The sequence below is a fragment of the Shewanella aegiceratis genome, from assembly GCF_019457495.1.
GTDB classification, from domain to species: Bacteria; Pseudomonadota; Gammaproteobacteria; order Enterobacterales; family Shewanellaceae; genus Shewanella; species Shewanella loihica.
Genome location: NZ_CP080416.1, coordinates 4,436,618 through 4,494,288, shown reverse-complemented (window position 1 = coordinate 4,494,288; position 57,671 = coordinate 4,436,618). Strand labels below are relative to the sequence as shown.

Sequence of the window (57,671 nt, the reverse complement as noted above, 5' to 3'; positions counted from 1 at the left end):
ACAAGTTTTAGAGGATTAATCATGAGCACAGGTACTGTTGTCCAAGTAATTGGCGCGGTTGTGGACGTTGAGTTTCCACATGATGCCGTACCTCAGGTCTATGACGCTCTAGAGATCAAAAGTGAAGGCTTGGTGCTGGAAGTTCAGCAGCAGCTTGGTGGTGGTGTAGTTCGTACCATCGCTATGGGTTCTTCAGATGGTCTGCGTCGTGGTATCGAGGTAGTAAACACAGGTTCACCTATTACTGTTCCGGTTGGGAGTGCAACTCTTGGCCGTATCATGAACGTACTAGGTCAGCCAGTTGATGAAGCGGGTCCTATCGGTGAAGATGAGCGTTATGTGATTCACCGTGAAGCTCCTTCATATGAAGATCAATCAAACACTACTGAGCTTTTAGAAACTGGTATCAAGGTAATCGACCTTGTATGTCCGTTTGCTAAGGGTGGTAAAGTAGGTCTGTTTGGTGGTGCGGGTGTTGGTAAGACAGTTAACATGATGGAACTGATCAACAACATCGCTAAAGCACACTCTGGTTTGTCAGTATTCGCCGGTGTAGGTGAGCGTACTCGTGAGGGTAACGACTTCTACTACGAGATGGAAGAATCTGGCGTACTCGACAAAGTGGCCATGGTTTATGGTCAGATGAACGAGCCTCCAGGAAACCGTCTACGTGTGGCACTGACCGGTCTGACTATGGCTGAGAAGTTCCGTGACGAAGGTAAAGACGTACTATTGTTCGTCGATAACATTTATCGTTACACCCTAGCGGGTACCGAAGTATCTGCACTGCTAGGCCGTATGCCTTCAGCGGTAGGTTACCAGCCAACACTGGCTGAAGAGATGGGTGTTCTTCAGGAGCGTATTACCTCTACTAAGACAGGGTCTATTACCTCTGTTCAAGCGGTATACGTACCTGCGGATGACTTGACGGATCCGTCACCAGCAACAACCTTCGCTCACTTGGATGCGACCGTTGTATTGTCACGTAACATTGCTTCTCTGGGTATCTACCCAGCGGTTGACCCACTGGATTCGACTTCACGTCAGCTAGATCCACAGGTTGTTGGCCAAGAGCACTATGACGTAGCAAGTGGTGTACAGAACGTACTACAGCGCTATAAAGAGCTGAAAGACATCATCGCGATTCTGGGTATGGACGAACTATCTGATGAAGATAAGACTACCGTTGCCCGTGCGCGTAAGATTGAAAAATATCTGTCTCAGCCATTCTTCGTAGCAGAAGTATTCACCGGTTCTCCAGGTAAGTACGTTGCCCTTAAAGACACTATCCGTGGCTTTAAAGGCCTATTGGAAGGTGAGTTCGACCACATTCCAGAGCAAGCGTTCTACATGGCAGGTTCAATCGACGAAGTTATCGAGCGAGCTAACAAAAAATAATCAGGCGTTAGCTTGATATTTTAAGGAGAACGGATGGCAGCCATGACAGTACAACTTGATATTGTAAGCGCAGAAAGCAGCATCTTTTCGGGTCTGGTAGCACACCTACAAGTCTCAGGTGCTGAGGGTGATTTAGGCGTTATGCCTGGTCACGCCCCTCTGCTTACGCATATCAAACCTGGCATGGCGCGCATCGTCAAACAAGATGGTAAAGAGGAAGTCTTTTATCTTTCGGGTGGTATCCTGGAAGTACAACCTTTCTCAGTATCAGTATTGGCTGACGTAGTATTGCGTGCCGAAGAGATTGATGAGCAGGCAGCCGTAGAAGCCAAGCGTCGTGCAGAAGCCCATATGGCTAACGCTGGCGCAGACTTTAACTATGCCGCTGCAGCGATTGAATTAGCTCAGGCTATCGCTCAATTGCGCGTTGTAGAGACCATCAAGAAGAACATTGCCAGATAAGGTTATTGTTTGATGATAAAAGGCGGTGCCCTTGGGTGACCGCCTTTTTTGTATCTGTTTCCCATCCCCGATTATCTTTCTACTCCCTTTACGTGATCGAGCCTGGCGTTTAGATCTCAGGGCAATGATAGGCTGATGCCCTTGTTTTCAATGAGGGATATTCCATGCAACAAGTCTTAATCGTCGTCAACGATGCGCCTTACGGGTCTGAGAAACTCTTTAACGCCCTGCGTCTGGCGATACAGCTCAACGAACAGACTTCTACACCTAAGGTTAAGCTGTTTCTCTTGTCCGACGCCGTGACGGGCGTGTTACCCAGGCAGCAACCGGGTGAGGGCTATAACCTACAGCAGATGCTGGAGATTATCTTGGCCCAGGGCGCCGAGGTGAAGTATTGCACCTCCTGCGTGCAGGCTCGCGGGCTTAATGAGCTGAGTGCTATCGAGGGATGTGTGAAGGCCACCATGGATGATCTCGCCCTCTGGTTGCTGCAGTCGGACAAGGTGATCAATTTCTAACGGCTTTAAAGGTGCACCGCGTGTCGCTTTTGCTGGCGCAATCTATTAAAATCGGCCCACTTAATTTGCATTTTTTTCTGTATCAGCAGTAATCATTCAAGGATATCTTCATGGCACTGAACGTCGTTATTTTGGCCGCAGGCAAAGGGACTCGCATGCGCTCAGACCTTCCCAAGGTTCTCCATCCCATCGCCCATAAGAGCATGGTGCAGCATGTGATAGATACCGCACATCAACTGGGGAGTGAGGCTATTCAGCTGGTCTATGGTTATGGCGCCGATAAACTTAAGGCCAGGTTGGGTGAGCAGACGCTGAACTGGGTATTGCAAGCCGAGCAGTTGGGTACCGGTCATGCCGTGGCTCAAGCCAACGACAATATTGGCGACGATGATACTGTTCTGATCCTCTACGGCGATGTGCCTCTGATCCAGGCCTCGACACTGGAAGCCCTGTTGGCGGTACGTGATGCTAATGGCCTAGCCATTCTTACCGTGAACCTGCCTGATCCAACCGGTTATGGTCGCATCGTACGTGAGGCCGGTAAGGTGGTGGGAATCATCGAGCAGAAGGATGCCAACGAGGAACAACTTAAGATCAATGAGATCAACACAGGCATCATGGCCGCGCCAGGCAAGCAGCTTAAGGCCTGGTTGGGTCAGCTGTCGTCGGACAATGCCCAAGGCGAATATTATCTTACCGATATCGTCGCTATGGCCCATCGTGACGGCGTGAGCATCACCACGGCGCAGCCAGCATCTGCCATTGAGGTGGAAGGCGCGAACAATCGTGTGCAGCTAGCTCAGTTGGAGCGCGCCTATCAGGCACGTGCCGCCGAGAAGTTGATGCTAGAAGGCGCAAACCTACGTGACCCTGCCCGCATCGATGTGCGCGGCGATGTTACCGTTGGTATGGATGTGATGATCGATGTGAATGTGGTCTTCCAGGGTAAGGTTACCATAGGTAATAATGTGACTATCGGCGCCGGCGCCATCCTCATCGACTGTGAGATTGGCGATAACGCCGAGATTAAACCTTATTCTATTATCGAAAATGCGATTGTGGGTGAAGCCGCCAGTGCCGGTCCCTTTGCCCGTCTGCGCCCAGGTGCCGAGCTCAAGCGCGACGCCCATATTGGCAACTTCGTCGAGATGAAGAAGGCGGTACTGGGTGAAGGCTCTAAGGCGGGTCACCTAGCCTATATTGGCGATGCTCAGGTGGGCGCTGGGGTGAATATCGGTGCCGGTACCATTACCTGTAACTATGACGGTGCCAACAAGCACCTGACGGTGATCGAAGACGACGTGTTTGTGGGCAGCGATACTCAGCTGGTGGCGCCTGTGACCATAGGTAAGGGGGCCACATTAGGTGCGGGCTCAACCATTACCCGTGATGTGGCGGCCGATGAGCTGGTGATCACTCGAGTGAAACAGCGTCATCTGACTGGCTGGACACGTCCTGTGAAGCAAAAGAAATAAGCTCACAAAAGTAAGAAGAAGCGACCTCTATGGTCGCTTTTTTTATGCCTATTTTCATTGAAGAACTGCCAATTCTCTGGCTGATAAGGCTAATTTAGTGAACTGGATCGGCCTACAGTGTAAAGGGATGTAAATAAGCTTAAATAAAAACAATTCTCATTTATATTTGTCGCAACTTTCGTTTACTTGTTGTTTAGTGGTGAGGTTTGCATGTCATTTAAGCTAGGTTCGTTTAACTATTCTCCTGTCGGTTTCGCCGTGTTGGCCGCCCTGGCGGCGACGCCTGCAGTGGCCGATGATGCCGAAAGCAGCCTGGTTGAGGCAAATATCGAACGTATTACCGTGACGGGGCGAACCTTTAACGACTATAAGGTGGGCGTTGCCTCCGGCGCCATGCGCGGCGATATTGATCTTATGGATACGCCGCAATCTGTGGCGGTGATCCCCGACTTTGTGACCGACGAGCAGTTGGCGACCAACCTGTCAGAGGTACTGGTGAACGACTCGAGTGTCACCAGCGGCAGCGAGAAGTGGAATCGGCAGGTATTTAACATCCGCGGTTTCGAGCTGTCATCGGGCTCGGGTTATCTGATCAATGGTCAGCAGCAGTGGTCTCACTATGTGCAGCCTATCGAGACCCTGCAACAGGTCGAGGTGTTAAAAGGCCCCTCTAGCATGCTCTATGGCCAGTCTGGCCCAGGCGGCCTGATCAACATGGTCACCAAGAAGCCTAGCTATGACACCCTGTTTGAGCTGGGCTTCGACACCGACGAGCATGGCTCGACCCGTTTTCAGCTGGATGCCGGTGGCAGCCTGAATGAGGCCCAGACTATACGCTACCGCACTGTGCTGGTTAAGCAAGACACTCAATATTGGCGTGAATATCAGGACGGCAGCAATCAGGAGCGGGATCGCTGGTTGGGCTATCTGAACCTTGAGTTCGATATCACCGACGATCTCATGCTGTCGCTTAAGTATGACCATACTCAGGATAAGACGGGCATAGACCGTGGTGGCTGGCTCAACAGTCGAGGTGAGCTGATCGGTGGCCGTGACATCATCTGGGATCAGCCCTGGGCCTTTACCGACAACACCATCTCAAACCTGGGTGCCGAGCTAACCTATCATCTCAGCGACGATTGGCAGGTCAAGGCGGGTTATAACGATCAGCAGTTTAATCGTCAGCGTTTAGATTCCTCACCTAGCCTGGTAAAGGGCTCGGAAGATCCCTTCGCGGATGGCTACACCATTAGCCCGTTCGATCGTTATGATGATTGGCAACACAAGACGGGCTTCATCGACTTTACCGGCGACTTTAGCACCGGTGACTTCGAGCACAAGCTGTTGATCGGCGCCAATATGCTGGACTACTACTATGGCCAGCTAAAGGAGGCGGGAGATAAGAACCAGCTGGTGATGCCGGGGCAGCCTGTGCCTCGTCCGGACTTGGATTATCATCGCGACACCACCAAGTCTGAGTCCGACTATAAACATTATGGCTTCTATATTCAGGATCTGATGACCATCAACCAGCAATGGCAGCTATTGGCTGGCGTGCGCTACGATGAGCAGAAGAAGGACGGTAAGGGCAACAACAGCTATGCGGTATCGCCTAAGTTTGGGGTGATCTACTCGCCGGCGGAGAATGGCAGCATTTACTTCAATTACTCTAAGAGCTTCACGCCACAGGGGATGGTGAATGATCCGGATGATGTGAACGATCAGATGAATCTGGACCCAGAGTATGGCGAGCAGTATGAGGTCGGCACTAAGTGGGAGCTGTTCGATGGCAGTCTGCTGCTAACCGGCGCTGTCTTCGATATTACGGTATCCAATGTTACCGTGACCCAAGATCTTGAGGTGATCCCGACCAGTGGCGATAAGACGATCACCACTCAATCCGGTGAGCAGCGTCATAAAGGCTTCGAGATGGGGGCTCAGGGACAGCTGAGCGACAAGTGGTTTATGACAGGATCTATGATGTATCTCGATGCCGAGTATCAGCGGCCGGAAGAAGACAGACTCAACGGCAAGACGCCTGTGGACGCGCCCGAGTGGTCGGCCAACATCTGGACCCGCTACGAGATGACAGAGGCCTTAGCGCTTAACTTTGGTGCCATCTATGTGGGCGAGCGTTTTGCCAATACGGATAACACCATCACCAAGGATGCCTATGTGCGCTTCGATATCGGCGCCGCCTATACCATGGATGTGATGGGGAGCGATGTCAGCGTACGCCTCAATGTGAAGAACCTGTTCGATACCTATTATCTGGCCGGTGGTACCAATACGGATGTTACCGTGGGTGAGGGACGTCACTTTGGCTTAGCGCTGCAAGCCAAGTTCTAAACTCAATTTCATTTCACTCATTAAGCCGCTATCTGTGATAGCGGCTTTTTGCGTTTTTAGCTCGGTTTTCAATCTTTACTACTGGTAAAAAAGTTTCGAATCACTATAATTCATCTTTCGAAACGAAACTTAAGTGAAACTCTTTGTGAATAAACGAAACACTCAGCAGCGCCGCCATAGCATTATTGCCGTCTTGAATGAGACTGGCGAGGTGAGCGTCGACGAGCTGGCTAATCGTTTCGAGACCTCCGAAGTCACAATACGTAAAGACTTGGCAGTGCTGGAAAAAACCGGTCTGCTGCTGCGTCGTTACGGTGGCGCCGTGGCGATCCCAGATGAGGTGACTCAGCAGTTCAGCGCCAAGATAGCCCCCAATAAGCTATCTATCGCCGAGGCTGCCGCCAGGCTGATTAAAGATCATAACCGCATCATCATAGATAGCGGCAGCACCACCTCGGGCCTGGTACAGCAACTCAATACCAAGCGCGGCCTGGTGGTGATGACCAACTCGTTGCAGCTGGCCAACGCCATACACGAGCTGGAAAATGAGCCGACGCTACTGATGACGGGCGGCACCTGGGATCCCCATTCAGAATCTTTCCAGGGACAGGTGGCCGAACAGGTGCTGCGCTCCTATAACTTCGATCAGCTGTTTATCGGCGCCGATGGGATAGATCTCGCCAGAGGCACCACCACCTTCAACGAGTTGACCGGCCTGAGCAAGGTGATGGCCGAGGTCTCCCGCGAGGTGATCGTCATGGTGGACTCAGACAAGATAGGCAGGCGCATACCTAACCTGGAGCTGCCATGGCAGCAGATAAGCGTGCTGGTGACCGACGACAGAGTCGATGAACGGACGGTAGAACAGATTATCGAGCAGGGTGTAGAGGTGATTCTCGCGCCCTACTCAAAGTAAATTTTTAAATTAGTAAGAGTAAGTAGGAAAAAACTATGTGCGGAATCGTTGGCGCAGTGGCGCAAAGGGATGTTGCGGAAATTCTAGTCGAGGGGCTACGCCGCCTCGAATATCGTGGTTATGACTCTGCCGGTGTGGCGGTGATTCATAACAATGAACTGGCAAGCACTCGCCGTGTAGGCAAGGTGCAAGAGCTGTCTAGTGCCTTAGAGCAGGCACCGCTCGTCGGTGGCACGGGTATCGCACACACGCGCTGGGCGACCCATGGCGAGCCGAGTGAGCGTAATGCCCACCCTCACCAGTCCAGCGGTGACATTGCCGTGGTGCACAACGGCATCATCGAAAACCATAACAAGCTACGCGACATGCTGAAGGGCCTGGGTTACACCTTTAACTCAGACACAGATACCGAAGTGATCTGCCACCTGGTACACCATGAGCTTAAGTCTCATGACACTCTGCTTGGCGCTGTGCAGGCCACGGTCAAACAACTCGAAGGCGCCTACGGCACTGTGGTGATCGACCGCCGTGACAGCGAGCGCATGATAGTCGCCCGCTCAGGCAGCCCACTGGTGATAGGTTTTGGCCTGGGCGAAAACTTCGTCGCCTCGGATCAGCTGGCGCTGCTGCCCGTGACCCGCTCGTTCGCCTTCCTCGAAGAGGGTGATGTGGCCGAGGTAACCCGTCGCACCGTGAGTATCTTCGATGTCGATGGCAACGCGGTTGAGCGTGAAGTGAAAGAGTCTGAAGTGACCCATGATGCGGGCGACAAGGGCGAGTACCGTCACTACATGCTCAAGGAGATCTATGAGCAGCCTCGCGCAATCGCTCATACCCTGGAGGGACGCATCGCTGGTGGCCATGTGCTGGATTCTGCCTTCGGTGAAAACGCGGCTGAGTTCCTAAAAGATATCAAACACGTGCAGATCATCGCCTGTGGTACCAGCTATCACGCGGGTATGGCGGCACGTTACTGGCTTGAGGATTGGGCCGGCGTTTCCTGTAACGTCGAGATCGCCTCCGAATTCCGTTACCGTAAATCGCACCTGTTCCCCAATAGCCTGTTGGTGACCATCTCTCAGTCGGGCGAAACCGCCGATACCCTGGCCGCGCTGCGTCTGGCCAAAGAGATGGGCTACAAGGCAACCCTGACTATCTGTAACGCGCCAGGTTCTTCTCTGGTGCGCGAGTCGGACATGGCGTACATGATGAAGGCGGGCGCCGAGATCGGCGTGGCCTCAACCAAGGCCTTTACCGTTCAGCTAGCAGGTCTCCTAATGCTGACCGCCGCTGTCGGTCGTCACAACGGCATGTCTCCCGAGATGCTGGCCGAGATCACCCAGAGTCTGCAGTCTATGCCGGCTAAGGTGGAGCAGGCGCTGGGCTTGGATGATGCCATCGCCGAGTTGGCCGAAGACTTTGCCGATAAGCATCATGCCTTGTTCCTGGGCCGCGGCGATCAATATCCTATCGCGATGGAAGGTGCGCTCAAGCTTAAGGAGATCTCTTACATCCACGCCGAAGCTTATGCATCTGGTGAGCTTAAGCACGGTCCGCTGGCACTTATCGATGCCGATATGCCTGTGATCGTCGTGGCGCCAAACAACGAACTGCTTGAGAAGCTCAAGTCGAATGTCGAAGAGGTGCGTGCCCGTGGTGGCCTCATGTATGTGTTTGCCGACAAGGACGCCGAGTTCGAGTCAGACGACACCATGAAGGTGATCCCAGTGCCACATTGTGATGACTACATGGCGCCGCTCATCTACACCATCCCGCTACAGCTGCTCTCTTATCATGTCGCCCTGATCAAGGGGACCGACGTGGATCAGCCGCGTAACCTGGCAAAATCGGTGACGGTAGAGTAATTTGCGCTCTTAAACTAAGCCCCATATCAGAAAAAGCAGCCTCTCTAACGGCTGCTTTTTTTATGCCTGCCGCTTTTTCACCACGCTTTCGATTTTTTCTTCCTGAGTTCCTTGACCTGTGTCTAACACACAGGTTTATAGTCAAGGCATGAGCTTAAAAAATGTCTTGTTGGAGTGGATATGCGCGTCAATCAACTAGCAAAGAATCTCAATATCACGGGTGATACCGTGCGCTTTTATACCCGCATCGGCCTGCTGAGCCCGGCTAAGTCTTCGGTCAACGGCTACAAGGACTACAGCGACAAGGATCAGTCGCGTATGCAGTTTATCTTAAGTGCCAGAAACCTGGGGTTTAGCGTCGATGAGATCAAGGTGATCTTCTCGCGCACGGATCAGGGCGAGAGCGCCTGTGGCCTGGTGCGGCAGATGATCCAGCAGAAGCTAGAGGAGACTGAGAAGCAGTTTGAAGAGATGGTGAAGCTGAGACGTAAGCTGTCGAATGCTGTGGAAGATTGGTCCCACAAGCCGGACAAGGCGCCGACCGGCAATATGATCTGCCACCTAATCGAAGGCACTTATGCAGAAAGCAGTCAGTTAGAAGCCAATCGTGACTCAAGCATGATGCCTAGCCTGGAGGATTGAAGATGGACACCAACAGAGTACAACTCAACATCATAGGCGCCGGCTGTGCCAGCTGCGTCGGTAAGATAGAGAAGGCATTAAAATCTGTGCCCGGTGTCGACTCGGCCGAGATGAACTTTGCCGAGCGCATCGTCGAAGTATCTGGAACGGCAACGCCGGAGCAGCTGATTGCGGCGATCGAGGCAGCGGGTTATAACGCTACTCAGCTGCAGGCCGAGGCGGGTAATGATGCCATAGATGAGAAGGAGCAGGCGGATCTCGACTATTACCGCAGCCTGCTGCGCCATACCTTTATCGCCCTGTCTGTGGGTATTCCCTTGATGATCTATGGCCTGTTTATCGGCGAGATGACGGTAACGACCACGACCGAACAGCTAGCCTGGGGGCTGGTGGGCTTAGTGACTCTGAGCATCATGCTCCTGTCTGGTAAACACTTCTATGTGGGGGCGTGGAAATCCTTTGTGCACCACAACGCCAACATGGACACGCTTATCGCCTTAGGCACCGGCACCGCCTGGCTCTATTCCATGCTGGTGGTCGCCTTTCCAACCCTGCTGCCCGAGATGGCGCGCCACGTCTATTTTGAGGCCACGGCGATGATCATAGGTTTGATCAACCTGGGGTTGGCATTGGAGGTCAAGGCCAGGGGCAAGACCTCAGAGGCAATTAAGCGCCTGATCGGCTTACAGGCCAAGACGGCGCGGGTGATACGCGACGGTAAGGAACTGGATATCGACATCGCTCAGGTGCTGCAAGGCGATAAGGTACGGGTGCGCCCAGGTGAGAAGATCCCCGTCGATGGTGTGGTCATCGAGGGCACCACCATGGTGGATGAGTCTATGTTGACTGGCGAACCTATGCCGGTTGAGAAGGCTATCGACAGCGAGGTTGTCACGGGAACCCTAAACAAGTCCGGCTCTATTGTCTTTAGCGCGACCCGGGTGGGTAAAGACACTGCTTTAGCCAGAATCATCGCCATGGTGAAGCGGGCACAAAATTCTAAGCCACCAATCGGTCGACTTGCCGATGTAATTGCCAGCTATTTCGTTCCTGCCATCATGATCATCGCCATCGTTAGCGCCATGGTGTGGTTTAACTTCGGCCCCGAGCCTTCCATGGTGTTTGCCATCGTCTCGGCCACAACCGTGTTGATCATCGCCTGTCCCTGTGCCCTTGGGTTGGCTACGCCTATGTCTGTCATGGTGGGTGTGGGCAAGGCCGCCGAGTCTGGAGTGCTGATCCGTAACGGCGAGGCGCTACAAACCGCCTCTAAGATCAGTGTCATGGTGCTGGATAAGACGGGCACTATCACTCAGGGTTCACCTCAGGTCACAGATGTGGTGGTGACTCAGGTGTCTTCCATTGGTGAGGATGAGGTATTAGCCCTGGCGGCCGGTATTGAGCGACACTCAGAGCATCCGCTGGCCGAGGCGATTGTCGAGACGGCGAACAACCGCGGCATACCGATGGAGGCTGTCGAGGACTTTAATGCCATCTCCGGGCGCGGGGTCGAGGCCAAATTGAATGGGCAGGCGCTGCTGTTTGGTAATCAGGCATTGATGCAGGACTTCGGTGTGGATACTCAGGCATACCGGGCCAAGGCGCAGCAACTGGCTGCGGAGGCCAAGACGCCCATGTATCTGGCGCAGGAAAATGAGCTTATTGCCATCATAGCGGTAGCAGACCCTATCAAGCCTGACTCGGCCGAGGCGATCGCCAGGCTCAAGCACAATGGCATCAAGGTAGTTATGTTAACCGGAGATAATAAGGCCACGGCTGCCGCAGTTGCCGCAAAGGTTGGTATTGAGACGTTTTTTGCCGAGGTGATGCCCCAGGATAAGGCTGGCAAGGTGGCCGAACTGCAAAAAGAGGGCGAGATAGTAGGCATGACGGGAGATGGTATCAACGACGCCCCGGCGCTGGCATTGGCTAACGTGGGCTTTGCCATAGGCACGGGTACGGATGTGGCTATTGAGAGTGCCGATATTACCCTTATGCGTGGCTCCTTGCATGGCTTGGCCGATGCGATTGCAGTCAGCAAGGCGACGCTGAGAAATATCAAACAGAATCTGTTTGGCGCCTTCGTCTATAACGCCGCCGGTATTCCCATTGCCGCCGGGATCCTCTACCCCATGTTTGGCTTACTGCTCAATCCTGTGATTGCCGGTGCGGCCATGGCCTTCTCATCGCTAACCGTGGTGAGCAACGCCAATCGTCTGCGTCTGTTTAAAGCCAAAGCGCACTAGGAGGCTGGTATGTTATTTATTAATCTGTTCTGTCTCGCCCTTATCGGTTTTATCGTCTGGTGGTTTTGGCTCTACTCGCCCGAGGCGCCCGTGAGTCAAGAAGGCATAGAGATAGTGGTCAAGAATGGGGTATATACGCCGTCGCGTATCAAGATCCCCTCGGGGCAGGAGACTTCTCTCACCTTTTTGAGGCAGGATAAGTCAGCCTGTTCGGCGACCCTACAGCTGCCAGCGCTGGAGATCAGTGAGGAGCTGGCATTGGATAAGCCTACGGTAATCAAGATTCCGGCCATGACACCGGGAGAATATGCATTCCACTGCCAGATGCAGATGTATAAAGGTGTGCTAGTCGTCGAATGAATGGGGCGATTGAAAGGGTGAATGAAAGAGTCGCATAAGCGCCAAATAAAGGGATTGAGTATAAATAGTAGGGCAAACGCTGTCTTCAGGTTTGCCCTACATTTATGTCAGTATCAGAAGCGATATCCGAGGGCGAAAGTAAAGGTATGGGTATCGAGTAAATCCATCGCCTGATAGTGATAGGTGAGGCCGAGATCCATACCCGATGCGAATTCCATGCGCCAACCTAGCCCTGCCAGTAGGCCGGTACCATCATCTGTGTACTTACGGTCGTTGTCATCGGTATCGGTAAACTCCAGTCGATATTGGTTCGCGCCGAGTTTAAATACCAATCGGTTTCTCTGAGACAGGGGGAGTGTATACAGAGCTGCCGCGCGGAAGCTGCCGACATCATCGAGTTGATTGCCATAAAAGCTAAAGAGGTTGGTGATAAATACATCCTGTCGCATGTAACCTACTTCTACCCCCCATTCTGAACTGAATTGGTAACGGTAGGCGAGATCATAATGGGACTGAATGTCATCACCATCGATGGCTTTGCCCGATGAGACTCTTGATTCACCCATGCCAGCCCCTAGTGATAGGGCGTGATGGTAATCCGACGCGAAAGAGAGAGGTGTAACGAGCAGGCAAGCTGCGGCAAGAAGAGCTTTCATAACAATCCTTTGTAAGTTGATAACGGCAAAATATCGAATCCGACTTATAGCAGATGTCGCCTACAAAAGGTACAGATAATTTGTTTTTGCTTAAAATTATCGTCTGTTAAATTAGTTATTTTTCAATTATTAATCTAAACAGGGTCTGCTTTTAAGCGCTAAAAGCTACTGTTGGCGGTAATTAGTTGCGAATTAGGCTAACAGCGGCTGGGAGCGCTTCTCTATGCGTTGCCACACCTTATCGTGGAAGTAGAACACGACAGTGTTGATCGCCGGTTCTATGAGTGCCACGGCGCCACCTATTACTATGCTACCGGTTAACAGGTAGGTGATTCCGAATGCGACACCGAAGTGTAGTACTGCAAAGGTGAATGTCTTAGCCATGATGCGTCTCCTCTTAGATTTGATTAAATGATAATTATTATCATTTGAGTTGTAAAGTCGGAGAGTGCGATTGGCTTAATGCAGTAAGACGATTAATAAAGGTGAGTAAGTTGCAAAACGCCCAGAGTGACAGATACCTTAACTGGCACTCTGGGACGATTGGTATGATTTGGCTATTGATTCTTTATGTGCACCGATTAGCGATGCGCTTAGGTTTAGTCATATTTAGAGACTAGTAATGCCAAGGGAACTTAGAGAAATCCTGATCCCGTTTTTCCAGGAAGGCATCACGTCCTTCTACCGCCTCGTCGGTACCATAGGCCAGGCGTGTCGCCTCGCCGGCAAATAGTTGCTGACCCACTAAGCCATCGTCCGGCAGGTTAAAGCCGTACTTCAACATACGCATGGCTGTGGGCGACTTAGAGTTGATCTCTTTGGCCCATCTCAGCGCCTCGGTTTCCAATTCTGCATGGGGAATGGCGCGATTGACCATGCCCATGTCGAACGCCTCCTCCGCACTGTAATTAAAACCGAGGAAGAAAATTTCCCGGGCGCGCTTCTGGCCAATCATCTTGGCGAGGTAGGCGCTGCCGTACCCCGAGTCGAAGCTGCCTACATCCGGGTCGGTTTGTTTAAATACCGCATGCTCTTTAGAGGCCAAGGTTAGATCGCAGACCACATGCAGGCTATGACCACCGCCGACAGCCCAGCCCGGCACGACCGCTATTACCACCTTAGGCATGAAACGGATCAGGCGCTGCACCTCTAAGATATGCAGGCGGCCCATGCGCGCCAAGTCGGGCTTATCTGTCTCTTCGCCTTCATACTTGTAGCCATCCTTGCCGCGGATACGCTGGTCGCCACCGGCACTGAAAGACCATTGTCCCTTCGCCGATGGGCCGTTGCCGGTCAGCAGCACACAGCCTACATCAGACCATTGGCGGGCATGATCCAGGGCGATATAGAGTTCATCGACCGTCTTAGGGCGAAATGAGTTGAGGCAATCTGGACGATCGATGGCGATACGTACCGTGCCCTGATCCTTCGCCCTATGGTAGGTAATATCTTCGAAATCAAATCCTGGCACTCGATCCCATAAGGAGGGATCAAAGATATCGGAAACCTTGTCTGTCATGTTCGTAACCCTATGTGTGTCGCATCGAGAGATGAGCCAAGGCTAGGCTCATTATGAGTAGAGATCAATTAGGCTGCAGAAAACCGTGCGCTGGGCAAAGCTTTCTGTAGCCTGTGAGGGATTATCTGAGCTTGTCGCAGATAAATTGCTGGTTATCTTTGCTCAGCTCGTCAAAGCGATTGCTGCTGTTGCCGCAATATTTCTCGGTAAACTCGAGCACCGACTCTTTCGATTCGAGAATATTGTCCAGTGCCGCTAACTCTTTTCGAGTCAGTCGCTCGGCGATTTGCGTCTTAAACATCGCGATGTTTTTGTCGACGCGAATGATCTTGGTTCCCGTCATCGAGTCGAGTTTACGTTCGATACGCTTCATCAGGGCATCCGTTTGCGCGATGGGCTCATCGAGTTTGTCTGTCTCGGTCGCTAGATAATAGAGTAATCCTATCCCTGCACCTAAAATAATCCAGCCTCTCATTATTTATCCAACCATGGTGAACAATCAGTATTAGAAATGTATAATAAGCCAGTTTTCATGGAATATTAAAGCTGTAAGGCTGTTAAATATGAACGCAGAATCAAATAAAAAGGATTATTCCAAGGCTGAGCGGATCAAAATTCATCAGCCAGACGAGAATAAATCCGATCGTTTTAATCCCCGCAATCGTATTTATGTTAGAGCAATAGAAGGATTTTGGACTCAGCTACGTCGCCGCTTGGGCTGGGTTGCTATGCTCTTTTTCCTTATCTTGCCCTGGATCCCTTGGGGAGACAGACAAGCCGTCTGGTTTAACCTGGGTGAGCAGAAGTTTCATATCTTCGGCCTAACCATTTGGCCCCAAGACCTTACCTTACTCGCTGCATTATTAATGATAGCCGCGTTTGGTCTCTTTTTTGTGACAACTTATCTTGGCCGTGTCTGGTGTGGTTATACCTGCCCTCAGACTGTGTGGACCTTTATTTTCATCTGGTTCGAAGAGAAATTTGAAGGTGCCCGTAATAAGCGGATGAAGTTAGATCAGATGCCGTGGAGTTTTAATAAGGTCTGGCGCAAGACGGCCAAGCATCTCTTCTGGTTATTGGTGTCGCTACTCACCGCCATGACCTTCGTCTCCTATTTCGTACCGACCACCGAAGTCTATGCCGACGTCTTTAGCGGCAGCGCCTCGGGCGCCATCTATTTCTGGGTAACCCTGTTTACCGTGGCCACCTATGGTAACGCAGGCTGGATGCGCGAGATCATGTGTATCCACATGTGCCCATACGCCCGCTTCCAATCGGCTATGTTCGACAAGAACACCTTTATCGTGGGTTATGACACCAAGCGCGGTGAAGATCGCGGTCCCCGTTCGCGTAAGGCCGATCCTAAGGCCCTTGGCCTGGGCGATTGTATCGACTGCGATCTCTGCGTGCAGGTGTGTCCTACCGGTATCGATATTCGTAACGGTCTGCAATATGAGTGCATCAACTGTGGCTCTTGTATCGATGCCTGTGATACCACCATGGAGCGCATGGGTTACGACAAAGGCTTGATTGCCTACACCACGGAAAACAAACTCGAAGGCGTTAAAGAGAAGGTTCTACGACCTAAGCTCCTGGGTTATGGCGCCGTGTTGGCATTCATGATCTTAGTCTTTATCTATGCGACGGTGACCATAGCACCTGTACGTATCGATATCATTCGCGACCGTAACCAGCTCTTTAGGGAAAATGATCAAGGTCTAATCGAGAACACCTTTACCCTGAAGATCTTGAATAAGACGGAAGCCAAGCATGAGTATCAACTCAGCGTCGACGGTCTGCCTGACTATCAGTGGTATGGTCCGCAATCTGTGACTATCGAAGGAGGTGAGGTGTTGACCCTGCCTGTGAGTGTCGCCGTGGATCCTGTTGGACTGTCACGGGCCATGACCAGAGTCGATTTCAAGGTCACTACGGTATTAGACGGTGAGACAGTCGAGGCGACCCAGGAGTCACGCTTCTTTAGTCAATAACCTGGCTGCGACTATTACTCACTAGTAGTAAAAGATAGTAAAAGATAGCGAAAGATAGAAAAAAGGGGCTTTTTAGCCCCTTTTTTGTACGTAATGTCTGATTATTACCCGCTTAGTCATCAAAGTGTCATTTTCTTTCAAAAAGCCCTTGCGTAAAAGAATCGCCCCCCTATAATGCGCATCCACTGACACGGCGCAGCAACTTCTTCAACTGGTGAAAGCCAGATAAACAGAGGAGTTCAGCCTGGTCAGCGACTCGATTACAGTAGCAGTTAAACGCAATGAGTTGAGTCGGGCAGAAAGTGGTTTAAGGCTTTCAAATGTCGCCTTCTGGTTAAAGAATCGACGCTTGAAAAACTTCTTAAAATTAACCCTTGACGCCAACATCGGGAAGTGTAGAATACGCATCCCTAAGCCAACGGCCCGGCGCCAGCGGCGGCATCGAAAATAATGATGCAATGCTCTTTAACAAGATAAAACAAGAAATCTGTGTGGACACTCACAGGTATTGAGTTAATCGAAAACGATTTAAATCTCAATGCAATTTCTCATTAGAGATAATGAGTGTTCATAGCAATATGTACAAACATGTAGATGATTCTTCCGAGTCATTTATGTGAATCAGAATTCATTGAGTCGCTTCCTTTTGAATAAAGAGTGAAGCAAAAAAACTTTTAATTGAAGAGTTTGATCATGGCTCAGATTGAACGCTGGCGGCAGGCCTAACACATGCAAGTCGAGCGGTAACAGGAAGTAGCTTGCTACTTTGCTGACGAGCGGCGGACGGGTGAGTAATGCCTAGGGAACTGCCCAGTCGAGGGGGATAACAGTTGGAAACGACTGCTAATACCGCATACGCCCTACGGGGGAAAAGAGGGGATCTTCGGACCTTCTGCGATTGGATGTACCTAGGTGGGATTAGCTAGTAGGTGAGGTAATGGCTCACCTAGGCGACGATCCCTAGCTGTTCTGAGAGGATGATCAGCCACACTGGGACTGAGACACGGCCCAGACTCCTACGGGAGGCAGCAGTGGGGAATATTGCACAATGGGCGCAAGCCTGATGCAGCCATGCCGCGTGTGTGAAGAAGGCCTTCGGGTTGTAAAGCACTTTCAGCGAGGAGGAAAGGTTAACGGTTAATACCCGTTAGCTGTGACGTTACTCGCAGAAGAAGCACCGGCTAACTTCGTGCCAGCAGCCGCGGTAATACGAGGGGTGCAAGCGTTAATCGGAATTACTGGGCGTAAAGCGTACGCAGGCGGTTGATTAAGCGAGATGTGAAAGCCCCGGGCTTAACCTGGGAACTGCATTTCGAACTGGTCAACTAGAGTCTTGTAGAGGGGGGTAGAATTTCAGGTGTAGCGGTGAAATGCGTAGAGATCTGAAGGAATACCGGTGGCGAAGGCGGCCCCCTGGACAAAGACTGACGCTCAGGTACGAAAGCGTGGGGAGCAAACAGGATTAGATACCCTGGTAGTCCACGCCGTAAACGATGTCTACTCGGAATTTGGTGTCTTGAACACTGGGTTCTCAAGCTAACGCATTAAGTAGACCGCCTGGGGAGTACGGCCGCAAGGTTAAAACTCAAATGAATTGACGGGGGCCCGCACAAGCGGTGGAGCATGTGGTTTAATTCGATGCAACGCGAAGAACCTTACCTACTCTTGACATCCAGAGAACTTTCCAGAGATGGATTGGTGCCTTCGGGAACTCTGAGACAGGTGCTGCATGGCTGTCGTCAGCTCGTGTTGTGAAATGTTGGGTTAAGTCCCGCAACGAGCGCAACCCTTATCCTTACTTGCCAGCGGGTAATGCCGGGAACTTTAGGGAGACTGCCGGTGATAAACCGGAGGAAGGTGGGGACGACGTCAAGTCATCATGGCCCTTACGAGTAGGGCTACACACGTGCTACAATGGTCGGTACAGAGGGTTGCGAAGCCGCGAGGTGGAGCTAATCTCACAAAGCCGGTCGTAGTCCGGATTGGAGTCTGCAACTCGACTCCATGAAGTCGGAATCGCTAGTAATCGTGGATCAGAATGCCACGGTGAATACGTTCCCGGGCCTTGTACACACCGCCCGTCACACCATGGGAGTGGGCTGCACCAGAAGTAGATAGCTTAACCTTCGGGAGGGCGTTTACCACGGTGTGGTTCATGACTGGGGTGAAGTCGTAACAAGGTAGCCCTAGGGGAACCTGGGGCTGGATCACCTCCTTACCTATACGATTGACTGATATTTGTTGAGTGTTCACACAGATAACTTGTTCTTGTTAGAGCGAGTGGCACGTCCGAGCGACGATGCTTGTTCTTTAAAAATTTGGAAAGCTGATAGTAATAACCGAAAGGTTATTGCGAAAATAATTGAGTTCTCAAAACACACTTTAATCAAGTGACTTGAGTATTCTTTTGGCGAAAGTAGAAACCGTTAGTTGCGATGCGGCTCAGATGAAACTCATTTGGGTTGTATGGTTAAGTGACTAAGCGTATACGGTGGATGCCTTGGCAGTCAGAGGCGATGAAGGACGTAGTAACTTGCGAAAAGCGTTGGCGAGCTAGTAACAAGCATTTGAGCTAACGATGTCCGAATGGGGAAACCCGGCACCATAAGGTGTCATCACTAAGTGAATACATAGCTTAGTGAGGCGAACGAGGGGAACTGAAACATCTAAGTACCCTTAGGAAAAGAAATCAACCGAGATTCCCCTAGTAGCGGCGAGCGAACGGGGATTAGCCCTTAAGCCTAGAGGGTGTTAGTGGAATGTGTTGGAAAGCACAGCGATACAGGGTGATAGCCCCGTACATGAAAACTAACTTTAGGTGAAAACGAGTAGGACGGGACACGTGATATCTTGTTCGAATATGGGGGGACCATCCTCCAAGGCTAAATACTCCTGACTGACCGATAGTGAACCAGTACCGTGAGGGAAAGGCGAAAAGAACCCCTGTGAGGGGAGTGAAATAGAACCTGAAACCGTATACGTACAAGCAGTGGGAGCGGTTCTTGAGACCGTGACTGCGTACCTTTTGTATAATGGGTCAGCGACTTACATTTTGTAGCGAGGTTAAGCGAATAGCGGAGCCGTAGGGAAACCGAGTGTTAACTGCGCGTTTAGTTGCAAGGTGTAGACCCGAAACCCGGTGATCTAGCCATGGGCAGGTTGAAGGTTGAGTAACATCAACTGGAGGACCGAACACACGTATGTTGAAAAATGCGGTGATGACTTGTGGCTGGGGGTGAAAGGCCAATCAAACCGGGAGATATCTGGTTCTCCTCGAAAGCTATTTAGGTAGCGCCTCGAGCGAATACCATTGGGGGTAGAGCACTGTTAAGGCTAGGGGGTCATCCCGACTTACCAACCCTTTGCAAACTCCGAATACCAATGAGTACTACTCGGGAGACACACGGCGGGTGCTAACGTCCGTCGTGAAAAGGGAAACAACCCAGACCATCAGCTAAGGTCCCAAAGTTATTGCTAAGTGGGAAACGATGTGGGAAGGCTTAGACAGCTAGGATGTTGGCTTAGAAGCAGCCATCATTTAAAGAAAGCGTAATAGCTCACTAGTCGAGTCGGCCTGCGCGGAAGATATAACGGGGCTAAGCAATACACCGAAGCTATGGGTACTAGCGCTTGCGCTGGTGCGGTAGAGGAGCGTTCTGTAAGCCGTTGAAGGTGAAGGGGTAACCCACGCTGGAGGTATCAGAAGTGCGAATGCTGACATGAGTAACGATAAAGGGGGTGAAAAACCTCCTCGCCGAAAGACCAAGGGTTCCTGTCCAACGTTAATCGGGGCAGGGTGAGTCGACCCCTAAGGCGAGGCCGAAAGGCGTAGTCGATGGGAAACGGGTTAATATTCCCGTACTTCTGCTAACTGCGATGGAGAGACGGAGAAGGCTAGGCTAGCGCGGCGTTGGTTGTCCGCGTTTAAGGCTGTAGGTAGGGTGCTTAGGCAAATCCGGGCACCTAATACTGAGAGTTGATGACGAGTCACTACGGTGATGAAGTAGTTGATGCCATGCTTCCAGGAAAATCTTCTAAGCTTCAGGTTAGTAGGAATCGTACCCCAAACCGACACAGGTGGTCGGGTAGAGAATACCAAGGCGCTTGAGAGAACTCGGCTGAAGGAACTAGGCAAAATGGTACCGTAACTTCGGGAGAAGGTACGCTCCTGTTGGTGATGAGACTTGCTCTCTAAGCTGACGGGAGTCGCAGATACCAGGTGGCTGCAACTGTTTATCAAAAACACAGCACTGTGCAAAATCGCAAGATGACGTATACGGTGTGACGCCTGCCCGGTGCCGGAAGGTTAATTGATTGGGTTATCTTCGGAGAAGCTCATGATCGAAGCCCCGGTAAACGGCGGCCGTAACTATAACGGTCCTAAGGTAGCGAAATTCCTTGTCGGGTAAGTTCCGACCTGCACGAATGGCGTAATGATGGCCACGCTGTCTCCAGCCGAGACTCAGTGAAGTTGAAATTGCGGTGAAGATGCCGTATACCCGCGGCTAGACGGAAAGACCCCGTGAACCTTTACTATAGCTTGGCACTGAACATTGACCCTACATGTGTAGGATAGGTGGGAGACTTTGAAGCGGGAACGCCAGTTCTCGTGGAGTCATCCTTGAAATACCACCCTTGTAGTGTTGATGTTCTAACTCTGGCCCCTGAATCGGGGTTGAGGACAGTGCCTGGTGGGTAGTTTGACTGGGGCGGTCTCCTCCCAAAGAGTAACGGAGGAGCACGAAGGTTGGCTAAGTACGGTCGGACATCGTACGGTTAGTGCAATGGCATAAGCCAGCTTAACTGCGAGACATACACGTCGAGCAGGTGCGAAAGCAGGTCATAGTGATCCGGTGGTTCTGAATGGAAGGGCCATCGCTCAACGGATAAAAGGTACTCCGGGGATAACAGGCTGATACCGCCCAAGAGTTCATATCGACGGCGGTGTTTGGCACCTCGATGTCGGCTCATCACATCCTGGGGCTGAAGTCGGTCCCAAGGGTATGGCTGTTCGCCATTTAAAGTGGTACGCGAGCTGGGTTCAGAACGTCGTGAGACAGTTCGGTCCCTATCTGCCGTGGGCGTTGGATGATTGAAGGGAGCTGCTCCTAGTACGAGAGGACCGGAGTGGACGAACCGCTGGTGTTCGGGTTGTCATGCCAATGGCATTGCCCGGTAGCTACGTTCGGAATCGATAACCGCTGAAAGCATCTAAGCGGGAAGCGAGCCCTAAGATGAGTCATCCCTAGACCTTTAAGGTCTCTAAAGAGCCGTCCGAGACTAGGACGTTGATAGGCAGGGTGTGTAAGCGTTGTGAGGCGTTGAGCTAACCTGTACTAATGACTCGTGAGGCTTAACCATACAACCCAAAAGGGTTTTACTGCAAAGTAAGTAATGGTTTTACGTAATCAAAAGAATACAAAGTACTTGATTGAAGTGCGAACTCAGATTGACTCTTGAATAAAGAGTACAGCTTTCCGAATTTCCAATTTTGTCTGGAAACCATAGCATTGTGGTCCCACCTGATCCCATCCCGAACTCAGAAGTGAAACGCAATCGCGCCGATGGTAGTGTGGGGTCTCCCCATGTGAGAGTAGGTCATTTCCAGGCGCCTAATAAAGCAAAGAGCCCTAGCCTAAAACGCTAGGGCTTTTTGCTTTCTACGCTCCGCGAAAGTGCTACTTCACACGCAGCCCACAGCCACTTCGTGGGTGGGCCCCTCAGCTCGCAGCATAGCTGCTTCGCGCTCCAGTCATCCATCAAGCTGCGCTTGATAAACGGATGCCTTACGCCCCCATGTGAGATTGACGGAGTTAGTATCTGATGTCTGCCTCAGACCTGGCCTTTACAGGCGCCTTTCTTCTGTGTGTAGAAGACTCCCTGCTCGTGCTTCACGCTACAAAACCTCATGTGAAGGCCGATAAACTGCACTGTTTAGATACCGCTTAAGACAAGGCGATGGCATAAGATGAATGAGCTAATAAACTTAAGTTCGCTAGATAGACGCAACTGAGTTGTTGTTTTTCTTCTAGCGATAACGTCATTATCTGTATGGCGTTCTCTATAGAACCTTAGTGTTTTTATCTCTTTTAGTATTAGGTGGGGCTAAGCTTTATGAAATCTCAGAATAATGCTGTGATCTTAATGACTAACAAGCTACGCAAATATAGGTATAATGCCGTATGAATTGTCGTCTAGGATGTGGTGCTTGTTGTATAGCGCCGTCTATCACCAGCCCTATCCCTGGCATGCCCAATGGCAAGCCTGCCGGGGTGCGTTGTATCCAGTTAGATGAGCGGAATCTTTGCAAGATATTCGGTCACCCTGAGCGCCCGGCGTTGTGTGATCGTTTCATCGCCGAACCTGAAGTCTGTGGTTCGACGGCAGAAGAGGCACTTTGGTTGATTACATCTTTAGAAACGGCGACCCAGTCTTAGAAGGTAGGTTATGCAGTTAACTCGTTATACAGATTTTGGTATTCGTACGTTAATGTACCTGGCCTTATCGCCAGAGAGAGAAACCCTGTTTAGAATCGCCGAGATCACCGAGGTGTTCGATCTGTCGGCTAACCATGTGTCTAAGATAGTGCACCATCTTGGTAAAGAAGGTTATCTACAGACGGTACGCGGTAAGGCCGGTGGTTTTAAGCTAGGTAAGCCAGCGGATCAGATCAATATCGGTGTCCTGGTGCGCACGCTGGAAAATTCGCTGTCGCCTATCGATTGCAGCAAGCCCTATTGCCGTTTCTCGCCAGCCTGTCAGCTCAAGGGCGTGCTCGCCGAGGCGGTAGACGCTTATCTGGCCGTGCTAGACAAATACTCATTGGCCGATGTCGTCAGTAACCGTGACGAGTTAAGAGCTTTGCTACCGGATCTTACCATCCCAGTCTTAGAGCTTTAACTTAGCCTTTCTTAAGTTCGCCTATCTTAAATGCGCCTTGTCGCTGGCCGCGGGTTCCTTCTGCGCGAGGCGATAGGGCAAGAGCCTGGATGTATTCACCACGGCGATTCCTTCATCCGAGAGCCTGGACAGATTCGCCTTTAAGAAGCTGATGGTCTCCGGATAGGGGTGGGCGATCACTATGAGTTGCCCCTCCTTGTTTGCCAGCTGGATCAGCTGGTTAAATTGTCTCTCAAGCCCCTGCGGCGATACATCGTTATCCAGAAAGAGTTGTCTTCTCAATAGCGGAATTCCCAGCCTGTTGGCTGCGGCGCTGGCTTTGCTGTATCTGGTGGTCATGCTGTCGACAAAATAGTTGTCTTGCTGCTTCAGGCTCTCCATTAGCCAGGTCATGGGGGCATCGAGTTGTGTGAGCAGGCTACCCATATGGTTGTTGACACCTTTGGCGTAGGGAACACTCTTAAAGGCGTCATCGACCGCCCGCTTGAGAGCCTGTTCGCTCATCTGATTGGTCAGTCCGCCTGGGCCCATCTCCTTGCCATTTAATGCCTGCATGGGCAGGTGCAACATGATCTCGTGGCCCTTGTCGTGGGCGATGGCGGCAAGCCTTTCGCCCAGGGGGGTATGGGGCAATACGGAGAGGGTGACGTCGCTTGGCAATGCCAATACCGCCTCGTCAGTCTGACGATAACCTATGTCGTCAATGATGATGGAGACCTGGGCGGCGAAGCAGTGTGGTGTGGTAAATAAGACAGCTAATAAGAGTAATAAGCGCACTGTTTTGGTTATTCACTAACTATTTGTTTTTATCCATGAGATCGCCGATTCGATAACCCTATCGTGGGCGCTCTCCTCATGGGGTGTTTGCTCATCGATTATAGGCATACTTTGTCCGGCAGTCATAGTCTCGCCCGGGATATTTATATCCGGCTCTATGCCGATGGCGTGTATGTCCCTGCCCTTCGGTGTGGTGTAGTGGGCTATGGTCAGCTTGATGGCATTGCCCTCGATAAGGGTGGGGATCAGGCTCTGCACAGTGCCTTTACCGAAGCTCTTTTCGCCGATCAGTGTGGCGCGCTTGTTTTCCTGCAGCGCCGCCGCCAGCACCTCCGAGGCCGAGGCCGACCCCTTGTTGATTAGCACGGTAAGCGGCAGCTTGGAGAACATGGTCTGCGGTGAGGCAAAGTAGTCGGAGTTCGCGTCGAAGAAACGACCCCGTGTAGAGACGATGCGTCCCTTGGCGAGGAAGATGTCGGCAATCTTGATCGCCTGATCCAGCAGGCCGCCAGGGTTGTTACGCAGATCCAGGATCAGGCCTGTCATGGGCTCATTTTGCCATTGGGTCAGCAGCTTAATGAGATCTTCTGTAGAGTCGTCCTGGAAGCTGGAGAGCTTGATGTACCCTATGCCGTTGTCGAGCAACTCGCCCTCTACTGAGTTGACATCGATAAGACTAGGGGTGAGTGTCACGTCGAACAGGGCCTCCGAATTGGCGCGGCTTAGCGACAGGTTGATGGCCAGATTATGCTGACTGTGGAACTTGATCTCCTCCAGCACATTTTCGAGTTGCTTGGCGGTTACCGCCTCATTGTTGACTTTGACGATGCGGTCTCCGGGCTGAATGCCTGCGTTGGCGGCTGGTGAATGGGGAAAGGGGCTGATGATGGTGACCTGGTTCTGTTCTGTGGCTATCTCTATGCCGAAACCGAAGTATTCGCCCTTGTTGGCATCCTTGATGTCGGAGAAGGCTTGGCTGTCGAGGAAGTTTGAATAGGGGTCTAGCTTGCTGAATACCCCCTCAATGGCGGCCTGGATCAGATCTTCCTGAGAGATCTTGTCTACGTAGTAGGTCTCTACCGTGCTGATGATGTCGATGAGGAGTGGGTAGTTGACCTTGGGCTGATACTCTTTGGCATTTTCATGACCAAACAAGGTGATAGAGAGACCTAGGGTCAGCCCTAGGGCGACACAGGTGAAATAGCGGATCATTTGAGACATGGACGACCTCCCCATTACTCGGGGTCGTTGTCGCGTTATCGTCTACAGTATCTCGCAGGATCGACCGCTTGCCCCTTATGCCTTACTTCAAAGTATAGGCCAGGTTCTGTCTGTCCACCCGAGCGTCCGACCAGGGCGATGGTCTCACCCTTCTTAACGCTGTCGCCGGCATCCTTAAGCAGGGTCTGGGCGTGACCATAGAGGCTCATGTAGCCCTTGCCGTGGTCGACTACCATCACCATACCGAACCCCCTGAGCCAGTCGGCATAGATCACCTTGCCCGAAGCGATGGCATTGATTGATTGCCCCTCTGGGGCGGCCATCATCACGCCCTTCCACTTCACTTCGCCCGATCTCAGGCTGCCGAACCCGGCGCGGATGCGGCCCTTGGTCGGCCAGCTAAGCTTCTGGCGGCTGGAGAGGCCTTCCATGCTGGGGTTGTCTTTCATGGCCCTCAGTGCCTGTTCGACCACCCGCTTCAAGCTGGCTTCCTCTATCTGCAGTTGTTCCAGCTTGGCGCCGTGTGAGTTGAGGGTGCGCTCTATCTGCTTCAGGGTCTGCTGACGCTGATGTTGTTCTTGGGTGAGCGCCTTGGCCTGTTGCTCCTGGTTGAGGATCAGCTCGTTGAGCTTAGTCTGTTGGGCCTTCTGCTCAGACTCGACGGCCGTCAGTTCGGTCATCGTCTGTTGCAGCTGCTTGATGGCGTCCATTCTCGCCTTGTTGAGAAACTGATAGTAGGCGAGCAGTCTCTCTATGGTGGCCGGACTCTGCTGATTGAGCAGCATCTTAGTGTAATCGTGGTTGCCCGCCAGATAGGCGCTGGCTAGCTGGTTGGACAGTGTCTTCTGTTGCGTCTGCTTGAGGGTATCAAGCTCTGCCTTGCGGCCATCTAGCTCGGCCAGTTTCTTGTCGGTCTGTGCCAGTGACGCCCTGGTATTGGTTACCTTCTTTGCCGCCGCAGCGATCGCCTGCTCATCTTTTTTCAGCAGGGAAATCAGCTTCTCGTGTTGGCGACTGGTGTCCTTGAGAGCCGATTGCTGGTTGCTTATCTGTTTCTGGATCGCTTCAAGCTCGGATTGACGCTGCTTCAGGTCGGATGCCTGCGCAGTACAAGAGAGCATGATAAAGCCAGCAAGTATGCTGGCTTTATAGAAACCGGAACGTTTAAGCAAAGAGTCGTTACTCGCTTAGGGTAATGATTGAGTGCCCTGTCATCTCTGATGGCACGGTTTGTCCCATCAAGGTTAACATGGTTGGCGCTAAATCACTTAATCTTCCGTTCGGTGCGATATCACCCTTGCGTCCCACATAGATGAGGGGCACGAGTTCGCTGGTGTGGGCGGTATGCGCCTGGCCAGTTTGCTCGTCAGTCATCTGCTCGGCGTTACCATGGTCGGCGGTGATCAAACACTCACCATCTACCTTGGCCAAGGCTTCAACCACACGACCGATACAGGCATCGACTGCCTCACAGGCCTTGACGGCGGCATCGAAGTTGCCGGTATGACCCACCATGTCACCGTTAGGGTAATTACAGATGATCACGTCATATTGGGTCGACTCGATGGCTTCTACCAGTTTGTCGGTCAGCTCGGTCGAGCTCATCTCTGGCTGTAGGTCGTAGGTGGCGACCTTAGGCGACTGGATAAGGATCCTGTCTTCGCCCTCGAACGGCTCTTCTTTACCGCCGTTGAAGAAGAAGGTGACGTGAGCGTATTTCTCGGTTTCCGAGATACGCAGTTGCGTCTTGCCGCTGTTTTGCAGCACTTCGCCTAGGGTGTTGACCAGATCCACCGATGGATAGGCGACAGGCGCCTTAATGTCGGCGGCGTATTCAGTCAGCATGACGAAGTTGATCTTAGGGGTTACCGCTCGCTCGAAGCCATCGAACCCTGGGTCGACGAAGCTGCGGGTGATCTGACGGGCACGGTCGGCGCGGAAGTTCATGAAGATCAGCGCGTCGTCGTCATTGAGGGTCGCAACTTTACCGTCGGCGTCTGTGATGGCCGAGCTGGCAACGAACTCGTCGTTTTCATCGCGGCCATAGGCGGCGTCGAGCGCCTCGACGGCGTCTTGATACTGATGCTGTGCCTTGCCCTGGGTGATCAACTCATAGGCTTGCGAGACGCGATCCCAACGGTTGTCTCTGTCCATGGCGTAGTAGCGACCAATTAAGGAGGCGATGCGGCCAGTGCCTAGCTCGGCGAACAGCTCGTTGAAGGCCTGTAGGCTGCCCTTGGCGCTTCTTGGCGGCGTGTCACGACCGTCGAGGAAGGCGTGCAGGTAAACCTGCTTGGCGCCGCGCGCAACCGCCATCTTACACATGGCCTGGATGTGGCTTTCATGGCTGTGTACGCCACCGGGTGACAGTAGTCCCATGATGTGTACGGCGCCGTCTGCGGCGATCGCCTTGTCGACAGCGTCGACAAAGGCCGGGTTAGTGTCGAACTCGCCATTTGCAATCGACTTACCGATGCGGGTCAGCTCCTGGTAGACCACGCGGCCAGAACCGATGTTGATGTGGCCAACTTCCGAGTTACCCATCTGGCCGTCGGGTAGGCCGACATCCAGGCCAGAGCCTGAGATCAGGCTGTTGGGGTATTCTTTGTTGAGGCGATCGAGTACTGGTGTGTTGGCGTGATATACCGCGTTCATGTGGGTATTTTCACGGTAACCCCAGCCATCGAGGATCAGCAGTGCCAATGGGCGTTTGCGTGTCGTCATGGTGGTACCTATTAACGTTAAAAAGAAAACTAGAATTCTGAAATTGGATAAATATTACTACGTACAGGGGCGATCAAAAAGTGATTTACACCGATAGCCCTCATCGAGCCCGTCACAATTTTAGGGATCTCTCAATCTCGGCGCTCTGCCAGAGGTGAACTACATGCTGCAATCTGCCGGGACAATCGGTTATACTCTCAGCCCGAACAGTCTCTCAAGCCACAGAAGTAGGCCGAAAACTATGCAAGAATATATCGAATTTTTTAAAGCCAACCCTATGTTGAGTCTCGCCTGGGTGGGCTTGTTTGCTGCGCTTATTGTGAGCGTTTTTAAGTCTAGTATCTCGAAAGTGAAAACTGTAGATCATCAGCAGGCGACCTTGTTAATTAACAAGCAAGATGCCAAGGTGGTCGATGTGCGCTCTAAGGAAGAGTTTAAGAAAGGGCATATCGTCGACGCGATTAACATGCCTTTAGCAGAAATTAAAAATAATAAGACATCTGCCCTTGAAAAGTTTAAAGCCAGTCCCATTATAATGGTATGCAATGCAGGGATGACCTCGTCGCAAGCGGCTCAGTTGATGGTTAAAGCAGGTTTCGAAACTGTCTATAACCTCAAGGGTGGGATGAGCGAATGGCAACAAAATAACTTACCCGTTGCCAAAACCAAAAGATAACCCACACAAAGTTTGCTTTTATTAAGCATCTTTGATTAGAGTGTCATCTCTTATAAAAAATGGCTTAAATCGCCCATCTGGTGGGATTTAAGGAAATACTAAAATCGGGATGGTGGCTGAGGTCTAGATTAGGACTCGAGTAACAAAGGCCCTGAAGATGATTCTCCATACGGAACGAATCGAACAAAATTGATTAGGTAGGAAATTATGGCTGAAGCAGTAAATAACGAACAACAGGGTCCACAGTTCAACATTCAACGTGTTTACACTAAAGATATCTCTTTCGAAACGCCAAACAGCCCAGCTGTTTTCCAGAAAGAGTGGAACCCAGAAGTTAAGCTAGACCTGGACACTCGCAGCGCTAAGCTGGCCGACGACGTATATGAAGTTGTTCTGTCACTGACTGTTACGGCTAAAAACGGTGAAGAAACAGCTTTCCTATGTGAAGTTCAACAAGCGGGTATCTTCGCTATCTCTGGTCTGACTGATCAGCAGCTGGCTCACTCACTGGGTGCATACTGCCCGAACGTACTTTTCCCATACGCTCGTGAAGCGGTTGGTAGCCTGGTTGCTCGTGGTACTTTCCCACAACTGAACCTAGCGCCAGTTAACTTCGACGCCCTGTTCGCGCAATACGTGCAACAGCGTCAGGCGCAGGCAGAAGCTGCCGGTGAAGCAGCAGAAGCGAACGCTTAATTACGCATGAACAACACTGCCGATATAACGGTACTGGGGGCGGGCTCTTATGGCACCGCCCTTGCTATTTCTTTAGCCAGTAACGGACACAAAACCCTTATTTGGGGCCACGAGCCTGAGCATATCGAGAATCTGAAAAGGGATCGATCCAATGAGGCGTTTCTGCCCGGTATCCCGCTGCCGGATCTCTTAATCCCCGAAGCCGACCTTGCAACCGCATTAGCCGCCTCCAACAATGTGTTGGTGGTCGTGCCTAGCCATGTGTTTGGTCTTGTGCTCAAGCAGGCTAAGCCGCTGCTGCGCAAAGATGCCCGCATCGTCTGGGCGACCAAGGGGCTGGAGCCGGAAACCGGTCGTCTGTTGCAGGAAGTGGCGCGCGAGATTTTAGGTGACGAGTATCCGCTGGCGGTATTGTCGGGTCCGACCTTCGCCAAAGAGCTGGCGGCAGGCTTGCCCACTGCAATCTCCGTTGCCGGTACCGATGAGGGCTTCACCAATGACTTGGTGGAGTTGCTGCATAGCCCTAAACGCCTGCGTGTCTACGCCAACGACGACTTTATCGGTCTGCAACTTGGCGGCGCGGTGAAGAACGTTATCGCCATCAGCGCGGGCATGTCAGACGGCATAGGCTTTGGTGCCAATGCCCGCACCGCACTGATCACCCGTGGTTTGGTGGAGCTGTCTCGCCTTGGCGAGGCTATCGGCGCTCAACCTTCTACCTTTATGGGCATGGCGGGTCTTGGTGACCTGGTGTTGACTTGTACCGATAACCAGTCCCGCAACCGTCGTTTCGGTTTGGCCCTGGGCCAGGGTAAGGATGTCGATACCGCTCAGGCCGAGATTGGCCAGGTGGTCGAAGGTTACCGTAACACTAAAGAGGTCTATACCCTGGCTAAGCGTCTGGGTGTCGAGATGCCGATCACCGAGCAGGTGTATAAGGTGCTCTACCAGGGCGGTACGCCACACGAGGCGGCTAAGGCTTTGTTGGCGAGAGAGAAAAAGTCGGAGACGACTGACAGCGAATAGTGGCCATCGGCGACTCATGCTAAAAATAACAAAGGGTGCTAAAATAGCGCCCTTTTTTGTATATGGACATACTTATCCCCGCTCACCATGGATGGTGAAAGAGGGGATTTATACACGGACGTATTTATCCCCGGTGTCCAGGAAGGACAAAGAGGGGATTTGTACTTGTGAATTTGAGTATTTATCCCCGCTCACCAGGGATGGTGAAAGAGGGGATTTATACACGGATGTATTTATCCCCGGTGTCCAGGCCTTTGATGTTCCCGACATCAAATGGCATTTTCTTCATCCGTGAAGGTCGGTGGACAAAGTGGGGCTGCGTTTGGTTGCTATTAATTTGTTTGAGGCGGTATTTAAGTGAAACATCATGACGTGATCATTATCGGTGCGGGCGCGGCGGGCCTCATGTGCGCGGCGACGGCGGGCTATCGCGGCCGAGACGTTCTGGTGTTAGATAACGGCAAACAGGCGGGGCGCAAGATTTTAATCAGTGGCGGTGGCCGCTGTAACTTCACCAATCAAAAAGTAGAGCCGGCTAACTTTATCTGTGCCAATCCCCACTTCGTTAAGTCGGCCCTGGCGCGCTATTCGTCTCAGGATTTTATCGAGCTGGTGGAGCGCCACGGCATAGAGTATCACCAGAGAGATCATGGCCAGCTGTTCTGTAACGAATCGGCCAAAGAGATTGTCAGCATGCTGCTGACCGAGTGCGAATGGGCGGGCGCTCAGGTGCAGCTCAGAACCGATATTCTCGCTATCAGCAAGCAGGATGACGGTTTTTTCAGGCTGGAGACCAGCAAGGGCGAATACCGCTGTGAGTCGCTGGTGGTGGCAACCGGCGGGCTATCCATGCCCAAGCTCGGGGCCTCGCCTTTCGGCTATCAGATCGCCGAGCAGTTTGGTCTTAAGGTGTTGCCGACCCACGCAGGCCTGGTACCTTTTACCTGGCACAGCGAGCAGAAACAGAAGTTCGAACCCCTGTCGGGTATCGCAGTGCCAAGTACCATTACCGCCAAAGATGGCACCCAGTTTAGCGAGGCACTGCTGTTTACTCACAGAGGTCTGTCTGGCCCAGCCATTCTGCAGATCTCCAACTACTGGCAGCCGGGTGAGAGTATTTCCATCAACTTGTTGCCCCAGCTCGACGCCGCCCAGGCATTGAGTGAGGCCCAGGAGCAGCATCCCAAGCAGAGCCTGCGCAATACCCTGTCGCAGTGGCTGCCGAAACGTCTGGTCGAGGTGTTATTCGACGAGGCGTTGCTCAACATGTCGCTCAATCAGCTGGTGCATGCTCAGCGCGATCAGATAGTGGACAATCTCCACAACTGGCAGCTGCTGATGAATGGCACCGAAGGCTATCGCACCGCCGAGGTGACCTTAGGTGGTGTGGACACCAACGAACTTTCTTCCAAGGATATGCAGAGTAAGAAGGTACCCGGACTCTATTTTGCCGGTGAGGTGATGGATGTCAGCGGCTGGCTCGGCGGCTTCAACTTCCAATGGGCCTGGGCATCGGGTGTCGCCGTCGGTCAGGCTGTGTAGTCGGCGCGCGTCCTCACATTCTCCTCCTCTGACGCGAATAATGGCTGGGCTTTTGCGCTCGCTGGCGGTAACTTACCTGTTTAACAGGTTTTTTCGCGAGATCATGAATAAACTTAACTAGAGGTCATGGTCGTTTTGGCTGAGGAGAGCGGGTATTGTCTACATCCAGAGGGGGCTTTAGTCTGTATGCCGGCGTTAAGATGTCGGTGGCGTCTAGCGTCTTCCTGTTATTGCCCATCTATTTCGATGTGATTTCCCGTCAGTTCGCCGAGCCAGTGCTGGCGCTCACCTATGTGGTGACCATAGAACTGGTTGGCTTCTCGCTGGCCTCTATCTGCTGCTTCTTCTGGCAGCGAATCAACTTCATTTCGGAGCGCGGTGTCTTTCTGGCCCTGGCACTCGCACACCTTGGCAGTGCGCTCTGCAGCGCGGTGGAGTGGTTCGTGGTCTTACGTTTCGCCGCAGGTTTCTTTGCCGGCATCTTGATCGTGCGCTGCTTCGATACCCTGTCCCACGACAAGCTGCCCGATGCCGCCTTCGGCCGGGCGATCGCCATGCAGATGCTCTACAGTGGTCTGTTGTTTCTCCTCTACCCTCAGCTGAGGCTACAGGGGGGATTCGATGGCCTGCTGGTGCTGGTGGCGGGCTTCTGTCTGCTGATGGTGCTGTTGCCGGTGGATACCCGGGCGCAGCAGATGCCGGTTATCAAAGGAGTGAAGACGGGTAAGGTGTTTCTCTATACCGCGCTGTTTGCCATCCTGATGATCATGTTGGCAAACGTGGGGGCATGGTCCATGCTGAGCGTGGTGGCGACCCGTATAGGTATCAGCGAGATCGATCAGGGGGTGATACTGGCGACCGGTACCCTGTTTAGCCTGCTCGGCGCTGTGAGCGCCTCGCTGTTGGCCAAATATGGCAATCGTCAGCGGGTGATCACCTTCGGGGTGCTGGGGCAAAGCATCGCCATCGTGCTCTTATTCTCGACCCGGGATCCTCTGGTCTACTTCGTGGCGGTGAGCTGTTTCATGTTTATGTGGAATTTCCTGCTGCCCTTCTTCATGGGGGTGATCTCTGAGGCGGACCCCGAGGGGCATGCCATTCGTCTGGCGGTGGCGGCCCAGTCTATCGGCGCCGCGCTGGCCCCGGCTGTGCTGCTCAAGGAGTGGGTGCTGTTCGAGCTGGTGATCTTCCTACTGATCACCCTGCTGCTGATCATGCCCGCCATCTACAACAACAGTCGGCTCAAGCAGCAATAGTTGGCAAGATTTCCAACGCTTAAAGAAACAGCCACCTCATTAGGTGGCTGTTTCGTTTCGACTTAGAAGTAGTAGTTGGCCTGTAACCAGGTGACTGTGTCTTCCTTCATGCGGCCCTGTGGGGTGTCGAAGGGAGCCGTGTACTCTACCTTGGCGCCGATGGAGATGTTGTCGGTTACCATCAGGCCTCCACCTACTTCGACCTGATTGATGAAGGATTCGTTCTTCACATGGTAGGTGCTCTTAGGGTTGGCATAGACCCAGTGACCCGCGTCGAAACCATACATGGCGTAGACGCCCGCCTGTACCAGGCTGCTACGGTCATACTTGTCATTTTCCAGCGGACGCTTGGTCTGGGTGCCACCCACACTCAGCATTGGGAAGATAGAGACGTTGTCGTTAAGCTGGAACTTGTAGATCATGCCGCCCAAGATGGTCTGGGTGTTGGCATCGCCAATCACATCCACAGAGTAGCCCAGGCCGTCGGTGACGTGGAAGTAACGGCCACGGCCGCTGAAGTCGCCGGTATTCTTGTCGCGGTTCAGATCTAACTGATAGATGTTGCTGCCAACGCCCATCATGCCGGAGATCTGGTCAACATCTTTGCTGGTGGACACGCCCACAGTGGTGAAGCTGGCGGTTGGGTCACCATAGTTGACCTTCTCTTCGGCTGGCGCCTCGGCGGCCATAGCGTTTAGTGACAGCAGGGCACTGGTGGCGACTGCTATGATTGAGGTTTTTGCGATTAATTTGCTCATAGTCTTGATCTCTAGTCTTGGTTGTAAAATGTACTGGCGTTAGTATCTCCGATGAGCTTTAATCACTAGAGTTAGTAAGTATCTTGTAATCGAATAGGTCGCAAATGTTAAATCTAGAACAACTCAACGCATTTATTGCCGCCGTAGAGAAAGGATCCTTTTCGGCCGCCGCCCGACACATAGGCAAGAGCCAGAGCTCAGTCAGCATAGGGGTGAATAACCTCGAGCTGGATCTTGGGGTCGAGCTGTTTGACCGCAGCACCAAGTATCCTCAGCTCACCGAGCAGGGCGAACGACTCTATCATCAGGCCAAGGCGCTTATGCGCCAGGCGACTCGTATGGAGAGTTATGCCAAGGGGGTGATCGAGGCGGTCGAAGATCAGCTGGTTATCGGCGCCGACCCTCTGGTGCCCATGTCAGTGTTCGACTCGGCGCTGGAGAAGATGGCGGAGAAGTTTCCCTTTACCCGGGTCAAACTGGTGAAGCTCACAGGCAACCAGCTCAATCGGGCGATCGAAGCCGATGAGGTCGATGTCGGCTTTAACATCATGTCCGAGGCGGTGCCTGAGAATCTGGATTTTATCGGAATTGCACGTATCGAGTGGGTGTGTATCTGTAGCCCAGACTATAAGTTTGCGGATCTGGAGGCGGTAGACAGCGAGATGTTGATCAACGAGCGGCAGATCGTCTGCTCCAGCATGTTGCAAAACGAGTATCTGGCCAAGCTTGGGCGCGTGTCTCAGGAAACCTGGGAGGCGTCAGATCTGGATGACATGATACGCCTGGTGGAACAGGGTATCGGCTGGGGGATCATTCCCTTGAGCATGTATGAAGAGAAGGCGGCCATAGGCACGCTCTCAACCTTTAAGCCTGTCATCGAGAAGGAGACCGGCCTGATCACAGTGGATCTGCTGTGGAAGTCGACCGCGCAGCTGGGCCCGGCGAAGAGCTTCTTCATCGATCTACTCAAGCGCTAATCATCCACGCGAATGGCAGAGGCATGGCAGCTGAGACAGGGTATTAGTGTCTCAGCAGCTCGATCACCACTTGCTGAATGGCCAGGTCCTGGCCGAATAACGATTCGTAAACCACAAATAAGCTGATGATGGCGCCGGCGGTGATCACTGTCATGAACTGATCCATCTTGCCCAGGCTGGTATTTTTGCTAAACATGATAACCTCGATATAACGTGTTGCTGTTGGTGAGGCCATTATCTATTAACAATGTTGCCGCGGTTAATTAATAACCATCTATATTTCGAATAGATTGGCGCTTTCATCTCCGCCAAACACCCGTCTGATATCCATTCGATAACCTAATAATACCTAGTTAAAAGTATTAAAAACTCCTCTGTATAGTGGTCGCAATTTAATCGTTTGTGGCACATGAGTGTCGATGCTTGAGAAGAGGTCATTATGGGTACGTCAGCCAAAATTATCGCGATTTCCCTTCCAATTCTACTCGCTGCCTGTTCGCAGCAAGCCGAAGTCGACGGGGAGTTCACCGAACAACCTAAGGTCACAGTTCAGGTTATGCAACCTCAGCTGATCCAACTCACCGAACAGTTCATGGGTAAGACCCAGGCGGTCGATCAGGTGGAGATCTTGCCAAAGATCTCCGGTTACCTGATCAGCCAGGTCTATACCGATGGCGCCCACGTTAAGAAGGGGGATCTGCTGTTCGAGATCGACCCTAAGCCGTTTCAGGCCGAGGTCGCCCGCCTAGAGGCTAACCTGGCGCAGAAGACGGCGCAGATGATGCTACAGGCGAAGAAACATGAGAAGGCCCAGGCGCTGCTGACGCAAGATGCCCTGAGCAGCCTGGAGGTCGAGCAGATTGAGGCCGAGCTACTCGGCATGAAGGCCGAGGTGCAGAGCGCCAAGGCTGAGCTCAACTATGCTCAGCTGGATCTGGAAAACACCCATATTTACGCGCCTTTTAACGGCATCATGAGCGACAGCCGCGTGAGTGTCGGCGCCCTGGTTGGCCCAGATGCCGAGCCACTCACCACACTGGTGAGCAGCGACGCCATGCATGTGGACATCAAGCTGGACGAGAAGCAGTATCTCAACGATCTGCAGAAGCGCGTGCAGGCGGGCGAGGAGATAGCGTCTCCCGAGATGGCGCTGACCCTGGCCAATGGCACCCTGTACAACCATAAGGGTGAGGTCGACTTCATCGACAACCATGTGGACAGCCGCAGCGGTTCTATCCGTTTTCGCGTGACCTTCCCCAATCCAGAAGGCCTGCTGGTGCCAGGCCAATTCGTCTCCGTGTCCTCGCGCGAGCAGGTGGCCCAGCAACAGCTGGTGGTGCCTCAAGCCGTGGTGCAGGAAGATCAGGGCGGTCGCTACGTGTTGACCGTCAACCAGGACAATGTGGTCGAGGCCCGTTACGTCAAACTGGGTCTGCGTCAGGCCAATACCTGGATAGTGCAGGATGGCCTGCAAGCCGGTGAGCGCGTGATACTCAGCGGTCTACAGTCGGTGCGTGCCGGCGTCGAAGTCGACGTGCAGCAGCCTGTCGCCCTAGCGAAGAAGGGGTAACAACTCATGGCCGATTTCTTCATTAATCGCCCCAAGTTCGCCATCGTACTCTCGATTGTGCTGACCTTGGCCGGCTTACTCAGTCTGGCAAGAATGCCAGTATCGCAATTTCCCAGCATAGTGCCGCCCTCTATCGAGGTGTTTGCCGTGTTCCCAGGTGCCGACCATAACACCATACGCAACACGGTCGCCTCGGTGATCGAACAGGAGATCAACGGCGTCGAGGACATGATCTATATCGAGTCCAAGTCGAACAACGATAACACCTACCTGGCCTATGTGACCTTTGCCATTGGCACAGATCCCGACAAGGCCCAGGTGCTGGTGCAGAACCGGGTCAACAAGGCGATGGCCAAGTTGCCCGAAGAGGTTAAGCGTCAGGGGGTGACGGTCGAGAAGGTGGCAAACTCCATCTTGATGACGGTCAACACCTACTCGCCCAACGGCAGCCATGACAACCTCTACCTGTCTAACTATGCCTCGCTCAACATCAAAGACGCCCTGCTGAGGGTGAAAGGTGTGGGCAAGGTGCAGGTGATCGGTGAGCAGAACTACTCGATGCGCGTCTGGCTCAACCCAGAGAAGATGGCCGCCAAGGCGATCACCGCCAACGATGTGGCCGCAGCCATCAGCGCACAAAACACCACGGTTGCAGCCGGTAAGCTGGGCGAGCGTCCTTCATCCGGTAATCAGGTGTTCCAATACACGATTCAGACCAAGGGCCGCCTGGTGGATGTCGAGGAGTTTGAAAACATCATACTGCGCGCCGACAACCAGGCCGGTTTCATCACACTGAAAGACGTGGCCCGTGTCGAGCTAGCGGCGGAGCAATACTCTGCCATGGCTACCTACGGCAAGAATGAGAGCCCTATCCTGGCCATCTACCAGGCGCCGGGTGCCAACGCCCTCGAGGTTGCCGAAGGGGTACGCGCCGAGATGAAGCGTCTCAGTCAGCGTTTCCCTGCCGATATGGAGCATGTGATCAGCTACGACTCCACCACCTTTATCGAGGTGTCTATGGATGAGGTGTTCGAGACCCTCTATATCGCCATCGGCCTGGTAGTTGTCGTGACCTTCCTCTTCCTGCAGAGCTGGCGCGCGACCCTGATCCCCTCGATCGCCATTCCCGTCTCGCTCATCGGCACCTTCGTGGTGATGGCGGCCATGGGGATAGATATCAACACCATCTCCATGTTCGGCCTGATCTTGGCTATCGGTGTGGTGGTGGATGCGGCTATCGTGGTGATAGAGAACGTCGAACGCCTGATGAGCGAGGAGCATCTCGACAGCAAGGCGGCGACCTCCAAGGCGATGAAAGAGGTGACAGCCCCCCTTATCGCCTCGGCATTGGTGCTGCTGGCGGTATTCGGGCCAGTCTCCTTCGCCCCTGGCCTGGTGGGCCAGATGTATCAACAGTTTGGTGTGACCATCTCGGTATCGACAGTGATCTCGACGGTGGTCGCCCTCACCCTGACACCAGCCCTGTGCGCCGCACTGATGCGCCACGAGGCGCCAAAGACACGTGGCCCATTGGCCTGGTTCAATCAATTCATCAACAGGCTGACCAATGGTTATGTCTCGTCGGTAGGCTTCTTCGGTAAGCGTCTAATGCTATCGGGTGCGCTGCTGGCCCTGCTGATGGGCGCCATCGTGTTGCTGGGCGACAACATGCCTAAGGGCTTCATCCCAGCGGAAGATCAGGGCTCATTCATGGTGGACATGAACCTACCGGAAGCCTCGGCGCTGGACAGAACCGACAAGATGGTCGATGAGATGATCAGCGAGGTCAGTGCCCTCGAAGGGGTCAAGCATGTGGTGGCCGCCAAGGGCTATAGCCTGCTCAAGGGCGCCTCATCGTCTAACTCTGGCATGATGATCGTGGTGCTGGACGACTGGAGCGAGCGTCAGACGGCAGAAACCTCAGAGTTTGCGCTGGTGGCCCAGGTACAGGCGATTATCGATCAGAACAAAGATGTCACCGGCATGGCGTTTTCTATGCCAGCCATTCCCGGCCTGGGTAATGCCGGCGGTCTGACCCTGCAGGTTGAAGATCTCAGCGGTCGCAGCGTCGAACAGATGGCGCCCGCGCTGGATGGTTATCTGGCGGCGCTCAACGATGCCGACGAGATCGCCATGGCCTTCACCACCTATAGTGCCAACGTGCCACAGCTCTATCTGGATGTGGACAGAGCCAAGGCGATGGCGCTGGGCGTCGATCTTAACGAGGTCAACAGCACGCTGTCTGCCATGATGGGCAATATGTATGTCAATGATTTCACTAAGTTCGGTAAGAACTATCAGGTGAACCTGCAGGCGGAGCAATCTTACCGCTCGCAAGAGAAAGACCTGGAGCAGATCTATGTACGCGCCCTGTCTGGCGAGATGGTCAAGCTGTCGAGCTTTGCCGCCTACAAGCCGCTGGTGGGCTCGGACAACACCGCCCGCTACAACCTGTACAACACGGCGCAGGTGATTGCGATTCCGGCCGACGGTTACAGCTCGGGTGAGGCCATCGCCGCCATGGAGCAGATTGCCGACACCAGCCTGCCACAGGGCTACGCCTACGAGTGGACCGGCATGACCTATCAGGAGCTACAGGCGGGCGATTCGGCGCCTATCCTTTTCGCCCTGGCGCTGCTGTTCACCTACCTCTTCCTGGTGGCGCAGTACGAGAGCTGGATGATCCCACTGGCGATTATCCTCTGTGTACCGACGGCGCTGTTTGGTGCCCTGGGCTTCACCGCCCTGGCAGGTGGCAGTATCAACCTCTACACCCAGGTGGGCCTGGTACTGCTTATCGGTATGGCGAGTCGCAACGCGATTCTGATTGTCGAGTTTGCCAAGGTGCTGCGTGAAGAGAAGGGGCTCTCCATCATGGAGGCGGCAAAGCAGGCGATTGCCCTGCGCCTGCGAGCGGTATTGATGACGGCCTTCTCCTTCATCCTGGGGGTAGTGCCTCTGGTTATAGCCTCGGGGGCGGGCTCAGCCAGCCGTAACGCCCTAGGTATTGCCAGCTTCGGCGGCATGTTGATTGCCACAGTGATCGGCTGTCTTCTGGTGCCAATCTGTTTCATCGCACTGCAACGCCTGCGTGAGCTAAGACGCTCACCCGAGGCGACTGAAGTGACGGCTTAAGGTTTATGTTCTCCGCCGGCGTATCAATGTTTTGGCTGACGGCGTTGCCGGTTGGAGAACACTTTATTCTGCTGCCAAGTTGGCGCAGGGGGTTATCATGCAACATAAGACGAGATTCGATCGCATCAGGTATCTAGTAGGGTTCGAGCTGGGGGCCATGGTGTTAGCCGTGCCTCTGGGTGCCTGGCTGACCTCGGTCGATTCTCGTGCCTTGTTGGCCCTGGCCATAGGCATGTCGCTGATTGCCGCGGCCTGGAACTATGGCTATAACCTGCTGTTCGACAGAGCCATGCTCTACTTCAAGTCGACCATGGTGAAATCCATGGCAGACAGAGTCTGGCACAGCCTGTTGTTTGAGCTGGGGCTGCTGTTTATCTCTGTGCCTATCATGGCGGCCTATCTGTCCATCTCACTATGGCAGGCCTTCTGGCTGGATATCGGCTTCGTGGTCTTCTATCTGGTCTTCAACTACTGCTACACCTACCTCTACGAGAAATTTTTCTACGCGTCGCGGGGCTAAGGCCTCGCGCTTGGCGCATTCCTACCAACCTATTACAAAATCGAATGATAGCTAACTAAAGCTATTCGCTTTTTGCTCTTATCATGACCTGGACATTAACAGCATGATTCGGAGCATAAGATGAAAATCAAACCCTTGTTACTCGCTTTATCCCTGAGTGCGGCTTCTGGTTTCGCCATGGCCGATTACTGTGACGACACCCTGGGCGATGTGGTGGCCGGTGCCATCGAAGGTGGCCTCATAGGCACCGCCGCGGGTGCCATCGCCGACGGTGGTGAAGGCGCCAAGCGTGGTGCGGCCATCGGTGGTGCCATTGGTGCGATCGACGGCCTGGTGGAAGGCGAGGTGAAACGCGAGCGCTGCAAGCGTGACCTCGAAGACATTGAAGACGCCATCATAGAGCAAGAGATCGAAGACGCTTACATCGAAGATGCGATCATAGATGACGCCATCATCAACGGTTATTAACAGAATGCGCTTCCCGCATAGACCTTAGCGACGAAAGGGTTTCTCGCTAAGGTCATCCCAACTTCCGAGGCAGAAGATTATGGCAACCCCCTGCTACCCCCGCCTTTTAGTACTCAGCCTGAGCCTTCTAGCCGGTGCCAGTCAGGCAGGTTTCACCGATCAGTTTAAGGATCCCACCGATGGCCGTGTCGATGCCAGTCAGTGGATCCTCAATAACGCCCACGGCTTCATGCCTGTGCCGATTCTGATCACCGAGCCTGCGGTAGGGGTGGGCGGCGGCGCCGCCCTGCTGTTCTTCCATGAGTCCGAGTCGCAAAGGCAGAAGCGGCTCGAAGACCCCTTGGCCGTGGCCGAGATCCCGCCGAGCGTTACGGGCGTGGTGGCCGCCGGCACCAATAACGGTACCAAGCTGGGTGGCTTGTTTCATTCGGGTAACTGGCTGGAAGACAGGGTGCGATATCTGGGCGGCATCTTCGCCGCCGATCTCAAGCTCAAGGCCTACACGGGTATCGACGCCCCGGCCATGGGTTTCTCGCTGCAAGGCTGGCACCTGTTTCAAGATATCGATGTACGCCTGGGACAGAGCAACTTCTTCCTCGGCGGCGAATACAGCTATACCCGCTCCGAGGCCGAGTTCGACCTGGGCGGCGAGCATCCGCTCAACCAGGAGAGCGCCATGGTCGATAGCGATGGTGCCCTGGGGGTCAAGCTCACCTACGACAGCACAGACAACCATTTCTCGCCCCGCAGCGGTATCAAGGCGCGGCTGAAGAGCACCCAGCACGACAAACGACTCGGCGGCGACTTTGACTATCGCACCGACAGCGCCTTCCTGCATGCCTATCACAGGCTGAATGCCAAGTGGGGCGTCAACATGCGTCTGGATGCCAAGTCGCTCTCGGGCGATGCCCCCTTCTACGCCTTGCCTTACCTGGACATGCGCGGCATGCCGGCGATGCGTTATCAGGGGGATGATACCGCCTTGGGAGAGGTCGAGGTGAGTTATGACCTCGACGATCGCTGGACCCTGCTGGGCTTTGCCGGCGCCGGTAAGGCGATGATGGCAGACGAGCGTTTTTCCGATAGCTCCTGGCTCAAGGCCCAGGGGGTGGGCTTTCGTTACCTGATGGCGCGCCAACTGGGGCTGCGCACCGGGATGGATATCGCCAAGGGGCCAGAGGAGTGGACCCTGTATTTACAGGTCGGTGGGGCCTGGTAAGTCATTTTTGATTAGCACAAGAGGTAATTTCTATGGCCAATTTAAATAAAGTGTGTGAACCCGTCGGCGGCGTAGAGCAGTTTCTATTGCCCGAGTTGCCCCTACTCAAGCAGCGTCGCTCTAAGCTGGTGGGCGTGCTGGGCAGCCTGATGGTCGCGCTTATGCTGTCGATTATTGCCAGCCAACCCGTGCGCGCCGAGTGGGAATGTGCCGCCGGCGACTATGACTGCATCGAGCTCAATCACGATGTTATCGAGCGTGCGCTGGACGAGCGCCTGGCTAAGTTCGAGGCGCAGAAGAAGGCCGAGCAGGCGGAGCAGAAGCAGCGTCAACTTCAGGCCGACAGACTCTGTCTTGCCGATGACGATCCTTACCATTCTCGCGTCGACGAGTGTGAAAGATAACCCCTGGTGGCAGGGTGAGCGCCTCGAGTCTCTTGGTGCTTAACCCTGCTGCATTCATTTCCTCTGCCTCCCTGTGTTTCTGCGTACTCGTCGCGCCGCTATCTCCGTTCATCAGGTTTCTAACTAAGGCTCTGATTAACTTAGTCTCAGATTAACTTAGTCTCAGACTAACCTTCTTTGCCGACCATCTTTGCTAATCACTCCCCTTAGCCGTTTTGCCTTGGTTTATATTTGCCTTGATTTATATCTGCCGAAGGTTTATTTCCGCCGAAAGCTTTTTAGGAGCCAAGGCTGTTTGTCGTTAGGGCTTTGCTCATTTCTCTCATTAAGCTCATTAATTTAACGCCCCAAGCGCTTCATTTTCTGCCATGAAAGTTCGGCCGAGCGTCAGATGACGAGCAGTTTGCCTGCCATTAAGTCGCTGTTTAATAGAAATATGGGGGGAGGCGGCTGAGATTTTTAAGGCGCAGAAGGATAAGTTTTAGCTGAAATGGCGTGGGTTTCCTGAACCTAAGCTGACAGATCCCTCCTTAAGAAAGTGTTGTTCGTCCGTTTTTGAACTCTGCTTAAAATTGCATCGTAGATTTTTAGTTTGGCATAACACGTTGAAATTATTTGGTTAGTTTACGTTGGCGCTTGTGTGGCATCACGTAAGACTGTCTTTCATGTATTTGAATATCGAATAGTTTCTAATTCAATATTTGCGAAAGTCGCAAGGAAAATGGCCCCCATCTGACGAGCCAAGGTTTGATGCTCGTGAGAGACATTCATCAAAATATAGATATGGGGAATATACATGAAAAAGTCAGCTATTGTTGTTGCTACATTACTTGCGTTATCTGCCGGTGCGGCTAACGCCGACGTGCTAAACGGCTTTACCGGTAAGGTAGAGGCTGAGCACACCACTCAAGACAAGTCGACTAACCTGGAAGCCAGAATTGGCTATGATTTCAACTTCGGCGCCGTGTCTGTGATCCCGTTTGCGTCAGTTGAGACCCAATATGAAGACAAGCGTTTCAACGACGGTTCATTCGGCGGTGGTCTGCGTGTACAGACTAATTTCGATAACTTCTATGTCTATGCCGAAGGCCGTGCAATGCGCAAAGACCGCATCAAGGTCTATGGTGCAACGCCTATGGATATCACAGGCAATGGTGCCGAAGTGATAGTAGATTCAACCGTTAAAGAGTATCGCGCCGAGGTGGGTACTGGTTACCAGTTCGATAGCGGCCTATTCGCCGGTGTCGAGGCGTCATACACACGTGATCGTTTCGAAGGTGTTAACTCAAATACCCGCAACGTATTCGCCGTTGCCGGCTATGAGTTCATCGACAACCTGGCTGCCTATGTCAAGGTGGGCCGTGAAGATTCAGGCGAGCTGGCCGTGCCTTATGCCAATGACGCGACTAAGTGGGAAACCAAGTCGGTTATCGGCTTAACCTACCGCTTCTAAGCATTCATGATTTAAAAAAAGGGCCTGTTGGCCCTTTTTCATTTTGTGCCTTTGCTCTCTCCATCTTGGCCTCAATCGCCCTGGAGCAAACCCGCTTGCCATCTGCCCTGACATCTGTGATGTTAATGATGGGATTTACGGATGAAAAAATCCTTTCTGCTACACTTAAAAATATCTCTATCCATTTGAAACATTGCGGCTAATTGCTCATGGCTGATTAGGGGATTGCATGGAAGAACAATCTGTAGTGCTGGTGGTTGATGATGTGAAGACCAATGTGCTGATCATGAGGCAGTGTCTGAAGGAGATGTTTCAGGTTTGGACCGCCGATAGTGGCGAGGAGTGCCTCAGGGTCGCCAAGCAGAAACCCGACATCATCTTGCTGGATGTGCTGATGCCCGGCATGGACGGCTATCAGGTGTGTCGTCAGCTGAAGGCCGATCCTGAGACCGCTGAGATCCCCATCATCTTCGTGACCGCCAAAGACTCGGACGAAGACGAGCAGAAGGGGCTGGAGATAGGCGCGGTGGACTATATCACCAAGCCGATCCGTCCGGCGATTGTACGCGCCCGGGTCAGTACCCATATCCAACTCAAGCAGCATAGCGACAAGCTTAAATTCATGGCGCTGCATGACCAGCTTACCGGTCTCTACAACCGTCATTTTCTCGCCGAGCGCGCCGCCCAGAGCCTCTCCGCCATGGTGCGGCACCAGCAGGAGCTCTCCATCGTGATGCTGGATCTGGATCACTTCAAGAAGATCAATGACTTCAATGGCCACCATATCGGCGATCTCGTGCTGCAGGCGGTGGCCAAGCTGTTGCAGGACTGCTTTCGCAAGGAAGATGTGGTGGCGCGCATGGGCGGCGAGGAGTTTGTCATCCTGATGGAGTGCGGCCTGGATATCGCCAGAGAGAAGACAGAAGATGTGCGTCAGCAACTGGCACGCCTCAACCCCATGGGGCTGGAGGTGACGGGCAGCTTCGGCGTGGTGACCGCCAATCCCCAGAACGCCGAGCTCTCTCACCTCTTGGTGTTGGCTGACGAGGCCGTGTACAAGGCTAAGGCCGATGGGCGCAACTGTGTTGTCTGTTATCAGGATGGCGCCTATCTGACGGTAGAACATGATTAAGGAAGAATAACAAATGATTAAGGGAATCATTTCTGGGCTATTGCTGTCGTTACTCGCCCTATTTCTGCTCGGCTGCGGGCCTAAGAAGGTCGAAGAACCTATTACCATCGCCATGAACCCCTGGCCCGGCTACGAACTCCTCTATCTGGCCAAGCAGAAGGGGTTCTTTCAGCAGGTGGGCGCCAATATCGAGCTGGTGCAGGTGTCGACCCTCTCCGATGCCCAGCGGGCCTACTTAACCGGCTATGTGGATGGCTTTGCCAGTACCATGATAGAGGCGATTCAGGTGGCGCCTCTGGGGGGCAAGCCGATTAAGGTCGTCTTGTTGGCGGACTACTCTGACGGTGGCGACGTGATTATCGCGCCCGACGCGTTCGAGAATATGCAGGCGCTCAGGGGCGAAACTATTGGCTGCGAGGTCAGCTCCTTAGGGATCTTCGTGCTGGAGCGGGCCCTCAGGCAGCACAAGATGCACATAGACGATGTGAAGGTGATCAATGTGGAGCAGGGGGCGGCGGTGAGCGCCCTGGCCATAGGCAAGATTGCCGCCATGGTGACCTATCCGCCCTATTCGGTGGAGATACAGTCCAGCGGCGCCTATCGTCAGCTGTTCTCCACCAAGGAGATCCCAGAGGAGGTGTTAGATACCCTGTCTATTTCCTCCAGCGTCCTGGCCGAGCATCCACAACTGGTGGAGCAGATCCGCCAGGCCTGGCAGCTGGCGATGGACTATATGCAGCAGGATCCCGAGGAAGCGATGGCCATCATGGCCAAGCGTGAAGGGCTTCAGGTAGCTGACTTCAAGGGCGCGCTGGCGGATCTCAAGCTGCTGAGTGGCGAGGATCAACGCAAGCTGTTTGCCCAGAACGACAAGCTGATTCAGCTGGGCTACAGCGTCTGCGAGACCCTGGTCAAGATAGAGGCGATCGAGTCCGATTGCCGCCATGTCGACAACCTCTTCTATCGGGCGCCTTAGCCTATGTGGCGTCACTATCGGGACAAGATTGCCCAAGGCATAGTCTATAAGCTGAATCTGGCCACCTTAGTGTGCGCCCTGATCATCTCAGGCTTTATCGCCCTCTATTACTATGAAGAGATGACCGAGCGCACCCAGTATCAGGTCGATTATGAGATAGCCCAAGTGTCTGTGTCGCTGCGACTCGCCCTGGAGGCCAGCACAGACTTCAGCAACATGCGCAGGGTGGTCAACGGCCTGGCGGCTCAGGGGAGCATCAAGCGTCTGGTGCTGTTCGATCCCCGCGAGAAACAGATAGTGGCCGATAACCTGGGGCAGTATCTCGGCAGTCCGCTGTCGACCAGCCTGGCCCCGGAACTGGCGGAGATGGTCAGGCTGGTCAGCGATAAACAGAGTTCCAAGGAGGTCTGGCGCCAGGGCAGCATAGTGCATCAGGTGCAACAGGTGTATCTGATCTCCCCCGAGTTGCAGCGCCTTCGGGCCTATGTGCTCTATGTCAGGTACGATGCTAAGGAGATCGAGGCCTATAGTCTCGAGGAGCTGATCCACTATGTGAGCTTCCTGCTGCTGGGCTTTGCCATATTGCTTACGGTTAACCTCTATGTGCAGCACAGGGTGCTGCTGGATCCCATTCGCCGTATCCGGCGTCAGATAGAGGCCTTCGGCGGCCAGAAGACCATACGCCTGGACAGCGACGATGAGTTTGGCGTGTTGGTTAACAGCTACAACGAGGCGGTCAGCGCCCGTAATCAGAAGCAGCTAGAGCTGCAAAAGTCCCGGCGCTATATCGACAACATCACCAACGTGATCCCGATTCAGCTGGCCTATGTGGACGCCCAGAGCCGCTATCGTTTCATCAACCAACACTATCTGCAGTGGCTCGGTAAGACCGAAGAGGAGGTGCTGGATCAGACGGTGGAGGCGGTTCAGCCCGCGGATGTCTACCAGCTGATAAAGCCCTATCAGCAAGGTGTGCTGGCGGGCAACAAGCAGGTGTTTGAGGCGGAGACCATAGATGCGGATCAGGCCCCCAGGTTCTTCCATATCACCTATGTGCCGGACGTGGGTGACGATGGTCTGGTGGAGGGCTACTTCATCTGTGTCGAAGACCTGACCCGGATGAAGCTCAACGAGCGCAAGATAGAAACCTACGCCCAGGAGATGGAGTTTAGTAACTGGGCGCTGTCGGAGGCGCGGGAGAAGGCCGAGGTCGCCGCCAAGACCAAGGAGGATTTTCTCGCCTGTATGAGTCATGAGATCCGCACCCCGATGAATGGTGTCATCGGCATTCTGGGGCTGCTGGGGGAGACCCAGCTGTCGCCGATGCAGAAGCGTTATGTAGACGTGGCCTCGGCCAGCGCCGACTCCCTGCTGTCGCTGCTCAACGATATTCTGGATTTCTCCAAGATAGAGTCGGGCAAGTTCGAGATAGAGGCGATCGAGTTTGACCTGGTGGAGCTGTTGGATCTCTTCGTCCAGTCCGTGTCCCTCAAGCTGGAGGAGCGTCACCTGCCGCTGTTTGTGGATATCACCCAGCTGCAGTATCGCTACGTGGTCGGCGACCCCAGCCGTCTGCGTCAGATCTTGGTGAATCTGGTAGGCAATGCCATCAAGTTTACCGAGGAGGGCTGGATCGCACTGCGGCTCTCGAACCGCCTGAGCGAGTCGGGCGAGGTGCTGCTTTCCTGCGAGGTGGAAGATACCGGCATAGGCATAGCCAAAGAGAAGCTGGCCATGTTGTTTAACCCCTTCATACAGGTCGATAGCTCCACCACCCGCATGTTCGGCGGCACCGGGCTGGGGCTCTCCATCGCCAAGCGCCTGTGCGAGCTGATGCAGGGAGAGATCAAGGTCAGGAGTCAGCAGGAGGTGGGTAGCATCTTCAGCTTTACCCTGACTCAGCAGCTGGCCGACAGCGACAAGATGATAGATTGGCGCGCTGGTCTATCGCCCGAGCGGATTACCCTCACGGGGCAGCTGGGCGCGTTTGAGCGCATGCTGGGCGAGCTGCTCACTAGCTGGGGCGCCAGGGTGAGCTACCTGGAAGAGGAGGATGCCATCCCCGAGACGGATGTGATCATCTACAGCTTCGCCCCGCGGCGGGAGGCCTTTGTCGAGGAGTTAAATGCCTGGCGTGAACTGGTGGAGCAGCAGGTAGATCGCCCAAATACCAGAGTCCTGCCGCTGCTCTCCTATTGGCAGCAGACAGAGTTCGAGAAACAGGATGCCAGGGTGCCACATCTGGGCAGACCCCTGAATATCCGCCAGCTGATCCGCGCCCTGTCTGATCGGGCCGATGAGGATATGATCGAGCCTGTCATAGAGCCGATAGCGGAACCCAGCATGCCGGACAAGCCCAAGGTGTTGCTGGTGGAAGATAACAAGGTCAATCAGATGGTGGCCCTCGGCATGTTGCACCAGCTGGGGGTGGAGGCCGATGTCGCCAGCAATGGCCGTGAGGCGCTGGCGCTGCTGTCGGCGCTGCAGGGGAATCCCTATCAGCTGATCCTGATGGATTGCCTAATGCCCGAGATGGATGGCTTTCAGGCGACGGCGGCGATTCGCGAGGGGCTGGGGGGCAGCCAGTTCTGTGCCCTGCCCATCATCGCCCTGACGGCCAATGCCATGAAGGGTGACAGGGAGCACTGCATACGGGCGGGGATGGATGACTACCTGACCAAGCCGCTGGTGCTTAGCGTCCTGAAGGAGTGTCTCTATCGCTGGTTCTCTCTGAGCCAGCAAAATTATGAGGCGGCCCTGGGCCATGACCCGGATGTAGAGGCACTGCCCACGCAGGTTGAAGCCGAGAGTCAGCTGTTCGATCGCGACAGCGCCCTGGCGCTCATGTCTGGGGATGAGGCGCTGCTGGATGAGGTGTTGCAGGTGTTTGTCGAGGAGATGCAGGATCACAGGCAGGCCTTTATCGAGGGGATAGCGGCCGCCGATTGCACTGCCATTCGCTCCAGCGTCCACGCCATCAAGGGTGCTGCCAGTAATCTCAGCATGACGGCGCTGGTGGAGCTTGCTCGCCAGCTGGAGGCAGATGCCCGCCGCGGCGATCTGCAGGCGGTGCTCGCCGGTCGCGAGGCCTTTCTCGAGCTGCTCGAAGATACCCTGGCCTGCTGTCACTGATCAGCACGGCGGTTTTCCTGTTTGGCTCACCTTAGGTCGCTAATATTCGACCTCTGTCCCACTTTTATCTCTTTTGGGCCACTTTAGCGATCGGCAAAATATGTTATTTTAGGGCGCAACCCTGGCGGGGCGCTTGGCGCCGCGCACGACCCAAACATCTAAAGGATAAAGTGGAATGGCAAAAGCAAAGATAGGCATAGTCACAGTCAGTGATCGCGCCAGCGCCGGCGTGTATGAAGATATTTCCGGTAAGGCGATCATCGAGGTCTTGGGCGAATACCTCACCTCAGAGTGGGAACCTGTCTACGAAGTCATTCCCGATGAGCAGCCAATTATCGAGCAGACCCTGATTAAGATGGCCGATCAGCAAGATTGTTGCCTCATCGTCACCACGGGTGGCACAGGGCCGGCCAAGCGTGACGTGACCCCAGAGGCGACCGAGGCGGTGTGCGATCGCATGATGCCGGGCTTTGGTGAGTTGATGCGCGCCGAGTCGCTCAAGTTTGTGCCTACTGCCATTCTGTCCCGTCAAACCGCCGGCCTGCGTGGCGACAGTCTGATCGTCAACCTGCCCGGTAAGCCTAAGTCGATCCGCGAGTGTCTGGATGCCGTGTTCCCGGCGATCCCTTACTGCATCGATCTGATGGAAGGGCCTTATCTGGAGTGTGACGAGGCGGTGATCAAGCCCTTCAGACCTAAGGCGAAATAAGCTGTTTCGCCCCGTCGACTCAAGGAAAGGCCCGGCTTATGCCGGGCTTTTTTATGTCCATGGCCTTAATATCAGACGCCCTTGCGGATGATCTGGTGGGCGCTGTAGGCACTAAACAGCAGCAGGCTAGGGATGGCGATGAAATGGGCGAAGAGATTGGGCTGGGTGGTAAAGTGCAGCCACAGCAGCAAGGTCCAGCTCACGCCCAGGTAACTCAGGCTCAACATCAGGTGTAGTGTCCGTGTGTTCATCAACTTACTCCTTCACTTTCTCGTTAAATCTGCAATGGGGTCAGTATAAAAACTCGACAAACGGCTAAAAAGTGTCATTATTGACAAAATAAGGGTGATAAGTGACAGGTTGCGTGTTGATGAGGGGGGCAGAGATGAAGACAATCATGATACTGGCGGCGGGCAATGTGGTGGCCGGTGGCATAGTGGGGCTGATCGATGTGTTCAGCTTTACCAATGCCCTCTATCGCAGGCTGCATCCTGAGGCGACCCAAGATCTGTTTCACTGCCACATTGTCTCTGGCGACGGCCAGGCGATCACCACTAACCAGGGCTTTCAACTCGCGGCCATGGGGCTAAGCGATGCGGCGCAGCTAGAGGCGGCCGATGCCGTGGTGCTGGCCTCCGCCTTCGTGACTAACAAGGCGGAGTTTATGGCATACTCCCAGGACTTTGCGCCCCTGCTTGGGCCGTTAAAAGCTTATGCCGAGACGGGCAAGCCCATCGCCGCCTACTGCTCGGGTACCCTGATGCTGGCGGCCTCTGGGCTGCTGGATAACAGGCGGGCCACCACAGTCTGGTGGCTGTCGCAGATGTTTGAGCGTAACTTCGCTAGGGTCAATCTCTGTATGGACTCTTTGGTGGTGTCAGATGGTCAGTTTCACACCGCCGGGGCGACTACCTCTAACCTGAGTCTAGCACTGCATCTGGTGGGCTTGCTGGCGGGTGAGGCGCTGGCGCAGCAGATGGCCAAGATTCTGCTCATAGATCCTAACCGCATCTCTCAGCAGCCCTTCATGACCATGGCGATCACTCCTGAGCAGCATCAAGATGAGGTGGTGAGCAAGATTCAGCAGTGGATGCAGTCCAATCTAGATCAAAACTGGTTGCTCGATGAGATAGCGCAGAAGTTTGCCCTGGGTAAGCGCACCCTGATCCGCCGCTTCAAGAAGGCCCTCAACGAGACGCCCGCCAGTTACATGCAGCGTCTGCGGGTCGATGAGGCCAAGCGGCTGCTGGAGACCACTGAGTTGGCGCTGGAGCAGATAGTCGAGCGGGTCGGCTATGAAGATGTCAGCTCCTTTCGCAAGCTGTTCATTCAGTTGACCAGCCTCTCTCCCAGGGCCTATCGGCAAAAATTTAATACCCACAGCTGCTGTTGAGGTTAGTCGCTTTCGGGCGTTTGTATATGGCTGTTTATTAAGGCTGTTAGCAGTAAGCTAGAGGCGGGCGCTTAGGGCGCCCGTCTTAAGTTAGTGGGTGTCTTTGAGGTGTTTGTCCAGATAGGCCTTTAACTGGGCATCACTCTCTTTTCTCTTCTTGCGTTCATGCTCGTCCATGGCGTTCATCACCTGACGCTGGCATTCCAGGCGGTTATTCTCCCGCTGCAGCGGATTGGTGGCGTGGTCGGTCTGGGCGTCGCACAGTGCGCTGGCACAACCCGAAAGGCTGGCCAGGGCAAACAGGCCAACGAAAGTGTGTTTGATGGCGGATATTATGGTCATATCGTCTCGAATATAAGATTTTTACAGCGATTTGTCTTAGTCCGCCATTATAAAACCATTTGCCGCCTGCGGCACAAGTGAAAAACCCTAAAGATCTTATGGTATTGCTGGGCGCCTTACCTAGTGCTGGATCTAAACGAGGCTAAGTTAAGCCAAGACCCAAGCCTAAGCACCGCGATTGAGCTCGGCAAACTCCTGTTTCAGCTGGTAGTCGCTATCGGTGACGATACGCTCCAGCACGCTGACGCGCTCGGCCAGTCGCTGGTTTTCCTGTCTCAGGCGGCTCATCTCATCCGTGTCGCCCCGTGTAGGGCGGCGTCTCTCTTGCCTGAGGCGGTATTTATAGAGTTCGCTGAGGCTGGTGGCGACCACCAAGACCAACATGACGATCATAATCACTTGTTGCTTATCCATAGCATGCTCCTTGTAGGGCCACCCGATGGCGGCCCTTGTCGATGACAAAGTCGGGGTTAGAGTCCGAAGACGATTTTCTCGCTCTTGAGTGAGCGCTCCATGCCCAGGGCCAGTGCCAGGGCGATGACGAAGGTGATGGCACTGGAGAGCGCCAGCTGCATCATGGGGATCTCTTTGCCCTTGATGAAGGCGATCAGCGCCTGCATCTGACCCGAGATAGGCAGCCACTGCAATGTGTCTGGCGCTATGTTGTAGCTCGCCGCCATCGACAGCATCATGGGCACGATCAGCACTATGGTGAGGTAGGACTGAGCCTCCTTGAACGACTTGGCCATGAAGGAGACGAACAGCTGCAGCGCCGCCGCCATCAGGGCGATGGGCAGGCCGATCGCCAACATCAAGAGGATGAAGTCGACATTGATGTTGACCGAGAAGCCCAGCTCCTGCCAGGGCACGAAGCCATAGGCGACCTTAGAGATCACCAGGGTGAGGATCAGCCCCAGCATGGCGAAGATGGTCACCGCCGCCACCTTGGCCAGCACGATATCCCGGGTCGACACCGGATGGCTGAGTAGCAGGGCTAGCGAGTTGCGCTCGCGCTCGCCGGCGCTGGTGTCTATGGCCAGGTTCATGCCAGAGATAAACACCGCATAGACCATCATGAAGATGGCGACGCCTAAGATCATGCCGCCCTTGGAGTCTGAGGTGGCCTGATCTTCCACCTTGACCTTGATTGGCTGCATCACCTTAGGGTCGATGCCGCGGGCGATCAGTCGCAGGCTGCCCATCTCGGCGCTGTATTGCTGCAACGCCTTCTCCAGGCGACGGATAGAAGATTGTAGCTTCTCGTTGGAGTTGTCGGCGATCAGCACTATCTCGGCGGCCTGACTCTTAGCCATGTTGGCGGCGTAGTCAGGGCTGATGACAAGCTCTATCTCCTTGCGATCGGCCTCATCACCCTGGCTTATCTCGTTGCTGGCGAGGTACTTCACCAGATCCGGCGCGCGCTCGCCGTGGGTGATGGTGATGTTAAGCGCCTCTGGGCTGGTGATCTGGCCGATGAGGATCATAAACATGCCGCACATCATCAGCGGCGCGCCGATGGCGTAGTAGAGGCCCGCCATCACGGAGCGCTTGTCCCTGGCGGCATCGGTCAACTCTTTTCTGACCATAGTAATGATTGAACTGATCATGCTGCGATTCCCTCGTCGGTACCGATTAGCTGAATGAAGGCGTCTTCCAGTGAGGCCTGGCCTGTCTGTTGGCAGAGTTCCTGTGGGCTGCCGACGGCGACCACGCGCCCCTCGGCCATGACGATGACGCGATCACACAGGGCGGCGACCTCCTGCATCACATGGCTGGAGAAGAGTACGCAGTGTCCCGCCTGCTTGAGATCCCTGAGCAGGTCGCGCAGCACTCGGGTGCTCATCACGTCCAGGCCGCGGGTGGGCTCGTCGAGTATGATGTTGGTGGGCTCATGCACTATCGCCTGGGCCAGCGCCGTCTTCATTCTCTGCCCTTGGGAGAACCCCTTGCAGCGGCGATCGGCAATGTCGTCCATGTGCAGCTTGCTCAGCACCTTGGCCGAGGCGGCCTTGGCTTGCTCGCGGGAGAGGCCGTTAAGCTCGGCGAAGTAGCGGATATATTCTCTCGGCGTCAGCCGCTCATACAGGCCGAACGGGTCTGGGAACAGGCCCAGCTGCTGTTTGGCGGCCACAGGCTGTTTGGCGACATCTATGCCGTCGATCTCGGCGATGCCTTGGTCTGGCTTGAGCAGGCCGAAGACGGTGCGCAGACAGGTGGTCTTGCCCGCGCCGTTGGGGCCCAGCAGGCCGGTGATCTGGCCGTCCAGCGCCTCGAAACTGAGGTCGTTCAGCGCCTGCACCTCGCCGATCCGTTTAGATAAATTCGATACCTTAATCATGGCGTGCTCCTTGCTGCTGGTCGCTAGCGAGAGTGGAATGGCTGAGTGTGTCCTGTGGGATGGCCTCAACCGTGTTGGCGTTGAGGTAGAAGTTACGGCTGATATCTTTGCTCAGGCACTCCTGAGACAGGCCGTCGACGCTGCCGCTGCTGATAAGCTCGGCGATCAGTGTGTTGGCGCAAGACTGATAGGCCACCCCATGGGTCGCATAGGGGGCGACGAAATGCTTGGCATTGGTCAGCTTGGCCATGGCCAGCTCGCCCCAGCTAGGTGGCGTGGCCGGGTCTATCTGTCCCGACAGCACGAGTGTCGGTAGGGCGCTGGCAATGGGGGCGGAGAAATCTTCATCCACAGCCGGAATATGCCAGATAGGGCAGCTCAGATCGAAGGCCTCAAGCATCTCCCGACCGAAGTAACTCTGGCCTATCTGCTGACGCTCGGCCTCGCTGAAGCGGTGCCAGTCTTCGCCACAAACCACGGCAGAATGCATGCCGGCGGCTATGCCAGTGCTGTTCATCGTGAGGGCGTACAGCCCCATGATGGCCTGAAAATTCCCCTCAGCCGCCTGGTGGATGGCGTGGGGCAGCAGCGCCCTAACATTGGGCATATAGAGCGCCATGCGGATGGCGCCCATAAACTTGGCGCGGGTCATGGTCAGCTGGGTCGGCGCATTGGTGAGGGGATCGCGGGTCTGGCTGATCTGCGGTCCCTGGCTGAGCTGCGCCTCGACCTGTTCGAGTTCGGCTTTGAGATTAGGGAACTCTTGATGACACAGGGTGTTGCCCTGGCAATCCTGGAGCAGCAGGTCGATGGCGCGGGTGATGGCGTCGCCGATATTAAGCACACTCTGCTGCATGGGCACCACGCCGTCCAGGGTCACGGTAGCTAGGGCCTCTGGGTAGTGACGCATATAGAGCTGGGCCATTCGGGTACCGTAGGAGATGCCATACAGGTGCAGCTTCTGGTATCCCAGGGCTTGCCTTACCGCCTCGAAATCTTTGAGGGCAGTTTCGCTGCCATACTGGCTGACGTCGGCATCTATCTTGGCGAGGCAGGCCTTGGTCTCGGTGGCGATATCCAGCTCATCGTCGTTGAAGGCCAGGCCACCCTCGAAGCCGGCGCCTTCACAGACGAGTTGGTTAGAGAGGCCGGTGCCGCGCTGGTCGATCAGCAGTATGTCTCGCTGCTGGCGCACCTTGGTAAAGATCTTGTCGAAGCTGGCGGCGTTATCTATGGCCGATTGGCCTGGGCCGCCGGCGATGGCTAATAGCGCTTCTTTCTCGAAACTGGGCTTGATGGCGGGCAGAACCAGATAGTGGATCTGTATCTGTTTGCCCTGGGGCTTAGCATAGTTTTCCGGTACCGTGATGGCGCCGCAGCGCAGACGATCAGACAGGTCGTCCACATAGCAAGATGTCGGCTGGCTGTCTTGCTTATCTGCTGGTTGAGCGTCTGCCCAGGTGGGCTGAGACAACAGCAGTAGCGCCAAGCAGGCGGGCAGGAGTAGCGCGGCTAGCCGCTGCTGCCGGGTGAATCTATTGGCCATCAATTTAACCTTTCCTTGAAGCATGATACCGATTCCTTAGTTGAAATTTACCGTATCTATGTTAATTTAGTACTGTATCGGTGTATCAATGTATTAATACAGTGAATAAAGGCTAATGCTAGATTTACTCAATGTCAACCCCAGTAATGGCGACCCCATCTACCGCCAGCTTAGCGATCAGATAGTGCGTCTGATCGTCGGCGGCCAGCTGCAACCTCAGGAGGTGCTACCGTCGGTGCGGCAGATCGCCGAGCACCTGGCGGTCAATCCCATGACGGTCTCCCGCGCCATTCAGCAGTTGGTGGAACAGGGCTGGCTCGAGCGTCGCCGCGGTCAACCCACCCGGGTGGCACAGCGTGGCGACAGCCAGGGCACCTCGAGTGCCGACCTGATGGCGCCACAAGTCAATTCACTCATCAACCAGGCTAAGCAGTTAGGGGTAAGCCTGGAGGAACTCAATGCCATCATCGCCAAGGCATGGCAACAGGCGCAATAAAGGAACAGATGCAGATGCAAGAGAGCAATCAAGCCATATTGGCCTTTCATGGGATCACTAAGGCCTTTGACGGACAGTTAGCCATTGACGAGCTGTCGATGACCCTCTATCCCGGCATGGTGGTAGGCCTGCTGGGGCAAAATGGTGCGGGCAAGTCGACCCTGATGCGCTGCGCCCTGGGGATCCTCGATGTCACCGAGGGGCAGATAGAGATACTGGGCGGCACCAGCGACAACATCAGCTCGGCGCAGAAGGAGCTGATAGGCTATGTGCCTCAGCAACCCTTTGGCTATGAGGGCTTCACCGTCGAGCGCGCCCTGGCCCTGCATCGCAGCTTCTATCCTAACTGGGACAGGTCGCTGGAGCAGGAGTGGCTGAGCCGCTTCCAGCTCGATGGGGCGCAGCAGGTACAGCGTCTGTCTGTGGGGCAACGCCAGTCGCTGGCGCTGATCATGGCCATGGCCTATCGCCCTAAACTGTTGATCCTCGATGAGCCGGTTGCCAGCCTGGATCCTATCGCCCGTCGTGAGTTTATGTCGGATCTGTTCGACCTGGCGCTGGATGCCGGCTCGGCGGTGCTCTTCTCTTCACACATCACCTCAGATCTCGAGCGGGTCGCCAGCCATGTGGCCCTGATGCGCAAGGGTAAGCTGGTACTCTTCAAGGAGATAGATGCCCTCAGGGAGAGCGTGCAACTGGTGAGTCTCAAGCCGGGCGAGTCTCTGCCCGAGGGGCTTGTTGTGCTCAACCGTCAGCAGGATAAGCTGCTGGTGGATCACTATGAGGCCGCCATGGCACCAAGCTTCACCTCAGTGACGCCAATGAACCTGGAACAACTCTTCATGGAGTTGCACAGATGATGCCTAAAGCGCTGCGCGGCATGCTGCGCTTCTGGCTGTTCGATGTGGGCAGCGCCAGCTTTCTCGGCACCGGGCTATTGGCGCTGGTGATGATGCTGGTGCTGGCGTTCTCGGGCAAATACGACGCCATGCCTATCATGCTGGGGATGATGCAGGTCTCTACCTGCGCGGCGATCGCCTGGCAACTCAACCGCCTGTCGGCCACCGAGTGGGCCAGCCTGGTGCCCGGCTACGCCGAGAGCATTCAATGGCAGGCGCTCATCGTGGGCATTATCGCTACCCTGATCTCGCTGAGTGCGGCGATACTATTGCCCCTCGAGGCGGCGGTCCAGCAGGTGCTGCTGGCGAGCCTGGCTGGGGTCGCCTTCATCTATTTCTGTCGCCGACACATCAAGGGGTTCTACTTTTCTTTCGCCCTGTTTCTGCTGCTGCCCTTTACACCTGAGATGACGGCATTTCTGCCTAGCCTCAGCTTCTACCTTGTGCCGCTGGCCATCGTGGGGCTCATCTATCTCATCCGCACTGACCTCAAAGCCGAGGTTTGGCATCTGGAGGCCAGATCTGTCTACCTCAATGGCCTAGAGATGGGCTGGTTCTGGTTGCCTAATCTGGGTTCAAACAGCCTGATGAACCGTCTGGACAGGTGGCTGCATCCGGTAAACTTCTTCGTCGGCCCCATGCTCTCCATGATGCTGGTGTTACTGCCTGCACTGGCGCTGCTGCTGGGGCTGGTGAATTATTTTGTCGGCATCGAGCTGCCCGTGCTCTTCATCATGGGTCAGTTCAGCGCCGTCGCCTGTACCTTGGTTCACTGGAGCCGCGTGCAGAGATGGCGGGCGACTGAGACCCTCTATATCTTGCCGGGCTTCGACGGTAAACAGGGGCTGATAGAGGCATTCGCCAGTGCCCAGTATCGTCTGCTGGGGTATTTCACCGGCACCATGGCGCTGCTGGCCACCTGCACCCTGATACTCAAGCCCGACTTTACCCTGCTCATCTGGAGCCATCTGGTACTCAGCACCTTCTGC

General features: G+C 54.1%; 50 protein-coding genes and 3 rRNA genes (1 of these 53 cut by a window edge). 37 read left to right on the top strand and 16 right to left on the bottom strand.

Going from position 1 to position 57,671, the window contains the following annotated elements:
- Window positions 1-21 precede the first annotated feature (21 nt).
- The 10 genes from atpD (at window position 22) to K0H80_RS19550 (ending at window position 12,231) form a co-directional block, all read left to right on the top strand.
- Complete coding sequence (gene atpD / locus K0H80_RS19595; protein WP_011867636.1) at window positions 22-1,398, top strand: F0F1 ATP synthase subunit beta; 1,377 nt, start codon at window positions 22-24, stop codon at window positions 1,396-1,398.
- Between the two features lie 33 nt (window positions 1,399-1,431).
- Window positions 1,432-1,860: a F0F1 ATP synthase subunit epsilon gene (locus tag K0H80_RS19590; protein ID WP_011867635.1), complete on the top strand. Its 429-nt coding sequence runs from the start codon at window positions 1,432-1,434 to the stop codon at window positions 1,858-1,860.
- A 164-nt stretch (window positions 1,861-2,024) separates the two neighbouring features.
- Window positions 2,025-2,378: a DsrE/DsrF/TusD sulfur relay family protein gene (locus tag K0H80_RS19585; RefSeq protein WP_220072688.1), complete on the top strand. Its 354-nt coding sequence runs from the start codon at window positions 2,025-2,027 to the stop codon at window positions 2,376-2,378.
- Window positions 2,379-2,488: 110 nt separating this feature from the next.
- A complete protein-coding gene (gene glmU, locus K0H80_RS19580) occupies window positions 2,489-3,853 on the top strand; it encodes a bifunctional UDP-N-acetylglucosamine diphosphorylase/glucosamine-1-phosphate N-acetyltransferase GlmU (RefSeq protein ID WP_220072687.1) in 1,365 nt (454 codons plus the stop codon).
- A 210-nt stretch (window positions 3,854-4,063) separates the two neighbouring features.
- On the top strand, window positions 4,064-6,202 hold the full coding sequence (locus tag K0H80_RS19575; protein WP_220072686.1) for a TonB-dependent receptor: 2,139 nt from the start codon (window positions 4,064-4,066) through the stop codon (window positions 6,200-6,202).
- Window positions 6,203-6,347: 145 nt separating this feature from the next.
- Window positions 6,348-7,118, top strand: a complete 771-nt coding sequence (locus K0H80_RS19570; RefSeq protein ID WP_220043778.1) for a DeoR/GlpR family DNA-binding transcription regulator — start codon at window positions 6,348-6,350, stop codon at window positions 7,116-7,118.
- A 35-nt stretch (window positions 7,119-7,153) separates the two neighbouring features.
- Window positions 7,154-8,983, top strand: coding sequence for a glutamine--fructose-6-phosphate transaminase (isomerizing) (gene glmS / locus K0H80_RS19565; protein WP_144202228.1), 1,830 nt, complete (start codon window positions 7,154-7,156; stop codon window positions 8,981-8,983).
- Between the two features lie 180 nt (window positions 8,984-9,163).
- Window positions 9,164-9,625, top strand: coding sequence for a MerR family transcriptional regulator (locus K0H80_RS19560; RefSeq protein ID WP_220072685.1), 462 nt, complete (start codon window positions 9,164-9,166; stop codon window positions 9,623-9,625).
- A 2-nt stretch (window positions 9,626-9,627) separates the two neighbouring features.
- Window positions 9,628-11,871, top strand: coding sequence for a heavy metal translocating P-type ATPase (locus K0H80_RS19555; protein WP_220072684.1), 2,244 nt, complete (start codon window positions 9,628-9,630; stop codon window positions 11,869-11,871).
- Window positions 11,872-11,880: 9 nt separating this feature from the next.
- On the top strand, window positions 11,881-12,231 hold the full coding sequence (locus K0H80_RS19550) for a cupredoxin domain-containing protein (protein ID WP_220072683.1): 351 nt from the start codon (window positions 11,881-11,883) through the stop codon (window positions 12,229-12,231).
- A gap of 113 nt (window positions 12,232-12,344) precedes the next feature.
- On the opposite strand, the gene K0H80_RS19545 is transcribed toward K0H80_RS19550, so the two are convergent.
- The 4 genes from K0H80_RS19545 to K0H80_RS19530 all read right to left on the bottom strand — a co-directional run bounded on the left by K0H80_RS19545 (window position 12,345) and on the right by K0H80_RS19530 (window position 14,881).
- On the bottom strand, window positions 12,345-12,887 hold the full coding sequence (locus K0H80_RS19545) for a porin family protein (RefSeq protein WP_011867610.1): 543 nt from the start codon (window positions 12,885-12,887) through the stop codon (window positions 12,345-12,347).
- A gap of 192 nt (window positions 12,888-13,079) precedes the next feature.
- Window positions 13,080-13,271 carry a DUF2061 domain-containing protein gene (locus K0H80_RS19540; RefSeq protein WP_144202201.1) on the bottom strand — a complete coding sequence of 64 codons (192 nt, stop codon included), beginning with the start codon at window positions 13,269-13,271 and terminating at the stop codon, window positions 13,080-13,082.
- A gap of 232 nt (window positions 13,272-13,503) precedes the next feature.
- Window positions 13,504-14,406 (bottom strand): 1,4-dihydroxy-2-naphthoyl-CoA synthase, encoded by a 903-nt coding sequence (locus K0H80_RS19535; protein ID WP_220072682.1) that lies wholly within the window; start codon window positions 14,404-14,406, stop codon window positions 13,504-13,506.
- A 121-nt stretch (window positions 14,407-14,527) separates the two neighbouring features.
- Window positions 14,528-14,881 (bottom strand): hypothetical protein, encoded by a 354-nt coding sequence (locus K0H80_RS19530; protein ID WP_011867607.1) that lies wholly within the window; start codon window positions 14,879-14,881, stop codon window positions 14,528-14,530.
- A gap of 88 nt (window positions 14,882-14,969) precedes the next feature.
- On the opposite strand from K0H80_RS19530, the gene ccoG reads away from it, so the two are divergent.
- The 6 genes from ccoG (at window position 14,970) to K0H80_RS19500 (ending at window position 23,297) form a co-directional block, all read left to right on the top strand.
- Entirely contained in the window at window positions 14,970-16,397 is a 1,428-nt protein-coding gene (gene ccoG / locus K0H80_RS19525) for a cytochrome c oxidase accessory protein CcoG (protein WP_220072681.1), read from the top strand.
- Between the two features lie 675 nt (window positions 16,398-17,072).
- Window positions 17,073-18,615: ribosomal RNA gene (locus K0H80_RS19520) — 16S ribosomal RNA — on the top strand.
- A gap of 250 nt (window positions 18,616-18,865) precedes the next feature.
- Window positions 18,866-21,758, top strand: a 23S ribosomal RNA gene (locus K0H80_RS19515).
- Window positions 21,759-21,891: 133 nt separating this feature from the next.
- Window positions 21,892-22,007 (top strand): 5S ribosomal RNA (rrf, locus tag K0H80_RS19510).
- The 16S, 23S and 5S rRNA genes sit together here, the layout of an rRNA operon.
- A gap of 572 nt (window positions 22,008-22,579) precedes the next feature.
- A complete protein-coding gene (locus K0H80_RS19505; protein ID WP_220043770.1) occupies window positions 22,580-22,834 on the top strand; it encodes a YkgJ family cysteine cluster protein in 255 nt (84 codons plus the stop codon).
- Window positions 22,835-22,844: 10 nt separating this feature from the next.
- Entirely contained in the window at window positions 22,845-23,297 is a 453-nt protein-coding gene (locus K0H80_RS19500; RefSeq protein WP_011867604.1) for an Rrf2 family transcriptional regulator, read from the top strand.
- Between the two features lie 21 nt (window positions 23,298-23,318).
- On the opposite strand, the gene K0H80_RS19495 is transcribed toward K0H80_RS19500, so the two are convergent.
- From K0H80_RS19495 to gpmM, 4 genes are read right to left on the bottom strand one after another with little or no spacing between them, the layout of a single operon-like run.
- Complete coding sequence (locus K0H80_RS19495; protein WP_220072680.1) at window positions 23,319-24,074, bottom strand: divergent polysaccharide deacetylase family protein; 756 nt, start codon at window positions 24,072-24,074, stop codon at window positions 23,319-23,321.
- Between the two features lie 15 nt (window positions 24,075-24,089).
- Window positions 24,090-25,295: a S41 family peptidase gene (locus K0H80_RS19490; RefSeq protein WP_220072679.1), complete on the bottom strand. Its 1,206-nt coding sequence runs from the start codon at window positions 25,293-25,295 to the stop codon at window positions 24,090-24,092.
- A 35-nt stretch (window positions 25,296-25,330) separates the two neighbouring features.
- Complete coding sequence (locus K0H80_RS19485; protein WP_011867601.1) at window positions 25,331-26,416, bottom strand: murein hydrolase activator EnvC family protein; 1,086 nt, start codon at window positions 26,414-26,416, stop codon at window positions 25,331-25,333.
- A 58-nt stretch (window positions 26,417-26,474) separates the two neighbouring features.
- Window positions 26,475-28,019, bottom strand: a complete 1,545-nt coding sequence (gene gpmM, locus K0H80_RS19480) for a 2,3-bisphosphoglycerate-independent phosphoglycerate mutase (protein WP_220072678.1) — start codon at window positions 28,017-28,019, stop codon at window positions 26,475-26,477.
- Window positions 28,020-28,260: 241 nt separating this feature from the next.
- On the opposite strand from gpmM, the gene K0H80_RS19475 reads away from it, so the two are divergent.
- From K0H80_RS19475 to K0H80_RS19455, 5 genes are all read left to right on the top strand, one after another.
- Complete coding sequence (locus K0H80_RS19475) at window positions 28,261-28,695, top strand: rhodanese-like domain-containing protein (protein ID WP_041406823.1); 435 nt, start codon at window positions 28,261-28,263, stop codon at window positions 28,693-28,695.
- 207 nt (window positions 28,696-28,902) lie between these two features.
- Window positions 28,903-29,391 (top strand): protein-export chaperone SecB, encoded by a 489-nt coding sequence (gene secB, locus K0H80_RS19470; protein WP_011867598.1) that lies wholly within the window; start codon window positions 28,903-28,905, stop codon window positions 29,389-29,391.
- Between the two features lie 6 nt (window positions 29,392-29,397).
- Complete coding sequence (gpsA, locus tag K0H80_RS19465; protein WP_220072677.1) at window positions 29,398-30,417, top strand: NAD(P)H-dependent glycerol-3-phosphate dehydrogenase; 1,020 nt, start codon at window positions 29,398-29,400, stop codon at window positions 30,415-30,417.
- Between the two features lie 357 nt (window positions 30,418-30,774).
- Window positions 30,775-31,959: a BaiN/RdsA family NAD(P)/FAD-dependent oxidoreductase gene (locus K0H80_RS19460; protein ID WP_220072676.1), complete on the top strand. Its 1,185-nt coding sequence runs from the start codon at window positions 30,775-30,777 to the stop codon at window positions 31,957-31,959.
- A 155-nt stretch (window positions 31,960-32,114) separates the two neighbouring features.
- Window positions 32,115-33,215, top strand: a complete 1,101-nt coding sequence (locus K0H80_RS19455) for an MFS transporter (RefSeq protein ID WP_220072675.1) — start codon at window positions 32,115-32,117, stop codon at window positions 33,213-33,215.
- Window positions 33,216-33,277: 62 nt separating this feature from the next.
- Here the strand turns inward: K0H80_RS19455 and K0H80_RS19450 are convergent, their stop codons facing one another.
- Window positions 33,278-33,973, bottom strand: a complete 696-nt coding sequence (locus K0H80_RS19450; protein ID WP_220043763.1) for a hypothetical protein — start codon at window positions 33,971-33,973, stop codon at window positions 33,278-33,280.
- A gap of 104 nt (window positions 33,974-34,077) precedes the next feature.
- Here K0H80_RS19450 and K0H80_RS19445 point away from each other — a divergent pair, with 104 nt between their 5' ends.
- A complete protein-coding gene (locus tag K0H80_RS19445) occupies window positions 34,078-34,950 on the top strand; it encodes a LysR family transcriptional regulator (RefSeq protein WP_220043762.1) in 873 nt (290 codons plus the stop codon).
- Between the two features lie 43 nt (window positions 34,951-34,993).
- Here K0H80_RS19445 and K0H80_RS19440 read toward each other — a convergent pair whose 3' ends face one another.
- Window positions 34,994-35,146: a hypothetical protein gene (locus K0H80_RS19440; RefSeq protein WP_190272401.1), complete on the bottom strand. Its 153-nt coding sequence runs from the start codon at window positions 35,144-35,146 to the stop codon at window positions 34,994-34,996.
- Between the two features lie 243 nt (window positions 35,147-35,389).
- Here K0H80_RS19440 and K0H80_RS19435 point away from each other — a divergent pair, with 243 nt between their 5' ends.
- The 11 genes from K0H80_RS19435 to mog all read left to right on the top strand — a co-directional run bounded on the left by K0H80_RS19435 (window position 35,390) and on the right by mog (window position 49,668).
- Window positions 35,390-36,520, top strand: a complete 1,131-nt coding sequence (locus K0H80_RS19435; protein WP_011867591.1) for an efflux RND transporter periplasmic adaptor subunit — start codon at window positions 35,390-35,392, stop codon at window positions 36,518-36,520.
- 6 nt (window positions 36,521-36,526) lie between these two features.
- Window positions 36,527-39,655 (top strand): efflux RND transporter permease subunit, encoded by a 3,129-nt coding sequence (locus K0H80_RS19430; RefSeq protein ID WP_220072674.1) that lies wholly within the window; start codon window positions 36,527-36,529, stop codon window positions 39,653-39,655.
- Window positions 39,656-39,752: 97 nt separating this feature from the next.
- Complete coding sequence (locus K0H80_RS19425; protein ID WP_011867589.1) at window positions 39,753-40,175, top strand: PACE efflux transporter; 423 nt, start codon at window positions 39,753-39,755, stop codon at window positions 40,173-40,175.
- Window positions 40,176-40,295: 120 nt separating this feature from the next.
- Window positions 40,296-40,643, top strand: a complete 348-nt coding sequence (locus tag K0H80_RS19420; protein WP_144204099.1) for a hypothetical protein — start codon at window positions 40,296-40,298, stop codon at window positions 40,641-40,643.
- A gap of 79 nt (window positions 40,644-40,722) precedes the next feature.
- A complete protein-coding gene (locus K0H80_RS19415) occupies window positions 40,723-41,862 on the top strand; it encodes a BamA/TamA family outer membrane protein (protein WP_220072673.1) in 1,140 nt (379 codons plus the stop codon).
- 32 nt (window positions 41,863-41,894) lie between these two features.
- Window positions 41,895-42,266, top strand: a complete 372-nt coding sequence (locus K0H80_RS19410) for a hypothetical protein (protein WP_220043757.1) — start codon at window positions 41,895-41,897, stop codon at window positions 42,264-42,266.
- 796 nt (window positions 42,267-43,062) lie between these two features.
- A complete protein-coding gene (locus K0H80_RS19405; RefSeq protein WP_220072672.1) occupies window positions 43,063-43,719 on the top strand; it encodes a porin family protein in 657 nt (218 codons plus the stop codon).
- A 229-nt stretch (window positions 43,720-43,948) separates the two neighbouring features.
- Window positions 43,949-44,851 (top strand): diguanylate cyclase, encoded by a 903-nt coding sequence (locus tag K0H80_RS19400; RefSeq protein ID WP_220072671.1) that lies wholly within the window; start codon window positions 43,949-43,951, stop codon window positions 44,849-44,851.
- Window positions 44,852-44,864: 13 nt separating this feature from the next.
- Window positions 44,865-45,827, top strand: coding sequence for an ABC transporter substrate-binding protein (locus K0H80_RS19395; RefSeq protein WP_220072670.1), 963 nt, complete (start codon window positions 44,865-44,867; stop codon window positions 45,825-45,827).
- A 3-nt stretch (window positions 45,828-45,830) separates the two neighbouring features.
- On the top strand, window positions 45,831-48,959 hold the full coding sequence (locus K0H80_RS19390; RefSeq protein ID WP_220072669.1) for a hybrid sensor histidine kinase/response regulator: 3,129 nt from the start codon (window positions 45,831-45,833) through the stop codon (window positions 48,957-48,959).
- Between the two features lie 175 nt (window positions 48,960-49,134).
- Complete coding sequence (gene mog / locus K0H80_RS19385) at window positions 49,135-49,668, top strand: molybdopterin adenylyltransferase (protein WP_011867581.1); 534 nt, start codon at window positions 49,135-49,137, stop codon at window positions 49,666-49,668.
- Between the two features lie 71 nt (window positions 49,669-49,739).
- On the opposite strand, the gene K0H80_RS19380 is transcribed toward mog, so the two are convergent.
- A complete protein-coding gene (locus K0H80_RS19380; RefSeq protein WP_011867580.1) occupies window positions 49,740-49,919 on the bottom strand; it encodes a hypothetical protein in 180 nt (59 codons plus the stop codon).
- A gap of 134 nt (window positions 49,920-50,053) precedes the next feature.
- On the opposite strand from K0H80_RS19380, the gene K0H80_RS19375 reads away from it, so the two are divergent.
- On the top strand, window positions 50,054-51,061 hold the full coding sequence (locus K0H80_RS19375) for a GlxA family transcriptional regulator (RefSeq protein WP_220072668.1): 1,008 nt from the start codon (window positions 50,054-50,056) through the stop codon (window positions 51,059-51,061).
- Between the two features lie 90 nt (window positions 51,062-51,151).
- Here the strand turns inward: K0H80_RS19375 and K0H80_RS19370 are convergent, their stop codons facing one another.
- From K0H80_RS19370 to K0H80_RS19350, 5 genes are all read right to left on the bottom strand, one after another.
- Window positions 51,152-51,403, bottom strand: a complete 252-nt coding sequence (locus tag K0H80_RS19370; RefSeq protein WP_011867578.1) for a hypothetical protein — start codon at window positions 51,401-51,403, stop codon at window positions 51,152-51,154.
- Window positions 51,404-51,568: 165 nt separating this feature from the next.
- Entirely contained in the window at window positions 51,569-51,817 is a 249-nt protein-coding gene (locus K0H80_RS19365) for an ELKS/Rab6-interacting/CAST family protein (RefSeq protein ID WP_220072667.1), read from the bottom strand.
- Window positions 51,818-51,873: 56 nt separating this feature from the next.
- Window positions 51,874-53,007 (bottom strand): ABC transporter permease, encoded by a 1,134-nt coding sequence (locus K0H80_RS19360; RefSeq protein WP_220074041.1) that lies wholly within the window; start codon window positions 53,005-53,007, stop codon window positions 51,874-51,876.
- On the bottom strand, window positions 53,007-53,741 hold the full coding sequence (locus K0H80_RS19355; RefSeq protein ID WP_220072666.1) for an ABC transporter ATP-binding protein: 735 nt from the start codon (window positions 53,739-53,741) through the stop codon (window positions 53,007-53,009). The genes K0H80_RS19360 and K0H80_RS19355 overlap by 1 nt, the downstream gene beginning before the upstream one ends.
- Window positions 53,734-55,287, bottom strand: coding sequence for an alpha/beta hydrolase (locus K0H80_RS19350; protein ID WP_220074040.1), 1,554 nt, complete (start codon window positions 55,285-55,287; stop codon window positions 53,734-53,736). Before K0H80_RS19350 ends, K0H80_RS19355 begins: the two co-directional genes overlap by 8 nt.
- A gap of 115 nt (window positions 55,288-55,402) precedes the next feature.
- Here K0H80_RS19350 and K0H80_RS19345 point away from each other — a divergent pair, with 115 nt between their 5' ends.
- The 3 genes in view from K0H80_RS19345 to K0H80_RS19335 are tightly spaced (at most 14 nt apart) and all read left to right on the top strand, a layout consistent with a single transcriptional unit that may run on beyond the window.
- Window positions 55,403-55,783, top strand: coding sequence for a GntR family transcriptional regulator (locus tag K0H80_RS19345; protein WP_011867573.1), 381 nt, complete (start codon window positions 55,403-55,405; stop codon window positions 55,781-55,783).
- Between the two features lie 14 nt (window positions 55,784-55,797).
- Window positions 55,798-56,643: an ABC transporter ATP-binding protein gene (locus K0H80_RS19340; RefSeq protein ID WP_258406142.1), complete on the top strand. Its 846-nt coding sequence runs from the start codon at window positions 55,798-55,800 to the stop codon at window positions 56,641-56,643.
- Window positions 56,640-57,671: the 5' portion of a hypothetical protein gene (locus tag K0H80_RS19335; RefSeq protein ID WP_220072664.1), read on the top strand. The gene runs 231 nt beyond the window's last position; 1,032 of the gene's 1,263 nt are visible here — the first part of the coding sequence; it begins with the start codon at window positions 56,640-56,642; its stop codon lies beyond the right edge, outside the window. The genes K0H80_RS19340 and K0H80_RS19335 overlap by 4 nt, the downstream gene beginning before the upstream one ends.

Bases quoted from the DNA above. Each gene is read 5' to 3' on its own strand.
- atpD (WP_011867636.1), top strand. From the start codon at position 22: ATGAGCACAGGTACTGTTGTCCAAGTAATTGGCGCGGTTGTGGACGTT.
- K0H80_RS19590 (WP_011867635.1), top strand. From the start codon at position 1,432: ATGGCAGCCATGACAGTACAACTTGATATTGTAAGCGCAGAAAGCAGC.
- K0H80_RS19585 (WP_220072688.1), top strand. From the start codon at position 2,025: ATGCAACAAGTCTTAATCGTCGTCAACGATGCGCCTTACGGGTCTGAG.
- glmU (WP_220072687.1), top strand. From the start codon at position 2,489: ATGGCACTGAACGTCGTTATTTTGGCCGCAGGCAAAGGGACTCGCATG.
- K0H80_RS19575 (WP_220072686.1), top strand. From the start codon at position 4,064: ATGTCATTTAAGCTAGGTTCGTTTAACTATTCTCCTGTCGGTTTCGCC.
- glmS (WP_144202228.1), top strand. From the start codon at position 7,154: ATGTGCGGAATCGTTGGCGCAGTGGCGCAAAGGGATGTTGCGGAAATT.
- K0H80_RS19560 (WP_220072685.1), top strand. From the start codon at position 9,164: ATGCGCGTCAATCAACTAGCAAAGAATCTCAATATCACGGGTGATACC.
- K0H80_RS19555 (WP_220072684.1), top strand. From the start codon at position 9,628: ATGGACACCAACAGAGTACAACTCAACATCATAGGCGCCGGCTGTGCC.
- K0H80_RS19550 (WP_220072683.1), top strand. From the start codon at position 11,881: ATGTTATTTATTAATCTGTTCTGTCTCGCCCTTATCGGTTTTATCGTC.
- K0H80_RS19545 (WP_011867610.1), bottom strand. From the start codon at position 12,887: ATGAAAGCTCTTCTTGCCGCAGCTTGCCTGCTCGTTACACCTCTCTCT.
- K0H80_RS19540 (WP_144202201.1), bottom strand. From the start codon at position 13,271: ATGGCTAAGACATTCACCTTTGCAGTACTACACTTCGGTGTCGCATTC.
- K0H80_RS19535 (WP_220072682.1), bottom strand. From the start codon at position 14,406: ATGACAGACAAGGTTTCCGATATCTTTGATCCCTCCTTATGGGATCGA.
- K0H80_RS19530 (WP_011867607.1), bottom strand. From the start codon at position 14,881: ATGAGAGGCTGGATTATTTTAGGTGCAGGGATAGGATTACTCTATTAT.
- ccoG (WP_220072681.1), top strand. From the start codon at position 14,970: ATGAACGCAGAATCAAATAAAAAGGATTATTCCAAGGCTGAGCGGATC.
- K0H80_RS19505 (WP_220043770.1), top strand. From the start codon at position 22,580: ATGAATTGTCGTCTAGGATGTGGTGCTTGTTGTATAGCGCCGTCTATC.
- K0H80_RS19500 (WP_011867604.1), top strand. From the start codon at position 22,845: ATGCAGTTAACTCGTTATACAGATTTTGGTATTCGTACGTTAATGTAC.
- K0H80_RS19490 (WP_220072679.1), bottom strand. From the start codon at position 25,295: ATGTCTCAAATGATCCGCTATTTCACCTGTGTCGCCCTAGGGCTGACC.
- K0H80_RS19485 (WP_011867601.1), bottom strand. From the start codon at position 26,416: ATGCTCTCTTGTACTGCGCAGGCATCCGACCTGAAGCAGCGTCAATCC.
- gpmM (WP_220072678.1), bottom strand. From the start codon at position 28,019: ATGACGACACGCAAACGCCCATTGGCACTGCTGATCCTCGATGGCTGG.
- K0H80_RS19475 (WP_041406823.1), top strand. From the start codon at position 28,261: ATGCAAGAATATATCGAATTTTTTAAAGCCAACCCTATGTTGAGTCTC.
- secB (WP_011867598.1), top strand. From the start codon at position 28,903: ATGGCTGAAGCAGTAAATAACGAACAACAGGGTCCACAGTTCAACATT.
- gpsA (WP_220072677.1), top strand. From the start codon at position 29,398: ATGAACAACACTGCCGATATAACGGTACTGGGGGCGGGCTCTTATGGC.
- K0H80_RS19450 (WP_220043763.1), bottom strand. From the start codon at position 33,973: ATGAGCAAATTAATCGCAAAAACCTCAATCATAGCAGTCGCCACCAGT.
- K0H80_RS19445 (WP_220043762.1), top strand. From the start codon at position 34,078: ATGTTAAATCTAGAACAACTCAACGCATTTATTGCCGCCGTAGAGAAA.
- K0H80_RS19440 (WP_190272401.1), bottom strand. From the start codon at position 35,146: ATGTTTAGCAAAAATACCAGCCTGGGCAAGATGGATCAGTTCATGACA.
- K0H80_RS19435 (WP_011867591.1), top strand. From the start codon at position 35,390: ATGGGTACGTCAGCCAAAATTATCGCGATTTCCCTTCCAATTCTACTC.
- K0H80_RS19430 (WP_220072674.1), top strand. From the start codon at position 36,527: ATGGCCGATTTCTTCATTAATCGCCCCAAGTTCGCCATCGTACTCTCG.
- K0H80_RS19425 (WP_011867589.1), top strand. From the start codon at position 39,753: ATGCAACATAAGACGAGATTCGATCGCATCAGGTATCTAGTAGGGTTC.
- K0H80_RS19420 (WP_144204099.1), top strand. From the start codon at position 40,296: ATGAAAATCAAACCCTTGTTACTCGCTTTATCCCTGAGTGCGGCTTCT.
- K0H80_RS19415 (WP_220072673.1), top strand. From the start codon at position 40,723: ATGGCAACCCCCTGCTACCCCCGCCTTTTAGTACTCAGCCTGAGCCTT.
- K0H80_RS19410 (WP_220043757.1), top strand. From the start codon at position 41,895: ATGGCCAATTTAAATAAAGTGTGTGAACCCGTCGGCGGCGTAGAGCAG.
- K0H80_RS19405 (WP_220072672.1), top strand. From the start codon at position 43,063: ATGAAAAAGTCAGCTATTGTTGTTGCTACATTACTTGCGTTATCTGCC.
- K0H80_RS19400 (WP_220072671.1), top strand. From the start codon at position 43,949: ATGGAAGAACAATCTGTAGTGCTGGTGGTTGATGATGTGAAGACCAAT.
- K0H80_RS19395 (WP_220072670.1), top strand. From the start codon at position 44,865: ATGATTAAGGGAATCATTTCTGGGCTATTGCTGTCGTTACTCGCCCTA.
- K0H80_RS19390 (WP_220072669.1), top strand. From the start codon at position 45,831: ATGTGGCGTCACTATCGGGACAAGATTGCCCAAGGCATAGTCTATAAG.
- mog (WP_011867581.1), top strand. From the start codon at position 49,135: ATGGCAAAAGCAAAGATAGGCATAGTCACAGTCAGTGATCGCGCCAGC.
- K0H80_RS19380 (WP_011867580.1), bottom strand. From the start codon at position 49,919: ATGAACACACGGACACTACACCTGATGTTGAGCCTGAGTTACCTGGGC.
- K0H80_RS19375 (WP_220072668.1), top strand. From the start codon at position 50,054: ATGAAGACAATCATGATACTGGCGGCGGGCAATGTGGTGGCCGGTGGC.
- K0H80_RS19370 (WP_011867578.1), bottom strand. From the start codon at position 51,403: ATGACCATAATATCCGCCATCAAACACACTTTCGTTGGCCTGTTTGCC.
- K0H80_RS19365 (WP_220072667.1), bottom strand. From the start codon at position 51,817: ATGGATAAGCAACAAGTGATTATGATCGTCATGTTGGTCTTGGTGGTC.
- K0H80_RS19355 (WP_220072666.1), bottom strand. From the start codon at position 53,741: ATGATTAAGGTATCGAATTTATCTAAACGGATCGGCGAGGTGCAGGCG.
- K0H80_RS19350 (WP_220074040.1), bottom strand. From the start codon at position 55,287: ATGGCCAATAGATTCACCCGGCAGCAGCGGCTAGCCGCGCTACTCCTG.
- K0H80_RS19345 (WP_011867573.1), top strand. From the start codon at position 55,403: ATGCTAGATTTACTCAATGTCAACCCCAGTAATGGCGACCCCATCTAC.
- K0H80_RS19340 (WP_258406142.1), top strand. From the start codon at position 55,798: ATGCAAGAGAGCAATCAAGCCATATTGGCCTTTCATGGGATCACTAAG.